At 44.0% G+C, this 57671-nt stretch carries 48 protein-coding genes, 2 pseudogenes and 1 riboswitch (2 of these 51 running past the window's edge); of the genes and pseudogenes, 15 read left to right on the top strand and 35 right to left on the bottom strand.

Annotated features, from left to right (window positions below):
* Nucleotides 1-656: the 3' portion of a fructosamine kinase family protein gene (locus tag LF822_RS11210; RefSeq protein ID WP_253924113.1), read on the top strand. The gene continues 223 nt to the left of window position 1, outside the view; the window shows 656 of its 879 coding nt (coding positions 224-879); its start codon lies off the left edge, out of view; the stop codon is at nucleotides 654-656.
* A gap of 130 nt (nucleotides 657-786) precedes the next feature.
* Entirely contained in the window at nucleotides 787-2136 is a 1350-nt protein-coding gene (locus tag LF822_RS11205) for a YjiH family protein (RefSeq protein WP_253924111.1), read from the top strand.
* A 300-nt stretch (nucleotides 2137-2436) separates the two neighbouring features.
* Here the strand turns inward: LF822_RS11205 and LF822_RS11200 are convergent, their stop codons facing one another.
* The 10 genes from LF822_RS11200 to LF822_RS11155 all read right to left on the bottom strand — a co-directional run bounded on the left by LF822_RS11200 (nucleotide 2437) and on the right by LF822_RS11155 (nucleotide 15388).
* Nucleotides 2437-3093 carry a type 1 glutamine amidotransferase domain-containing protein gene (locus tag LF822_RS11200; protein WP_253924110.1) on the bottom strand — a complete coding sequence of 219 codons (657 nt, stop codon included), beginning with the start codon at nucleotides 3091-3093 and terminating at the stop codon, nucleotides 2437-2439.
* Between the two features lie 78 nt (nucleotides 3094-3171).
* The gene (locus LF822_RS11195; protein ID WP_253924109.1) at nucleotides 3172-4188 is read right to left on the bottom strand and encodes an acyltransferase family protein; all 1017 of its coding nucleotides are present in this window, start codon (nucleotides 4186-4188) and stop codon (nucleotides 3172-3174) included.
* Between the two features lie 313 nt (nucleotides 4189-4501).
* On the bottom strand, nucleotides 4502-6283 hold the full coding sequence (locus LF822_RS11190; protein ID WP_253924108.1) for an L-lactate permease: 1782 nt from the start codon (nucleotides 6281-6283) through the stop codon (nucleotides 4502-4504).
* Nucleotides 6284-6547: 264 nt separating this feature from the next.
* Nucleotides 6548-7315, bottom strand: a complete 768-nt coding sequence (locus LF822_RS11185) for an IclR family transcriptional regulator (protein WP_253924107.1) — start codon at nucleotides 7313-7315, stop codon at nucleotides 6548-6550.
* Nucleotides 7316-7395: 80 nt separating this feature from the next.
* On the bottom strand, nucleotides 7396-8172 hold the full coding sequence (locus LF822_RS11180; RefSeq protein ID WP_253924106.1) for a fumarylacetoacetate hydrolase family protein: 777 nt from the start codon (nucleotides 8170-8172) through the stop codon (nucleotides 7396-7398).
* A gap of 20 nt (nucleotides 8173-8192) precedes the next feature.
* Complete coding sequence (locus LF822_RS11175) at nucleotides 8193-9659, bottom strand: FAD-binding oxidoreductase (RefSeq protein ID WP_253924105.1); 1467 nt, start codon at nucleotides 9657-9659, stop codon at nucleotides 8193-8195.
* Nucleotides 9659-11038: a (Fe-S)-binding protein gene (locus LF822_RS11170; RefSeq protein ID WP_253924267.1), complete on the bottom strand. Its 1380-nt coding sequence runs from the start codon at nucleotides 11036-11038 to the stop codon at nucleotides 9659-9661. The genes LF822_RS11175 and LF822_RS11170 overlap by 1 nt, the downstream gene beginning before the upstream one ends.
* 13 nt (nucleotides 11039-11051) lie before the next feature.
* Nucleotides 11052-12356: an FAD-binding oxidoreductase gene (locus LF822_RS11165; RefSeq protein WP_256521846.1), complete on the bottom strand. Its 1305-nt coding sequence runs from the start codon at nucleotides 12354-12356 to the stop codon at nucleotides 11052-11054.
* A gap of 16 nt (nucleotides 12357-12372) precedes the next feature.
* Complete coding sequence (locus tag LF822_RS11160) at nucleotides 12373-13044, bottom strand: FadR/GntR family transcriptional regulator (protein ID WP_253924102.1); 672 nt, start codon at nucleotides 13042-13044, stop codon at nucleotides 12373-12375.
* 166 nt (nucleotides 13045-13210) lie between these two features.
* Nucleotides 13211-15388, bottom strand: a complete 2178-nt coding sequence (locus LF822_RS11155) for a malate synthase G (RefSeq protein WP_253924101.1) — start codon at nucleotides 15386-15388, stop codon at nucleotides 13211-13213.
* A 184-nt stretch (nucleotides 15389-15572) separates the two neighbouring features.
* On the opposite strand from LF822_RS11155, the gene LF822_RS11150 reads away from it, so the two are divergent.
* A complete protein-coding gene (locus LF822_RS11150) occupies nucleotides 15573-16460 on the top strand; it encodes a LysR family transcriptional regulator (RefSeq protein ID WP_253924100.1) in 888 nt (295 codons plus the stop codon).
* A 175-nt stretch (nucleotides 16461-16635) separates the two neighbouring features.
* Here LF822_RS11150 and LF822_RS11145 read toward each other — a convergent pair whose 3' ends face one another.
* The 7 genes from LF822_RS11145 to LF822_RS11115 all read right to left on the bottom strand — a co-directional run bounded on the left by LF822_RS11145 (nucleotide 16636) and on the right by LF822_RS11115 (nucleotide 24163).
* Complete coding sequence (locus LF822_RS11145; protein WP_253924099.1) at nucleotides 16636-17877, bottom strand: aminopeptidase; 1242 nt, start codon at nucleotides 17875-17877, stop codon at nucleotides 16636-16638.
* 16 nt (nucleotides 17878-17893) lie between these two features.
* Entirely contained in the window at nucleotides 17894-19324 is a 1431-nt protein-coding gene (locus tag LF822_RS11140; RefSeq protein WP_253924098.1) for a cryptochrome/photolyase family protein, read from the bottom strand.
* Nucleotides 19325-19448: 124 nt separating this feature from the next.
* Nucleotides 19449-19919 carry a 6,7-dimethyl-8-ribityllumazine synthase gene (ribH, locus tag LF822_RS11135; protein WP_253924097.1) on the bottom strand — a complete coding sequence of 157 codons (471 nt, stop codon included), beginning with the start codon at nucleotides 19917-19919 and terminating at the stop codon, nucleotides 19449-19451.
* A 52-nt stretch (nucleotides 19920-19971) separates the two neighbouring features.
* Nucleotides 19972-21165: a bifunctional 3,4-dihydroxy-2-butanone-4-phosphate synthase/GTP cyclohydrolase II gene (locus LF822_RS11130; RefSeq protein ID WP_253924096.1), complete on the bottom strand. Its 1194-nt coding sequence runs from the start codon at nucleotides 21163-21165 to the stop codon at nucleotides 19972-19974.
* A 17-nt stretch (nucleotides 21166-21182) separates the two neighbouring features.
* Nucleotides 21183-21830 carry a riboflavin synthase gene (ribE, locus tag LF822_RS11125; RefSeq protein ID WP_253924095.1) on the bottom strand — a complete coding sequence of 216 codons (648 nt, stop codon included), beginning with the start codon at nucleotides 21828-21830 and terminating at the stop codon, nucleotides 21183-21185.
* Between the two features lie 3 nt (nucleotides 21831-21833).
* A complete protein-coding gene (gene ribD, locus LF822_RS11120; RefSeq protein WP_253924094.1) occupies nucleotides 21834-22928 on the bottom strand; it encodes a bifunctional diaminohydroxyphosphoribosylaminopyrimidine deaminase/5-amino-6-(5-phosphoribosylamino)uracil reductase RibD in 1095 nt (364 codons plus the stop codon).
* A 140-nt stretch (nucleotides 22929-23068) separates the two neighbouring features.
* Nucleotides 23069-23220: riboswitch (FMN riboswitch) on the bottom strand.
* Nucleotides 23221-23587: 367 nt separating this feature from the next.
* A complete protein-coding gene (locus LF822_RS11115) occupies nucleotides 23588-24163 on the bottom strand; it encodes a helix-turn-helix domain-containing protein (RefSeq protein WP_253924093.1) in 576 nt (191 codons plus the stop codon).
* Between the two features lie 97 nt (nucleotides 24164-24260).
* On the opposite strand from LF822_RS11115, the gene LF822_RS11110 reads away from it, so the two are divergent.
* Entirely contained in the window at nucleotides 24261-25235 is a 975-nt protein-coding gene (locus LF822_RS11110; protein WP_253924092.1) for a DMT family transporter, read from the top strand.
* A gap of 6 nt (nucleotides 25236-25241) precedes the next feature.
* On the opposite strand, the gene LF822_RS11105 is transcribed toward LF822_RS11110, so the two are convergent.
* Together LF822_RS11105 and LF822_RS11100 are read right to left on the bottom strand one after the other, a co-directional pair.
* Entirely contained in the window at nucleotides 25242-25700 is a 459-nt protein-coding gene (locus LF822_RS11105) for a macro domain-containing protein (RefSeq protein ID WP_253924091.1), read from the bottom strand.
* Between the two features lie 153 nt (nucleotides 25701-25853).
* Nucleotides 25854-27110, bottom strand: coding sequence for a DNA polymerase IV (locus LF822_RS11100; protein ID WP_253924090.1), 1257 nt, complete (start codon nucleotides 27108-27110; stop codon nucleotides 25854-25856).
* 310 nt (nucleotides 27111-27420) lie between these two features.
* Here LF822_RS11100 and LF822_RS11095 point away from each other — a divergent pair, with 310 nt between their 5' ends.
* The 3 genes from LF822_RS11095 to LF822_RS11085 are packed head-to-tail and all read left to right on the top strand — an operon-like array spanning nucleotide 27421 to nucleotide 31546.
* On the top strand, nucleotides 27421-29079 hold the full coding sequence (locus tag LF822_RS11095; RefSeq protein WP_253924089.1) for a PTS transporter subunit IIBC: 1659 nt from the start codon (nucleotides 27421-27423) through the stop codon (nucleotides 29077-29079).
* Nucleotides 29080-29082: 3 nt separating this feature from the next.
* The gene (locus LF822_RS11090; protein WP_253924088.1) at nucleotides 29083-29871 is read left to right on the top strand and encodes an endonuclease/exonuclease/phosphatase family protein; all 789 of its coding nucleotides are present in this window, start codon (nucleotides 29083-29085) and stop codon (nucleotides 29869-29871) included.
* Nucleotides 29840-31546 carry a glycoside hydrolase family 13 protein gene (locus LF822_RS11085; protein WP_253924266.1) on the top strand — a complete coding sequence of 569 codons (1707 nt, stop codon included), beginning with the start codon at nucleotides 29840-29842 and terminating at the stop codon, nucleotides 31544-31546. Before LF822_RS11090 ends, LF822_RS11085 begins: the two co-directional genes overlap by 32 nt.
* Nucleotides 31547-31813: 267 nt before the next feature.
* Here LF822_RS11085 and LF822_RS11080 read toward each other — a convergent pair whose 3' ends face one another.
* From LF822_RS11080 to pepT, 4 genes and pseudogenes are all read right to left on the bottom strand, one after another.
* Nucleotides 31814-32260 carry an OsmC family protein gene (locus tag LF822_RS11080; RefSeq protein WP_253924087.1) on the bottom strand — a complete coding sequence of 149 codons (447 nt, stop codon included), beginning with the start codon at nucleotides 32258-32260 and terminating at the stop codon, nucleotides 31814-31816.
* 62 nt (nucleotides 32261-32322) lie between these two features.
* Nucleotides 32323-32517: an SE1561 family protein gene (locus tag LF822_RS11075; RefSeq protein WP_253924086.1), complete on the bottom strand. Its 195-nt coding sequence runs from the start codon at nucleotides 32515-32517 to the stop codon at nucleotides 32323-32325.
* 75 nt (nucleotides 32518-32592) lie between these two features.
* Entirely contained in the window at nucleotides 32593-33369 is a 777-nt protein-coding gene (locus tag LF822_RS11070) for a TerC family protein (RefSeq protein WP_253924085.1), read from the bottom strand.
* Nucleotides 33370-33641: 272 nt separating this feature from the next.
* A pseudogene (gene pepT, locus LF822_RS11065) lies at nucleotides 33642-34842 on the bottom strand (peptidase T).
* A gap of 181 nt (nucleotides 34843-35023) precedes the next feature.
* On the opposite strand from pepT, the gene LF822_RS11060 reads away from it, so the two are divergent.
* The 3 genes and pseudogenes from LF822_RS11060 to LF822_RS11050 all read left to right on the top strand — a co-directional run.
* Nucleotides 35024-36094, top strand: coding sequence for an AI-2E family transporter (locus tag LF822_RS11060; protein WP_253924084.1), 1071 nt, complete (start codon nucleotides 35024-35026; stop codon nucleotides 36092-36094).
* Nucleotides 36095-36197: 103 nt separating this feature from the next.
* The gene (locus LF822_RS11055; protein ID WP_253924083.1) at nucleotides 36198-37385 is read left to right on the top strand and encodes an MFS transporter; all 1188 of its coding nucleotides are present in this window, start codon (nucleotides 36198-36200) and stop codon (nucleotides 37383-37385) included.
* A gap of 366 nt (nucleotides 37386-37751) precedes the next feature.
* A pseudogene (locus tag LF822_RS11050) lies at nucleotides 37752-37937 on the top strand (transposase); the annotation flags it as partial.
* A gap of 233 nt (nucleotides 37938-38170) precedes the next feature.
* On the opposite strand, the gene LF822_RS11045 reads toward LF822_RS11050, so the two are convergent.
* The 4 genes from LF822_RS11045 to LF822_RS23085 form a co-directional block, all read right to left on the bottom strand.
* On the bottom strand, nucleotides 38171-39211 hold the full coding sequence (locus tag LF822_RS11045) for a DctP family TRAP transporter solute-binding subunit (RefSeq protein ID WP_253924082.1): 1041 nt from the start codon (nucleotides 39209-39211) through the stop codon (nucleotides 38171-38173).
* Between the two features lie 69 nt (nucleotides 39212-39280).
* Nucleotides 39281-40546 (bottom strand): TRAP transporter large permease, encoded by a 1266-nt coding sequence (locus LF822_RS11040; protein WP_253924081.1) that lies wholly within the window; start codon nucleotides 40544-40546, stop codon nucleotides 39281-39283.
* Nucleotides 40547-40581: 35 nt separating this feature from the next.
* Nucleotides 40582-41139 carry a TRAP transporter small permease gene (locus LF822_RS11035; RefSeq protein ID WP_253924080.1) on the bottom strand — a complete coding sequence of 186 codons (558 nt, stop codon included), beginning with the start codon at nucleotides 41137-41139 and terminating at the stop codon, nucleotides 40582-40584.
* Between the two features lie 257 nt (nucleotides 41140-41396).
* Nucleotides 41397-42242, bottom strand: a complete 846-nt coding sequence (locus tag LF822_RS23085) for a GNAT family N-acetyltransferase (protein WP_253924079.1) — start codon at nucleotides 42240-42242, stop codon at nucleotides 41397-41399.
* A gap of 111 nt (nucleotides 42243-42353) precedes the next feature.
* Between LF822_RS23085 and LF822_RS11025 the strand changes: the two genes are divergently transcribed.
* A complete protein-coding gene (locus LF822_RS11025) occupies nucleotides 42354-42536 on the top strand; it encodes an SE1832 family protein (RefSeq protein ID WP_253924078.1) in 183 nt (60 codons plus the stop codon).
* Between the two features lie 260 nt (nucleotides 42537-42796).
* On the opposite strand, the gene LF822_RS11020 is transcribed toward LF822_RS11025, so the two are convergent.
* Nucleotides 42797-44650, bottom strand: a complete 1854-nt coding sequence (locus tag LF822_RS11020) for a cation:proton antiporter (protein WP_253924077.1) — start codon at nucleotides 44648-44650, stop codon at nucleotides 42797-42799.
* Between the two features lie 304 nt (nucleotides 44651-44954).
* On the opposite strand from LF822_RS11020, the gene brnQ reads away from it, so the two are divergent.
* Nucleotides 44955-46271: a branched-chain amino acid transport system II carrier protein gene (gene brnQ, locus LF822_RS11015; RefSeq protein ID WP_253924076.1), complete on the top strand. Its 1317-nt coding sequence runs from the start codon at nucleotides 44955-44957 to the stop codon at nucleotides 46269-46271.
* A 237-nt stretch (nucleotides 46272-46508) separates the two neighbouring features.
* On the opposite strand, the gene LF822_RS11010 is transcribed toward brnQ, so the two are convergent.
* The 4 genes from LF822_RS11010 to LF822_RS10995 form a co-directional block, all read right to left on the bottom strand.
* Nucleotides 46509-47360, bottom strand: coding sequence for a transglutaminase family protein (locus tag LF822_RS11010; protein WP_253924075.1), 852 nt, complete (start codon nucleotides 47358-47360; stop codon nucleotides 46509-46511).
* A 24-nt stretch (nucleotides 47361-47384) separates the two neighbouring features.
* Nucleotides 47385-48353: an alpha-E domain-containing protein gene (locus tag LF822_RS11005; protein ID WP_253924074.1), complete on the bottom strand. Its 969-nt coding sequence runs from the start codon at nucleotides 48351-48353 to the stop codon at nucleotides 47385-47387.
* Nucleotides 48346-49800: a circularly permuted type 2 ATP-grasp protein gene (locus tag LF822_RS11000; RefSeq protein ID WP_253924073.1), complete on the bottom strand. Its 1455-nt coding sequence runs from the start codon at nucleotides 49798-49800 to the stop codon at nucleotides 48346-48348. The genes LF822_RS11005 and LF822_RS11000 overlap by 8 nt, the downstream gene beginning before the upstream one ends.
* 567 nt (nucleotides 49801-50367) lie before the next feature.
* Complete coding sequence (locus LF822_RS10995) at nucleotides 50368-51306, bottom strand: NADP-dependent oxidoreductase (protein ID WP_253924072.1); 939 nt, start codon at nucleotides 51304-51306, stop codon at nucleotides 50368-50370.
* A gap of 102 nt (nucleotides 51307-51408) precedes the next feature.
* Between LF822_RS10995 and recQ the strand changes: the two genes are divergently transcribed.
* The 3 genes from recQ to kynB all read left to right on the top strand — a co-directional run bounded on the left by recQ (nucleotide 51409) and on the right by kynB (nucleotide 55529).
* Nucleotides 51409-53553, top strand: a complete 2145-nt coding sequence (gene recQ, locus LF822_RS10990) for a DNA helicase RecQ (RefSeq protein WP_253924071.1) — start codon at nucleotides 51409-51411, stop codon at nucleotides 53551-53553.
* A 78-nt stretch (nucleotides 53554-53631) separates the two neighbouring features.
* Nucleotides 53632-54897, top strand: a complete 1266-nt coding sequence (gene kynU, locus LF822_RS10985; protein WP_253924070.1) for a kynureninase — start codon at nucleotides 53632-53634, stop codon at nucleotides 54895-54897.
* Nucleotides 54898-54908: 11 nt separating this feature from the next.
* Nucleotides 54909-55529, top strand: a complete 621-nt coding sequence (gene kynB, locus LF822_RS10980; protein ID WP_253924069.1) for an arylformamidase — start codon at nucleotides 54909-54911, stop codon at nucleotides 55527-55529.
* A 161-nt stretch (nucleotides 55530-55690) separates the two neighbouring features.
* Here the strand turns inward: kynB and LF822_RS10975 are convergent, their stop codons facing one another.
* From LF822_RS10975 to LF822_RS10965, 3 genes are all read right to left on the bottom strand, one after another.
* The gene (locus LF822_RS10975) at nucleotides 55691-55837 is read right to left on the bottom strand and encodes a hypothetical protein (protein ID WP_371925901.1); all 147 of its coding nucleotides are present in this window, start codon (nucleotides 55835-55837) and stop codon (nucleotides 55691-55693) included.
* A 380-nt stretch (nucleotides 55838-56217) separates the two neighbouring features.
* On the bottom strand, nucleotides 56218-56388 hold the full coding sequence (locus tag LF822_RS10970; RefSeq protein ID WP_253924068.1) for a hypothetical protein: 171 nt from the start codon (nucleotides 56386-56388) through the stop codon (nucleotides 56218-56220).
* Nucleotides 56389-56441: 53 nt separating this feature from the next.
* Nucleotides 56442-57671, bottom strand: the 3' portion of a protein-coding gene (locus LF822_RS10965; protein WP_253924067.1) for a phytoene desaturase family protein. It continues 249 nt past the right edge of the window; only the last 1230 of its 1479 coding nucleotides appear in the window; its start codon lies beyond the right edge, outside the window; the stop codon is at nucleotides 56442-56444.

Raw genomic sequence — 57671 nt, 5'->3', positions numbered from 1 at the left:
AGGTCTATTATTACGATGAACCTGAGCCCGACGAAACAGCATTAATTGCTCTCGAATGGATCGATGGTAATGGAAATGGGCCATCGCAATCATCAGAGAAACTAGGCAGGAATCTTGCCTTAATGCATCAGCATACGGCAAAGAATTATGGGTTTAGTGAAGATACCTTTGTAGGCGAGCTTGACCAGCCCAATGACTGGAAAGACAGCTGGGTCGAGTACTATAGAGATAACCGGCTCTACCGTCAATACAAGTTGGGAATGAGAAACGGGCGTATCAGCGGAAAGAGACAGGATCGTTTAGAAAACTTGTTAAGTCATTTAGAAGACTTTATTCCTATGCACCCAGCCTCTGCTCTGCTTCACGGCGACTTATGGGGTGGAAATTATTTAACGAGCAGCTCTGGTGAGCCCTATTTAATCGATCCTTCAGTATTATTCGGCGACCCACAGTTTGAAATTGCATTTACAGAATTATTCGGAGGATTTGCCTCATCGTTTTACTCGTCTTACCAGCAAGTTACACCTTTAAGCAAGGAGTACGAAGAGGTTAAACCAATTTATCAACTTTTCTACCTGCTGGTCCATTTAAACATCTTCGGGGAAACTTATGGATCAGGCGTTGATCGAATTTTGAAAAAATATATCGGTTCCTAGCAGGAATTTCCCACTATTATATAGAATTGTAAAGGAAACTATATTTTTCTATTGGTTTTTTAGGTCATTCGTATTAAAATTAATAACGTTGCATAATTATTCTATTTTTATTTGACAGGAGAGCTCTTTTATGAAAGCAGGCGACTTTAGCCCTTTATCTCATTTGAAATTTATTATCCCCTCGTTACTCGGCATCATTTTATTTATGGTTCCCTTCTCCAGTGACGGAAGTGTCACCATTCTCATTGCCATATTAGCCGGCTGGGTCGAGGAAGGCCTGGCTGACCAATTATCCTTTATTATGATGCTCATTATTTCCATTACAGCCATTATCACTCTGCTTGTTAAAATCGCCGGTCCTGAAAAATTAGACCGCACCCCTTTCTTCCAATCACTATTTAATGTGCCGTGGGTCTGGGTAGCAATCCGCGTGCTCGGGATGGTTTTTGCCATTATGGTATATTTTCAGGTTGGACCTGAGGCGATTATTTCCGACGTTACGGGAGGACTGCTGCTGGACAGTCTGCTCCATGTGCTGTTTGCCGTATTTTTGTTTGCCGGCCTATTCCTGCCTTTACTCCTTAACTTTGGTCTCTTGGAAATGTTCGGAGTCCTGCTGACAAAAGTCATGCGCCCTTTATTCAGACTGCCGGGACGGTCTTCAATTGATTCCTTAGCTTCATGGTTAGGAGACGGAACGATCGGGGTCCTGCTGACAAGTAAGCAGTATGAAGAAGGATATTATACAAAGCGTGAAGCTGCCGTCATCGGTACCACCTTCTCTGTCGTTTCGATTACGTTTAGTATCGTTGTTATTGAAGAAGTGGGACTGGGTCATATGTTTATACCTTTTTACTTAACAGTAGCCGCAGCAGGCTTAGTAGCTGCCCTCATTATGCCTAGAATTCCACCGTTGTCCCGTAAAGCAGACACGTATGTTACTGAGGAAGCCGACGACATCGAAGAAGAAATCCCTGATGAGCACAACACATTTTCGTACGCTTATACCCAGGCTGTCGAGCGGGGGAGCCGTGCCAGCGGACCGGGTAAATTTTTTAAAGAAGGCGGACAGAACATTTTAGACATGTGGATGGGCGTCGCCCCTATTGTTATGGCATTAGGAACGATTGCTCTCGTATTGGCAGAATTCACACCTGTCTTCTCGTGGCTCGGCTATCCGTTCATACCGCTGCTTGAGCTGCTGCAGATCGAAGAAGCTCAAGCGGCTTCGGAAACGATTCTCGTCGGGTTTGCTGATATGTTCCTGCCGGCAATAATCGGTTCGGGCATTGAAAGTGAAATGACGCGCTTTATCATTGCCAGCCTTTCCGTGACTCAGTTGATTTATATGTCTGAGGTAGGCGGACTGCTGCTCGGCTCCAAAGTTCCGGTTAACCTGAAGGATTTATTCATCATTTTCCTTTTACGTACCATTATCACTCTTCCGGTTATCGCTTTGATTGCTCACTTGATTTTTTAATCTTAAAATAAACGAAGCTGTGACATAAGTTAAGCGATGATGTCAAAAAAAGAAAAATTAAATAATATAAACGCAGACCATTAAAATGCTCAAGAATCCTGTGGGAACAGCGCGAGTCGAAGCTCCCGCAGGAAAGCGCTCTTTGCTTTCCGAGAAAGCTTAAGGCCGTGAAGCGTTTGACAGAGCGGTGGTAAGAAACTTTCTTGCCACATAAATAATCCGAACTGATTTCAATGGAATCGTTCGGATTATTTTATGCTTTATTCATTTTTCCCTGCTATGTTAAATCTCCGGGAACCGTTATGAGGATAGATGTTCTTTAAATACCTCAGCTATACGATGCGTCGATTGCGGGTTCTGGCCTGTAATGAAATTTTGATCCACGACGACATGATCAGCTTCAACTCCGCCTGTTTCATAGCTCCCGCCAGCTTCCTTCAATTCATCCTCTAATAAAAAAGGCATCACATCTGCTAATCCTGTTCTCTTTTCTTCTTCATTCGAGTAGCCTGTTATCTTAATTCCTTTTATAAAAGAAATATCATTTACATTTTGGTTTCCAATAAAAGCTGCAGGGCCGTGGCAGATGGCACCGATTAATTTATCATTTTGCTGAAAATGATCAAGCAGAGCTGCTATTTCTTTATTGTTTGGAAAATCTACCATCGCTCCATGACCTCCACAGAAAAAGATGGCATCGTACTCTTCTGGATTCACTTCTGTAAGTTTAACCGTGTCATGTATAGGCTCCATCACTCCATCCCATACACGAGGAAGCTCATTGCTGTAGCTGTTAGGATCGATCGGTATTCTGCCGCCCTTCACGCTTGCACCCGTCACTTCAAAACCTGCATGAGTCCACTCTGTCGCAGGCTCTATAAATTCAGACAGCCACAAGCCGGTCTGCTGATCACCGATCTGATCCACGTTTGTTGCCACCATAAGAATATTCGTCATAAAAAAAGTACCCCCTTCTGTTTTGCTTATTCTCTCACAAGAATAGCTTTTTCAAACGTAAGGGAGCACTTCACTTATTTAATTCGTTCGATATCGATTTGAATCATTCATATTTGTAAACTGCTTCCTTAATAATGCCGAACGGCCTTCAATTAGAGGCTGTGTAAGAGTCCGGATCGTGCTCGTGGAAAGCAGATACACGATAAACCCACATAATACAAAGTATACGGTGAAATCCAGAACGCTGTTAATTTCAACCCAGCCATACTGTCTAAACAGTTGAACGATAAATCCGTGCAGCAAATAGACATAGAGTGTCTGACCGCCAAGGGGCGTAAAACTGAAATGTTTATTAGGAATCCATGCCAGCACACTCATCGTCATTAATGCCCCAATAAGGTAGACGCCAAAGCGGATGAGACCGCCTAGCTCAATCGCGCCCATCGTTGCATATGACTTGGAACCAAGAAGCCAGTCTGAATTAAACTCAGGCGCCAAAGCGATGATAACGCCTAGAGCAATCATAAATACAAGACTTGCCGCTCTTGGTACAGCACTTCTCCATTTTTTTACGTGATCCTTCGTTAACCAGTATCCGGCAAGAAAGAACGGAAAGAAAACAAAGGTTCTTGATAGACTGAACGTTTGGTCAATACTGTCCGCATACCCCACGATGACACCGATGGCCACAGCAGCCGCAATCCCGATCCATGGGGATATTTTACTAAACAGGATCAACAGGATGTGCCAGCAGAACAAGCTGAACAGGAACCAGAGCGACCAGTGAGGATAGAATGGTGCGTTCAGCCAGTCGTCCTTTCCGATAAAAAGAAAGTATGCTGTAAAGACAAACTGAAAGATGATATAGGGCAATATAAGTTTTTTAGCTAAGTTAATAATATAATCTTTATTTCCAGACGCTTTAGCAAAAAATCCGGCCAGAAATATAAATGCCGGCATGTGGAACGTATAAATCCAAGTGTAAATTGTATACATTTCTCTTGATCCGTCCGTCGTTGGCTGTACCATATGGCCAAACACAACGAGAAAGATAAGGATCAGCTTTGCGTTATCAAACAGTGCTTCCCGCTTCATGTTTTCACCTTCTTGTTTTCTATAATACATACTTACACCAATTTACAGTTTTTAAAACCTGTCTTCTACGTTTTTAACATACTTGACGTTTAATTGACTAACTTTTCACTTTGATTTAACCAAACTGTAACGTATATGTTACGGGTGTTATCTTTTAAATAGAATTTACATTGAATTGACACAAAAAACGAACCCCTAAAGGTTCGCCGGCTTGTAAAGAAATTCAACCTTCCCTATTAAAACTTTCCACAACAAAAACCTTGCAGGCATCTCGCCATATCCTGCAAGGTTTAAGCACTTCATCTGAATTGATTTAAACCGTTTTTCGTTTGTGCTGAAGGTCAGCCAGTGGATCACGATTCTTATTCGTAGCGATGATATAAACCGCAATCGTCGTTATGATCGCTGCGATGATAGTTCCGACATTGAATATCCCTTTCTCTGCTGTCCATACGATCGAGTAACCAAGAGCCCCGGCAAAGGAAGCATAGTAAAGGAATGGGAAAATTGTTTTCCGGATAATATCCCCTTCTTTACCGACTAATCCGACGACGGCACACGCAGCTACAACGTTATGCACACAAATCATGTTCCCGGCCGCTCCCCCGACCGCCTGCAGGGCGACGATCCAGGTAGCGTCGACACCCATTTGAGATCCTACGTCATATTGGAACAAAGAGAACATCATATTGCTGACCGTGTTACTGCCAGCGATAAAAGCTCCAAGGCCTCCGACAAAGGAAGAGAACAGCGGCCATAAGTCACCTGTTACAGCAGCTACTCCATTAGCGAGCTCAATCGGCATACTTCCGAATCCTGCCGCTCCCCCTCCGGAGTTCAAAAACACCTGGACCATAGGCACTGTAAAAAGAAGTGCAGCAGAAGCCGGAATCATGGTTTTTCCTGATTGAGACAACGCGCTCTTGAAAGACTTGACGTTCATCTGATGAATCGCAAACGTGATCAGCGATACAACGACAAATATAGTGCCTGGTAAATAGAGCGGCTGAAAGCTTGCCGTTATTTCCGTACCGAAAATATTTGCCATTGTTACATTTACCGAAGTTAACCATTCATTTAAAGGCAGGAAGGTCAAACGTGTCATCACCAGGAACAAACCTACTAGAATGTAAGGCGTCCATGCCCGGAACATCGACATTTTTCCACTTTTGTGAGCAATATCTTTAATCTCAATTTTTCCTGTCCAGGAGGGATCCCACTTGGACTGTTCCTCGAAATCCCAATGTTCTTCTTTAGGCGGCATGAGGAAACCTTTCTTAGCTGCAGGCACAACGATGGCCAATCCAACTAAACCGCCGATCATGGAAGGAAATTCAGGGCCGAGGACATTAGCGACAATTACATATGGAATCGTCATCGCAAAGGCTGCAAATAAAGCGAATTTCCACACTTTGATGCCTTCACTGAATGACTTGTTTTTACCAAAAAAGCGAGTCATGAGCGCTACGACAAATAAAGGAATCAATGTACCGACAATGGCGTGAAGAATAGCGGCACGGCCGCCGACCATGGTTGTAAGAGCGAGAAAGTTATCCGTAATGCCGGCGTCAGCTGCCAGACCTGACTGCACACCAACAAGCATCGGTGTGCCTACAGCACCAAAGGAAACAGGCGTGCTCTGTATGACCATTCCCGCTATCACGGCTGCCATAGCCGGGAACCCTAACCCAACGAGTAAGGGAACGGCAACCGCGGCCGGAGTACCAAAACCTGCTGACCCTTCAATAAAAGCACCGAACAGCCATGCAATAATGATCACCTGGATACGACGGTCCGGGGACACATCAATGAAACCTTGACGGATTGTCTTGAGCCCTCCGCTCTCCTGCAAAGTATTTAATAAAAGAATTGCGCCGAAGATGATGTAAAGAAGTGTACCAGCCACAACGAGTCCATTAATCGAAGCTGCTGCGACAGTCGCTCCAGGAACCTGCCAGACGAAAAGGGCAAGTAAGATGGCTACTATGTACGAGATAGGCATCGCTTTACTTGCCGGCCATCTGAGTCCTACGAGAAAAATCCCAACAGCAATAATCGGTAACAGTGATAATAACGCTAACGTTCCGGTATTCATGATTCACCCTCCAATGATTTTATTGTCATATGACTTCGGTGAATACTTCCGCCCTCCTTTTCGTTTCTTATTGCGCAACAACGTTTCAAATTAGAACTAAAAAAATATCAGTTTTTTTGTAAGCGTTTTCGTAATAATTATACGGTTACCTTTGAGGATTTTCAATCATATTCAGAAAATTGTGTTATATCAATTCATTTTCATAACATTCGACAAAAAACGCAGGTTCCCACAGCCTGATATGGTGACCTGCGTTTTGCTTCTCTACTGAAGATACCCTAAACGTGCGGATATCCCTCTTCCTGCGTCAATTACTTTATCCTTTAAATCAGTGAGCCTCTCCTCAGTCATTCTAAGGGAGGTGCCTGAGATGCTTAAAGCAGCGGCCACCTGCTGTGTATGATCAAAAATAGGGGCTGCGATACAAATAATTCCCTGCTCATTTTCTTCTAAATCTAAAGCATAGCCCTTTTGTTTCACATTCTTTAATTCGGTTAGAAACAGACCGGTATCTGTGATCGTATGGTCCGTATGCTTCGGCAGGCCTTTTCTTTCAATAATGTCTAACACGGTCCGTTCCGGCAGTTGAGAGAGGATTACCTTTCCAACCGATGTGCAGTGCATAGGGGCGCGCCTGCCGACTTTAGAATGCATCCGCAGGGTTTCTGTCCCTTCCATCTTCTCTAAATATACTACTTCGCCTTGATCATAGACGACCAAGTGGATGACTTCACTCGTGTAATTCTCGAGTGTCTTTAGAAACGGCTGCGCTTCTGTCCTTAAGTCAATCGATTCCAATAAGCGTGAGCTGATTTCCAGCAGCTTATAACCAAGCTTGTATTTGCCGCTTTCCTCATTCTGCTCAATAAACCCATACTCTTCTAATGTATGCAGAATTCTATAGACCGAGCTCTTATTGATATCCATCTGTTGGGCAATATCAGTGACACCCATGCCATTTCTGCTCGTACTTACCGCGTTTATAACGTCCATTGCCCTGCCGACTGATTTGACCATATTCATCCGTTCCAAAGAACTCACCTCACTCCCAATTGTCTTCATTATAGCATAGGAAGACAGCGCTGAATGAGCAGGGAGTGAAGATAGTTACTTTAGGAATTTACAGACACTGAGGACTTTACGGTTCTATTTTTCAACGTTCCGATTTCATCAATTTTACATTCAATTACGTCCTGGTCTTTGACAAAGTGTGCTCCAAGTGGACTGCCTGTTAAGATACAGTCCCCCGGCTTTAGTGTCATCACTTTCGATAAATACGAAACCATGTATGTCAGCGAGACAATCATTAGATCAGTGGGGCTGTCCTGGGTTTCTACTCCATTGATATCGGCTTTAACTGAGACGCTGGAGGGGTCCAGGTCTGTTTCGATGTAAGGACCGACCGGGGTAAAAGTATCAAACGCCTTTCCTAAGGTCCAATGCCCGTTTTCGTGGAAAAGCTGCGGTGCTGTTACGTCGTTCCCTATCGTATAACCGAAAATATGATCCAATACTTCTTCTTCTTCGATGTCTTTAGCTTCTTTCCCGATAACTACAGCCAATTCGGACTCAAATTTGACTTCATCAATTACCTCCGGGATAACAATTTCCGCTTCAGGACCGACAACTGAGGAGGCAGGCTTGAAAAAGAAAACCGGAATCTCGGGTAATTGATCTGGCTTCTCCTCTTTACTGCCTACATAGTTTGCTCCGATGCCGAGTATCTTCTCTGGATTGACGGGAGCTAACAACTCCACCTGTTCAAGAGGCAGCACTTCCCCGGAGTAATCCCAATCTCCATAAATATTTCCCTTAACCACACTAACGTCGTCTTTAATTACGACTCCATATTGAACTTCACCTTTGTATTCAAATCTGGCAAATTTCATACCACTTACTCCTCCTTCTATTATTGGACAGCCACGGTGTCCTTCACTATTTTCTTCACATCCATACAGCGGCTCGGCGTAGGGAAAAGCTTCCCTTTATTCAGCAGGTCGTCTGGATTAAACACTTCCCTTATTTTGATTTGAGCTTCTAATTCTTCGTCGGTAAATACAAAACGCATTTCTTCCTTCTTCTCAATTCCGACGCCGTGCTCTCCAGTAATTGACCCTCCTACATCGGAACAGGCTTTTAAGCAGGCTGTCCCTGCTTTTAAAGCTTTTTCTGTCTCCCCGGGCTTGCGGGAATCAAACAGAATTAAGGGATGAAGGTTTCCATCTCCCGCGTGGAAGATATTTGCGATTCTTAATCCTGATTCTCTGCTGATCTCATAAATGTTCTCCAGCACTTCAGGAAGCCTGCTTCTCGGAATCACACCATCCTGGACAAGGTAATCGGGCGATATCGCCCCCATTGCTCCGAAGCCTGTCTTGCGGTTTGCCCACCAACGACCCCGTTCTTCTTCACTTTCAGCTACCTTCACTTCTCTCACATTACGTCCCCGGCAGACGTTGAGAATTTCTTCAATTTGTTCACTGATTCCGGCTTTAATTCCGTCCACTTCTATGAGCAGGAGCGCTTCAATATCATCAGGATGCCCGACAGGATAAGCCCCTGCTTCCACTCCTTCTATTGCCGTCTTGTCCATCATTTCCAGTGCAGCAGGTACAATTCCGGCAGAAATGATATCGGACACTGCGCGGCTGCCATCTTCGATATGGTCAAAATAGGCGAGCACGGTCTGCTTTCCTTCTGGATTTTTCAAGATTCGCACGGTAATTTTTGTTACGACGCCAAGTGTCCCTTCAGATCCGGTCAGCAGCCCCATCACGTCGTATCCCGGGCTGTCCGGAACTCCTGCTTCGCTGATTTCAATAATCTCACCATTTGGCAGAACGACTTCAAGGCCAAGGATATGGTTCGTTGTTACCCCGTATTTCAGGCAGTGAGCTCCACCCGCATTTTCCGCGACATTTCCGCCGATCGTACATACATATTGACTGGATGGATCGGGAGCGTAATAATACCCTTTGTCCGAAATAGAATTGGTCAATTTCAAATTGACAAAGCCCGGCTGTACGACAGCCTGCCGGTTTTCGTAATCGACACTGAGCAGATGCTTCATTTTCACTAGACTGATGATCACTTCACGGTTCAGCGGTATTGCCCCTCCGCTTAATCCCGTACCTGCACCACGGGCAAGGAAAGGGATGTTATTGGTGGAACAATAGCGGACAATGGCAGCCACTTCTTCTGTATTTGCCGGAAAAACAACAGCCTTAGGCATTGCTTTGTGGACTGTGAAGCCATCACAATCATAAGACAGGAGGTCAGCATCTTCATAAAGCACTTCTTTCTCCCCGACAATCTCGATCAGCTTGTTAATATGAGGGTCTCTCTGCGGTTTTTTTCTCTTTTTGCTTCCAAACATCAGGCTTCCTCCTCTCCTGCTACAGCTATTGACTTCTCGAGACCAGCGTTTTGCTCATCTTTCTGATAAGCCCAGTCGAGCAGTTGAACGGTATGAACGATTTCACTTTTCCGTCCGTATTTCCGGACCCCCATTGCCATCTGCAGCATGCAGCCAGGATTCCCCATTGAGATCATCTCAACATCCTCCGGGACATTTTCCATTTTTCGATCTAACACCGCTTCAGCCATCTCTGGATTCGTAATGTTATAGATTCCTGCGCTTCCGCAGCACGTATCAGCATTAGACAGCTCGGTATATTCGACGCCTGGAATATCCTTTAGCAGCTGCCTCGGTTCATGTCGGACACCCTGTCCATGTGCTAAGTGACAGGCATCGTGGTACGTAATTTTTTTATTCAAAGAACTTCGCGGTTTCTCATACCCCGTATCATAAAGATACTTGGATATATCCTCCACCTTTTCTGCAAAAACTTCAGCTCTCTCTTTCCATTGCGGTTCATCTTTAAATAGTTCCGGATATTCCTTTAACGCACACCCGCATCCTGCTGCGTTGACAACAACTTTCTCGGAATTTTCAAATGCTTCAATGTTTTGCTTCGCAAGCTTTCTTCCCTTTTCCCGGTCCCCTGCATGCACGTGCAGAGCTCCGCAGCATGTCTGCTTTTTCGGAATTGTGACTTCGTTGTCGTTATGAGTCAGGACGTCGATGGTGGATTGATTGATGTCCCCGAACATGACATCCATAATGCAGCCTGTGAGCATGGATACCCTCGCTTTAGGTACACCTTTGGTTGGAATGACATCGACATCTTTATATTTCTTTTGAACCGGTGTCTGCAGCTCTGGCATGATGCTCTCCATAGAAGCCAGGTGATCAGGCATCACTTTTAATGCCCCGATCGTACGCACTGCCTTCTGCAGTCCGCTTTTCTGATAAAATTTAAGCAGCCCACTGACGGTATGCATGCGCTCCTGGTGAGGGAACAACCCTTTTAAGAAGAAAGTGCTGACTGCACCCTTCCACCCTTTAAGCGGCATTGCCTGCCGGACCTGACCGCGGGCTTCCTCGATCAATCCACCGACATCGACGTCTGCCGGACAGGCCGTGGTACACGCGCGGCAGTCAAGACATTGGAAGACGGGATCAGCGAATTGTTCTTTGAGCTGGATTTTTCCTTCCGCCACTGATTTAATCAAATGCACACGGCCGCGGGGAGAATGCTGTTCTTGTCCGGTTTCTAAATAAGTGGGGCAGGCTTCTAAACACATCCCGCAGTGGACACAATCTGCCCATTTATCTTCATCCGGATGGTCGGCACTGAAATAATTGCTTAAACCTGCTGATGAACAAGGAGCTGTTTTTTCGGGCGCTGCCATTTCCTTAAGCAAATTAAATCCCTCCTATAAACCGTTGATGGTTTAAAGTATTCTTCGGATCGATCGTACGTTTAATTCCCTCAAACAAGAAAAAATACGACGTCTTTTTGCCCCATACATCAATTTCGTCCCGCAGGTGATATGGAAGATGCTTCACGATGGCATAGCCTTTCTTTTCTTCTGCGGTTCTTCGCAGATGCTGGATGGCTGAAATAACTTTCCGCTCCGGTCCTGACAATGTATAGTAACTAATTCCGTGGCCGAGGCCGCCATGAGCTTCTACCTTCACCCCTGCCTCGATACCTGCCGACTCTTTCATAATTTCATAGACATCCATGTTTTTACTTCCTATTTTAATCACAGCCTGTGTTTCTTCAAAAGCAGGGGCGGTGAGGCCGCTGGGTTCCAGGTTTTTAAACGTCTTCCAAAAATGATGTGCTTCCTGTTGATGGATGACTTCCACATCAGCTCCTTCTGGTTTATGCTTATAAATCCATTCCTCTTGATAACGGCATGACTTCTCTACATCCTCAAAAGCGATCAGCAGCGTATAGGCCTCCTGATTTATTATTTTTTTCGATAAGGCCGTGTTCAATAGTTCAAGAGAAACGGGTTCGATCATCGAATCCTGAACCCTTACAGCCAGATCCTTTAAATCCTGCAGCTTTTCTTCAGGTACGGACACCTGGACAAGACTCTCACATTTAGGCTTCGGACGGAGTTTCATCGTAACTTCTGTGATCACTCCTAACGTCCCCATCGATCCGACAAACAGTTTATTCATGTCATAACCGGCCACGTTCTTTACCACCTTCGCCCCGGTCCGAATAATCTCTCCATCTGGATAGACCACCCTTAAACCAATCACTAAATCTCTTGCCGATCCGTACTTTAATCTTTTGGGACCGCTTTCATTTGCGGCGATGACTCCACCTATGGTAGCCTGATCCGGCCAGTTCGGATGAATAGAGATCATTTGATTGTGTTCCTGTAGAAAATCCTGAAGCTCAGTAATCGTCGTCCCTGCTCGTACCGTAACCGTCATATCACCGACCTTATGCTCTACAACCCCTTTATTCCCGGCCATCGAAAGGGTGTAATCATAATGCTCCTTCGTGCCGCCATACCCGCGTTTGCTCCCCCCGCCTTCAACCGCTATCTTCTTTCCTTCTTGATTTGCCTTTTGGAGGATTTCTGCTATTTCTTCTTCACTCTTTGGTGTAAGCACTTCCGCACCCCTGTTACCGAACGCGTCAGCTAAAGAAACCGATGTGTCTTTTCTAGGCTCTTGAGGCACCTCTTTTGTTCCCACTTTCATCACCTCTTTTTTCGTATTAACATTCAGCGTTTTCTTTTATGCCCTTTTTTTTCATAAAGTTTCTTACAAACTCCAGGTGATCCATCATCGCTTTGCCAGATTGTTCAATTTCCCCCGCTTTAATATGTGCAAAAATCCGTTCGTGCTGCTGGATGACTTCTCTTAATAGTATGGAATCTAAAGCAATAGCGCTATGAAAGTCGACCATCGATTTTTTCGTTGACGATGAGATGAAATCCATCAATTGACAAAGGATGTGATTGCCTGAAGCCCTGGCAATGCTGGTGTGAAATTGATAATCAGATAAACCTTGATCCTCTCCACCCTTCGCTTTCATTTCGTTTACAGCTTCCTCCATCGCTTGCAGGTCTTCATCTGTCCGGTGCTGCGCCGCAAGCTTTACCATTCCATCCTCTAACATCTCCCTTACTTGAAACAACGCTTCAATGTCTTCCATATTCGGTAAAAGCAGAAACTGATCAAGCAGCTTAGCCGAGTTGAAATGACAAAGGTACGTTCCTTCCCCCTGCCTGATTTCCACCAGCCCTTTGCCTTTTAACGACGTGACGGCATCTCTTACTGCAGATCTTCCTACGTCAAAAAGGTCACATAATTCACGGACCGATGGCAGCTTTTCGCCAGGCTGATACGTTCCAGAACGGATAAAAGTTTCTAATTGCTCTTCCACACGTTCAGATACCTTTTTCGCAGAAATCTTTTCGACGTTCAGAACCCATCACTCCTATCTGTTATCACATATCTGACAAGTTATCTCGTAGATAGAATAAACTACTTTATATGCAACAGGAGCCACTAACCTTAAGTTAATGGCTCTGTTGATATGTCGTAAACAATTACTTATTTGCGTACATTTTCTCCTTCACTTCTCTACGGCGGCGATGCAGAATCGGCTCGGTATAGCCACTCGGCTGTTCATACCCTTTGAACACCAGTTCGCATGCAGCCTGAAAAGCGATGGATGCCTCATAGTCAGCAGCCATAGGGTGATATTCTGGATCTTCTGCGTTTTGCTCATCAACCACTTTAGCCATACGTTTTAACGTATCCAGTACCTGGTCATCATTCACGATTCCGTGATGCAGCCAATTCGCCATATGCTGGCTGGAAATACGGAGAGTGGCACGATCCTCCATAAGTTCAACATTGTCGATGTTCGGCACTTTCGAACAGCCGATTCCATGCTCTACCCAGCGGACTACATACCCAAGAATCCCCTGTGCGTTATTATCCAGCTCTTGCTGAATCTCTTCTGAACTCCAATTCGAATTCTCCGCAACCGGTATTTGCAGAATGTCCGCTTGGTCATCCGATTGGTTTTTCGACAACTCGGTTTGCACCTCTGCTACATCAACCTGATGATAATGGAGGGCGTGTAAGGTAGCTGCTGTCGGCGATGGCACCCAGGCAGTATTCGCGCCTGCTTTTAACTGTCCGTCCTTTGTTTCCAGCATATCCGCCATTAAATCAGGCATAGCCCACATGCCTTTGCCGATTTGGGCTTTTCCCTGGAATCCGCTGGCAAGACCGACATGGACATTCGAACGCTCATAGCCATTAAGCCATGCGGAGCCTTTCATATCGTTCTTTCTGATCATCGGCCCTGCTTCCATGGACGTATGGATTTCGTCCCCTGTACGATCAAGAAAACCGGTATTGATAAAAGCGATCCGTTCTTTAACTTCATGAATACAGGATTTAAGATTTAATGTCGTCCGGCGTTCTTCATCCATGACTCCAATTTTCAACGTGTTGCGCTTATAGCCGAGCAAGTCTTCCGTCCGGTTAAACAGATCATTCGCAAAAGCGACTTCCTCAGATCCATGCATTTTCGGCTTCACGATATACACGGAACCTTTTTTGGAGTTTTGGTATTGGCCGTTATTTAACACATCGTGCTTTGCAAGCAGCCCGGTGATCACGGTATCCATGATCCCTTCAGGAACCTCTTCCCCGTTCTCATCGATGACTGCATCGCTGGTCATCAAGTGCCCGACGTTACGCGCAAACATCAGGGAGCGGCCAGGCAGCGTTAAATCACTGCCGTCCGGTGTGGTGTACGTACGGTCAGGATTCAGTCTCCTTGTTACCTGCTTGTCACCTTTTGGGAAGGTCACCGATAAATCTCCTTTTAGCAGGCCTAAATAATTTCGGTACACCTCTACTTTATCTTCGGCATCGACTGCGGTTACAGAGTCTTCGAAGTCCATAATCGTCGTTAATGCTGATTCAACGAGAACGTCTTTCACGCCTGCTTGATCAGTCTGGCCAATCGGATCAGTAGGGTCGATCTGAATTTCCAGATGAATACCATTATTTTTCACCAGTATGGCTTTAGGTGTTTCGGGTTCTCCAGAAAAACCAGCAAATTGACCTTTATCCTGCAGTCCCGTGGTCTCACCGTCTGCCAGCTTTGCAACCAATTGTCCGTCAAAGAATTGGTAAGCTTCGACATCCTTATGAGAGCCTTGCGCTAATGGTACTCTTTCATCAAGAAACTCTTTTGAAAATGCAATGACTCTTTCCCCCCGGGCCGGGTTATAATCACCTTTGATTTCCGCCCCATCTTCTTCACTAATCACATCGGTCCCGTATAATGCATCATACAAGCTTCCCCAGCGGGCATTCGCTGCATTGATAGCATAACGGGCGTTATTGACAGGCACAACGAGTTGAGGACCAGCCTGCACTGCGATTTCATCATCAATATCTTCAGTAGATACTTGAAAATCTTCTACTTCCGGCTCAATATAATTTAATTCTTTTAAAAAAGACTGATATGCCTCAGCCTGCAGCACAGGATTTTGTTTATGATAGCTGTGGATTTGACTCTGAAGGTCGTCTCTCTTCTTTAATAAGGCTTTGTTTTCTGGTGCAAGGTTATGAATGACCGCCTCTAACCCGGACCAGAAGTCATCACTGGAAACGCCGCTGTCTGGAATGGCCTCTTTGTTGATGAACTCATACAAAACAGGTGCCACTTTTAATTTTCCTACAGATACATAGTCTTTCACCGTACATTCCTCCTTAAAGAATAAATGGTGTAAAACGCTTACAAAAATCTGTCGCAAGATTCTATCTATTTGTTGTTATTTATCATATAATAAAATTTACCATACCAAAAATATATATTTGGAATGATCATTATTCCTATTCGTTATAATCCTTTAAATCTAAGGCAAATGGAGAGTGAATCGTTTGGACATTCGTCATTTGGAATATTTTTCAGAAGTGGCTAAACAATTAAGTTTTACAAAAGCAGCCTCCACCCTGCATGTTTCCCAGCCTTCACTCAGTAAAGCCGTAAAGCAGCTGGAGGATGAATTGGGCGTGCCGTTATTTTACCGCTCCAGGAAGGTAGAGTTAACCGATGCCGGAAAAGCAGTGCTCGTTAACGCCATTGACGTATTAGACGCCTTTCATAATTTAACCTCTGAGTTAAGCGATATCATTGAACTTAAGAATGGAGAAATTAAAATCGGCATCCCCCCGATCACCGGGGCTGCGTTTTTTTCGAAGCTGATCAGTTACTATCGCGATCAGCACCCTCAAATTAAAATCCGTTTAAGCGAAGTTGGATCCAAAATGATCAAACACGGAGTTGAGGATGGGTCTCTGGACATAGGGTTAGTGTGCAACGTACCTGTAAAAAATGAAAATTTGGAAGTGCTCGAATTGATCAACGATCCCCTTATGCTGCTTGTTCATAAGGATAATCACCTGGCTCAGAAAACAAGAATTGATTTAACTGAACTAAACGAAGAGCCATTCATTCTCTATAGGCAGGATTTCTCCCTTCATGACCGGATCCTCGAAGAATGCAGTACGAAAGGATTCAGTCCGAATGTCGTCTGCCACAGCTCCCACCGTGACTTCATGATCGAAATGGTCGAAGCCAAAATGGGGATCGCCTTACTGCCGGGGGAAATAGCCAATAACATTCAAGACCGCCAGATTGAGGCGATTCCGCTCGTGAACTCAAACTTAAGCCTCGAGCTGGGAATGGTGTGGAAAAAAAATAAATACTTACCGTTTTCGGTTCGCGAATTCATCTCCATGTCCAAGCAATATTTAACAAAGGTTTAGGAACATAAGCGCAAACACCCTGGCAGACACTCTTTTAAACCCGGGATTTTATAATTACCTAGACTAGAAGTATAACAGCGTCCAGACTTTATTCTCTGGACGCTGTTGGATTTCAAAAAAAAATGCTTGCAGAGAAAATCTTTTTTCTCTGCAAGCTGAAAAAGGTTCTACTTATTTATTTAAATTCAATGGCCCAGCCGCCGTTGCGGAAAATAGGCTCAAACGTCCCGTCCTGGGTTTCTCCATCTATATCAAGCTCTGCAGACCCCATCATAAAGTCCTCGTGTACGAAGCTGTCATTTACGCCCTGCTGATCCATCTGCTCTTTCGTCATGGTTGAACCGCCTTTAACGTTGGTAGGATATGCTTTTCCTAAAGCCAGGTGACAGGAGGCATTCTCGTCATAAAGAGTGTTAAAGAAGATATGTCCAGACTGTGAGATCGGTGATTCATCAGGTACGATTGCTACCTCTCCAAGCCGCTTTGCCCCATCGTCTGATTCCAGTAAATGCTTCAACGTTTCTTCTCCTGCTTCAGCGGTATAATCAACCACTTTCCCGTTTTCGAAGGTTAACGTAAAGTTCTCAATCAAATTGCCTCCATAGCTGAGCGGTTTCGTGCTGCTGACAGTTCCCTGCACTCCATACTTATGAGGCATTGTAAAGACTTCTTCCGTCGGCATGTTCGGATTAAATTCAATGCCTTGTTCGGAAGTCGCAGATCCTCCATGCCAAATATGGTCTTTCACAAGGTCGATCGATAAATCCGTCCCCGGGCCTTTAAAATGCAATTTCTTATATTGCTTCGCGTTCAAATACTCCCTCGCCTGACGCAGTTCTTCATTATGCTCATCCCACGCTTTAACAGGATCATCCTGATCAATACGGGTAATATGAAAAATCTGTTCCCATAATTTCTTCTGCGCGTTCGATGTAGTATCTTCCGGAAATACTTTTTCAGCCCAGGCAGCTTGAGGGTAAGCCACAATCGACCACGTAACTTTATCATTCATAATGGATTCACGGTAATTCGTCAAGGCTTCGCCGCTTGCTTTATTTGCTTTCGCGATGCGCTCTGACCCCACCCCTTTGAGTAAGTCCGGGTCTGGTCCATATACAGTAAGTAAAGAGTAGCCTTCGTTAACCATTCCTTCAAGAGCGTCCACTTTCCATTTTGGAAAATTCTCAAGCACGCTCATTGGCGCGTTTTTCATTTTCATGTAACTCAGTATTTCATCACTCCACTCTACGTGGACATTTTTAGCTCCTTTGCCGTAGGCTTTAGCCGTAATAATTCGAACGAGATCTGCCGCTTCTATCGGGGCATTGATAAGCAAGCCCTGGTCAGATTGAAGGTTCACCCCTTTATTTAAAGCCAGCTCTGCATATTTTTCTAAACGATTTTGGTTTGTTGTCATCCTAATCCCTCCATAATTAATCCTGTACTTTTTTAAATCGATCAATAGCTTTATTGCGCATAGTTTTATGATCTACGATCGGCGCGGGATAGTCCTTTCCTATTATGCATTCCGCCCCGGCCTGGATGTCGTCCGGCATTTTCCACGGCTCGTGGATGTCGTTTTTTTCGACCTTTTCCAGCTCAGGAATCCACTGTTTAATGAAGCGCCCATGTGGATCAAATCGTTCGGACTGACGCGTCGGATTGAACACCCGGAAATAAGGTACAGGATCTGTCCCTGTAGATGCCGCCCACTGCCACCCGCCTATATTAGAAGCAGAATCATAGTCCACAAGCCTTTCTTTAAAGTAACGTTCTCCAAGCCTCCAATCAAGCAGCAGATCCTTCGTTAAAAAGGAAGCTACAGCCATCCTCAAACGATTGTGCATCCATCCTGTTTTGTTGAGCTGCCTCATTGCGGCATCAATCAGTGGATAGCCCGTCTGTCCGGTTTTCCAGCGCTCCAGTGCTTCTTCATCGTTGTCCCAGTGAATGCCTCGATACTTTTCCACCATTTCCTTATCGTGCGCATTTGGATAAAAATGATAAATCATATTATAAAAATCACGCCAGGCAATCTCCTGAATATAAGCATCCACGCCCTGCTGGCCTTTACGCCCATCGGTTTCTTCTTTCACTTTGTGAAAAATGGTGCGGGGAGAAATGGCTCCCGTCTTTAAGAATCTTGACATTAAGCTTGTTCCGTCAATGGCAGGGAAATCTCTTTCTTTATGGTAATCATATACAGCTGCATCCAGAAACCAATCCAGTCTGTTGAGTGCAGCTTCTTCTCCAGTATCCTCACCCTTGTACTCAAATTGTTCCTTAATGGATGTCCATTTATTCCAGCCCTTTTTAAATCGGTCCCGTACATCCATACCGTAATGCTTTATTTTGTCCTTATCTACATACCTAATCCCAGGCTTATCCACCTGCTGCCATTTTTTATAATATGGAGAAAACACTTTATAAAAGCTGCCATCCTGTTTGTGAATTTCCTCAGCCGAATGAATATGATGATCGATGAACGAATATACGGTAATGGCATGATCCTTAAACCAGTTGGTCATGTAGTCATCCCGTTCTCTGCCGAATCCAACCTCATCATAATTAAAGTACACAGCATCAATAGTTAATATTTGATTAATCAGCTGCTTGAAAGCAGTATCGACTTCTCCGTAAAGAAAATGAACAGGGGCCCCGATATTTTCACATTTCTGCTCGAGGTGCTGAACCGTTTGAAAAAAGTAATCATGCCTGATAGTGAATTCTTCAACTAATTCAGGGTGGATATGAAAAATAAACAATATACGATCGCCTTCTCCTGCATCCTGTACCGCCTGTGAAAGGGCCGTGTGATCGTTCAACCGTAAATCACGTCTGAACCATACAATTTTCGTGCCCATGCTGCATCCCTCATTTCAAATTGCCCTGTATCCCATAGTACCCGCTTATGTAAGAAGATAATCGTACTCAAAAGATACAAAAACATCGAGCTCTCCTTTTGAGAAACTCGATGCTCCTGGTGTCTTATACTTCAAATTGACGATTTAAGTTCGCCATTTCAATTGCTGCCGTTGCTGCTTCCCAGCCTTTGTTGCCTGCCTTAGTTCCTGCTCGTTCAATGGCCTGTTCAATCGTGTCGGTTGTAATGACTCCAAAGATCACCGGTACACCGCTTTGAATGGAAGCCTGCGAAACTCCTTTTGCTGCTTCCCCGCACACGTAGTCAAAGTGTGGAGTCGAACCGCGGATCACTGCTCCAAGCGTAATTACAGCGTCATACTTTCCAGAGCCCGCCATTTTATTAGCAACCATCGGGATTTCGTAAGCTCCCGGAACATAGGCAGCTTCTACATCATCGAGATCAACACCGTGTCGTTTTAGAGCGTCTACAGCTCCCTCGTACAGCCTTCCTGTAATAAAATCGTTGAAACGTCCAACGACGATCCCCACTTTTAATCCGCTTCCTACTAAATTTCCTTCTAATACTTTAACCAATTTTCATCGCTCCCTTGTTAGTATCGTTCGTATTGCTGCCCCTGTACTCTCTTTAATAATGAAACAGGTGGCCCATTTTGGATTGTTTTGTCTTTAGGTAAAGTTCATTTTCTTTACGAGACGGCATTTCGATCGGAACACGTTCAACGACTTCAAGACCGTAGCCGCTTAATCCGGAAATTTTCTTAGGGTTATTAGTCAGCAGCTTAATTTCAGAAATTCCGAGTTCTCTCAGGATTTGCGCTCCGACACCGTAATCCCTCAGATCAGGACCGAACCCTAATTTTTCATTTGCTTCTACAGTATCTAATCCTTCCTCCTGCAGCTTATAGGCAAACATTTTATTCAGCAGTCCGATGCCGCGGCCTTCCTGTCGCATGTACAGGAGCACCCCGCTCCCGTTCTCTGAAATCTGCCTTAACGCATTGTGCAGCTGCGGACCGCAGTCACAGCGGTAGGAGCCGAACACATCTCCCGTCAGACATTCGGAGTGCACACGTACGAGCGTCGGCTCATCCGGCTTTATATCGCCTTTAATTAAAGCGATATGGTCTTTATTGTCAATATCGTTGGAATAGGCAACTGCACGGAAATCACCATATTCAGTTGGCAGCTGGATTTCAACTTCCCGCTTCACGTGGTCCTCGTGACGGTGACGATACTGGATTAAATCAGCAATCGTAATCATGGGAATATCGTATTCGTCAGCCATTTCTCTTAAGTCAGGCACACGTGCCATCGTGCCGTCGTCTTTAATAATTTCGCAAATCACACCTGCCGGCTCAGCACCGGCTAAAACAGCGAGGTCTACAGCAGCCTCCGTATGGCCGGCACGGCGCAGAACGCCTCCTTCTTTCGCAATTAACGGAAAGATGTGGCCCGGCTTCTGAAAATCTCCCGCCGCTATGTCCTTGTTAAGCAGCTCGCGAATGGTTAACGCACGTTCATCGGCAGATATGCCTGTCGTCGTACTTTTATGATCAATGCTTACAGTAAACGCTGTTTGATTAGGGTCGGTATTCGTCCCTACCATAGGGAGCAGTTCCAGCTTCTCCGCTAATTCAGCAGTGATAGGCGTGCACACAAGACCACGCGCCTTAGAAATCATAAAATTAATCATTTCTGGGCTGGCATACTCGGCAAGTCCGATTAAATCCCCTTCGTTCTCACGATCCTCGTCATCACATACAATGACCATTTTCCCCTGCTTTAGATGTTCCAACGCTTTTTCAATTGAATCAAACATTCTGGCTGCTCCTTCCATTAAGCAAATCCATTTTCACTTAAGAATTCTTTTGTCATGTGCGATTTTTCACTCGGTTTATCTTTCCCTAGAAAGTGAGCGACATATTTACCGATCATATCGCACTCAACGTTGACACGGTCTCCAGGTCCCTTATTTCCTAACACAGTATACTCCATCGTGTGAGGAATCAGCGAAATCGTCACACGGTTCTCCTCAACTCCGAATACGGTCAGGCTGGTGCCATCCACCGCAATGGACCCTTTGTATACAAAATAATGAATAAGTTCATCTGGTAATTCGATTTCATAGTAGACAGCATTGGATTCCGGCGTCTTACTGACGATTTGCCCCGTGCCGTCAATGTGACCGGATACGAGATGACCGCCGAAGCGGCCCCCTGCGGCCATCGCCCGTTCTAGATTCACCGGGCTGCCCTGCTTCAGCTCATGTAGATTGGTCGCTCGGAACGTTTCCGGCATTACATCAAATTCGACACTCTGATCAGTGTAACTCGTCACAGTTAAACATACGCCATTTATGGAAATGCTGTCTCCTAAATTGACGTCGTTTAATATATCCTTTGCTTTTATGCTGATTTCCATTGCTTCAGTTTTCGTTTTGATTCCTTTTATCGAACCAATTTCTTCAATAATACCTGTAAACATAACTTAACCCTCCTTTTTCACGGAGATAATTTTTAAATCTTCGCCGATTCGTTCGCTCGATATGAACTCAAACCGATCTACGTTTTTTAACTGGCTGAAACCTTTGCCGGCCACTGAGGTCAGTGCTTCTTTTCCACCTATAAGCTTCGGGGCCATATAGGTAATCACTTCATTAACAAGTCCGGCGCGTACGAACGTATCGGCTACGGTGGCACCGCCTTCAATAAGCAGGGAGGTTATTTTCTTTTCTCCGAGATAGTGTAAAACGGCTTCCGGCTCTATTTCTGGTGTATTTAATGAAATAACGTGCACATGCGGGTGGCTTTCAAGTGCTGTTTTCTGTGCTTGATCATGGTTAATTCCTGTAAAAATCCAAGTAGGAGCGGCCGGGTCCTGAATCAGCTGAGAGGACTGCGGAACACGAAGGTGAGTATCCATCACAACCCGTACCGGATTCCTGCCTCCCCCCTCGATTCGGGTAGTAAGCTTCGGATTATCCATCAGTACAGTGTTTATCCCTACTAAAATCGCTGCTGACTGATGACGGTAGCGATGGCCGTCTTCACGCGCTTCCTTCCCGGTAATCCACTGGCTCTCGCCTGTAGAGGTCGCAATTTTCCCATCCATGCTGATGGCTGACTTCAGCCGAACGTAAGGACGCTCTGTTTGAATATAATGAAAAAAAGCTCTGTTCAGCTGATCGGCTTCCTCCTTAAGGACAGCAGTTGTGACCTCAACGCCGGCTTCCTTCACCATTTTAATCCCGCGTCCGCTCACTTTAGGGTTGGGATCATGAGAAGCAATAACCGCCCGTTTAATTCCTGCGTCAATTACGGCCTGGGCGCATGGAGGAGTGCGTCCGAAATGGCTGCACGGTTCAAGCGTTACATAAATAACGGCTCCCTGCGCTTTTTCCCCAGCCATTTGTAAAGCGTGCACTTCAGCATGCGGCTCTCCTGCTTTCACGTGGACCCCAAGCCCGACGACCTGATTATCCTTGACGACGACCGCAGCCACTGAAGGGTTTGGCGTTGTCTGCCCTACCGTTCCTTTCGCCATTTCTACTGCCATTCTCATATATTGTTGATCTCGATCCATTTCCTCACCCCAGTTCATACAAAAAACCCTGAAGAAGACACACTTCCCCAGGGTTTTTTCCTACATTTTTTTAAAAATGTACATAGGTACGCCTAATAAAGGGTACAACTGCAGAATTTCTGCTGTACCGCTGACGTTCTCCATTCCTTCTCCCATCCAGACTTTAACTGTCGGCTTTGGATTATGCACCAAATCAGGAGGAAACGCATAGCTGCTGCTTCCCCGTCGCGGGCTCGGAACACAAAGGTTCATTACCGCCGGCTGGGATTTTCACCCGACCCCGAAGGACTAAATATTTAGTTGTATTACTATTAATATAATGGAAATGTCATAATATCGCAATCCATTTGACTTCCATCTGATGGAATTTAAATTAATTTCGGCTGAAAATAACGAAAAAGTTCCTTATCCTTGAAGTTTTAATAAGAGGCTGATTAAGGAAATCTATATAACAGATTGATTACTTAACTTTGTATTCTTAACCTTGAGTTCTCCTTCAAATGTATATAGAGTACCCGTATAATTAGACACGATTATTGAATCGAGAGGTTTAATCATTGATGGGTTGTCTATTACAATCAAAAGTATAGCAATTGAATACTCCATGGGAAGGACATAATCTTACCTACGTATAGTAAGACAAATGGATGACTGTTAATTTAACGTTTCGTATACGTCATAACAAAGTGAAGTACAGCTTCATCTTCCGTTTCATTTACATAAGTATGAGGGCGGTCTCCGTTAAATTTCAATGAATCGTATTCTTCCAGTCGATACTCTTCCTCCTCAATTCGGATGACAGCTTTCCCTTTCATCACCGTCACATACTCCTTTACCCCCGCCTGGTGAGCGCCGGGAGAATATTCGCTATACGGTTTCAAAAAAGCCCGGTGAATTTCGAGAGAGCCAAAGTTTGCCGCATCAAACATCGGTTCCAGCGTGCACGCTTCATTTGCACTTACGACTTTATTTCCTTCATTTTTTCTTGAAACTGTTACACCTTCATCTTCATTGAGGAGTGAAGAAATTGGAATTTGCAGCCCGTTTGCTATTTTCCAAATCACAGTCAGCGACGGATTCGCTTCTCCTCGTTCAATATTTCCAAGCGTCAGCCTACTCACTGTTGTTACTTCCTCCAATTGTTTTAGGCTAAAGCCACGTTCCCTGCGGATATTCCTTAATCTCTGGCCAACCTGCCGGGTAATTTTTTCTGGATTATTTGATTCATCTTTCATTGATTTGAAATCTCCTTACCTATTCACTCTTTATTTTTGATATAATATATTAAACATTATGTATATTTTATTATGATGATGAGGAGGATCTAATCATATGAAGGAAATCATTATCGGAATTACAGCTTCCATGTTTTTTGCGGTAACGTTTATATTAAATCGTTCGATGGAGCTTGACGGAGGCAGTTGGCTATGGAGCTCTTCGCTGAGATTCTTCTTCATGCTTCCTTTTCTCCTTTTCATTGTACTTGTAAGAGGGAACGGGAAACAAGTCCTTCAGGAAATGAGGAGCCGGCCTTTGCCGTGGCTTGTGTGGGGGACGGTCGGTTTTGGGTTATTTTACGCACCGCTTACATATGCGGCTTCTTACGGTCCAGGGTGGCTTGTAGCCGGAACGTGGCAGATGACAATTGTGGCAGGAACTTTGCTGGCTCCTTTGTTTTTTGTAAGTAATAGAGGTGAAAAAGCAAGAAATAAAATTGAGGTGAGAGCGCTTTGCATCTCTTTATTTATTCTGCTCGGGGTAGTACTCATTCAACTTCCTCAGGCCGGTCAGTTAAACCCGGCGCAGATTGCGGCAGGCATCTTACCCGTAGTTCTCGCTGCCTTCGCTTATCCGTTAGGGAACCGCAAAATGATGGAGCATTGCGGCGGCAGACTGGATACCTTCCAGCGAGTACTTGGGATGACGATTGCAAGTCTCCCTTTGTGGGTTATTCTCAGCACCTATGGACTTATGACTGTGGGCGCACCACCTTCAGAACAGCTCCTGCAAACGTTTATTGTCGGCATCTGCTCCGGCGTGATTGCCACAACGTTGTTCTTTATCGCTACCGACCGCGTGCGGACCCACCAGGGAAAGCTGGCAGCGGTTGAAGCGACCCAGTCAACACAGGTTCTCTTTGTTATGCTCGGTGAAGTGGTGCTGCTCTCTACTCCCCTGCCAGGCGGATTAGCCGCTCTCGGCCTGTTCATTATTATTGCTGGTATGGTGCTGCACAGTTATTTCACAAAAAAATTAAGCACGCGGAGGCATACCTCCACTCCCCTTTTAAAACAAAAAGAGATATGAGTGGAGTTACCCCTGGTCTTCTGAAGTTAAAAACTTCTCATAGGCTTTAAAATCCTGCTTACTAAACAAAACAAACCTGATATGTCTTACGGATTGTAACTTATCGAGCGAATTGAGGACAGCCGGCAGTGCCGTCTGAACCGCATCCTCCAGTGGATACCCAAAAGCTCCCGTAGAAATCGAAGGAAAAGCGATGCTTTTTACTTCTTTTTCTTCTGCTCTTCGTAAAGCATTCACATAACAATCACGTAGTAGTTTCTCTTCTGGCCGGTCGAGTCCATATACTGGGCCCAGACAATGAATCACATAATCATTAGGCAGATTAAAGGCGTTTGTAATCACTGCTTCCCCTGGCGATATCGGAGAAAAAGGGGCCCCCGCATCCGCAAGCTCCGGACCGGCTGCTTGATGCAGAGCTCCTGCCACCCCTCCTCCCATCAGTAATTCAGCATTGGCTGCATTCACCACAGCTTCTATATCTGTTTAAGAGGCAATATCCCCCTGTACCGCTTCCACGAGAACCCCATCCATTTCTTTTCTCACGGTAATCCTCCTCTGTAATTATTGGTTACAGAGTTTTTTCCACGAAATTGATTTTTTAATCCATATAGGCGTCACTCAGGCAAAATGCCCGCCGATTTTCTTGCTGCGCTCCGGTGTAATCCCGGCTTTTGTAAAGCTGCTTGCCCGTAAAATTGCCGTTGACCCGTACTTATCTCTAATTTCATCCATGACATTTCCGATGTCTTTCTTCTTCGGGCGATCGTCAAATAACGTAAGCTGCGTAGCGATATCATCGTCGAGGTTGGTCAGCGTCACACTCGTTCGGCGGATTTTACTTTCTCCGTCATAGAAGGTTCGGTAAAGACGCATGCATAAATGGAACATATCCATCGTAATGTTCGTCGGCAGATCCATTGACATTGAGCGGCTGAACCCCCCTCCCGTTTCACTCGAATACGCAACCGAAAGATGCACGGTACGCCCGGCTTGATGATCTCTCCGTGCCCGCCGGCATGCTTCCTCGCACAAATCTAAAATTACAGTCGGCAGCTCTTCCCCCGTATAATCACGCAGAAGAGTAACGCCGTGTCCGTAGCCTTTCTGCTCTGTTTTCGTAAAATCCCCGATGACGGGACTTAAATCAATTCCCCATGCGTGCTGATGCAGCTGTTCACCCATGATGCCGTAATGCTTTTTCAAATACTTAACAGGATGCTTCGCCAGCTGCCCCAGCGTTACAATCCCCATACGGTTTAAGTTCCTCATCATCCGCCTGCCGATACCCCAGATGTCTTCAATCGGGGTGGGCCACAGCATCCGCTCCACATCTTCGTACCTGCACTCTGCTATTCCGTCATCGGCTTTTTTCGAATGAATGTCCATGACGACTTTAGCTAAAAATTTGTTATCGCCGATTCCAATCACACACTCGATGCCAAACTGATCGCGAATGTTGTCCTGAATCATGCGGGCGATGTCATAAGGCGAGCCGTACAGCTTCTCTAACCCATCAATGGTCACCCACAATTCATCTACGGAATACACATGCACCGCTTCCGGCGGCACATAATTCATAATCATTTTTGTGATCTCCACCGATACCTCGAGGTAATCCCCCATGTGAGCCTGGGCGATCACAAGCTGTGGGTCATCAGGTAATTCGAAAAAACGGCTGACATTACTGATGCCGTGTTTTTTCTTTAAGGCCGGGGATGCTGCTAATACAATACTGCCGCTTCGACTCGGGTCCCCTACTACAGCGAGCAATGCTGTGCTTGGATCAAGGCCGCGCCTCGTACATTCCACACTTGCATAAAAGGACCGCATGTCAATACACAGCACGTCATGCCGCGGATAACTTGAGTAATCCATTTTCACCCCTCCACATCACGAACGTTTGTTCTTATTATAACCAGATCCTTCATTTTTGAACAGTGGCGATTTTACCCATTTGGAGAAAAATCCCTTATCAGCATGTTGTTCATTACGAGGTCTATGTTTGTCACCAGCATTCTCACTCTATTTAAATTCAGCCCTCAAAAAATTTCATAAAATCTATTGCCATCTATATTGAAATCGTTTAGCATATAAATCAGAGAAAACGTTTGCACAAATCAGACGTTTTTATTTGTCTCTTTTATGGAAACGATTCCAATCTATATACTAAAAAGGAGAGTAACACATGTCTAAATTAAAGCAATTACCGATTTTTTCTTTTGATTTTTGGCAGAAGTTCGGGAAAGCCCTTATGGTCGTGGTAGCCGTTATGCCTGCTGCAGGAATTATGATTTCCCTGGGTAAAGCTTTGGATATGGTTGTCGATGACATAGCCTTCATGCAAGCGGTTGCACGGATAATGGAGGATATTGGCTGGGCGATTATTAATAATTTACATATTCTGTTCGCTGTCGCTATTGGTGGTTCATGGGCTAAAGAGCGGGCCGGCGGTGCATTTGCTGCTCTGCTTGCGTTCATTTTCATCAACCGGATTACTGGCGCCGTCTTTGGGGTCAGTTCAGATATGCTTGCTGAAGAAAGTCCAACCGTTCAATCACTCGTCGGTACGGAAATGGTTGTCGGTGACTATTTCATTGACGTTCTCGGCGCTCCCGCTCTTAATATGGGAGTCTTTGTTGGTATTATTTCGGGCTTTCTCGGAGCGAGCTTATTTAATAAATACCATGCGTTTAACAAGCTCCCTGAAGCTCTCGGCTTCTTCAACGGTAAACGATTCGTTCCTTTTGCAGTTATGGCCGGATCAGTGGTTGTGTCGCTGCTGCTTGCTTTAATTTGGCCTCCGATTCAGACAGGCTTAAATAACTTCGGTGAATGGATTGCAACCTCACGAAATACAGCACCTGTGGCGGCCCCGTTTATTTTCGGAGCGGTAGAGCGATTAATGCTTCCGTTCGGTCTGCACCACATGCTGACAGTACCGATTAACTATACAGAGCTTGGCGGCACATATATTATTCAGACAGGGCAGAATGCAGGAGAAGCTGTTGCTGGACAGGATCCCTTGTGGCTTGCCTGGGCTGCGGATATGTATAACTTAATGGCTCAAAATGACATGAGCGGTTATCAACAGCTCGAAGAAGATGTGACGCCGGCGCGTTTTAAAGCGGGTCAGGTAATTATTTCCACTGCTTCTCTCATCGGTATTGCGCTTGCAATGTATTTAAACGTAGATAAAGATAAAAAGCATAAGTACAAGTCCGTATTTCTTTCTGCTGGTTTAGCTGTATTCTTAACAGGTGTAACAGAGCCGATTGAATTTATGTTCATGTTTGCAGCTCCCCTTCTCTATGTAGCCTACGCCCTTACAACGGGAATGGCTTTTGCTATAGTAGACTTAATCGATCTTCGTGTTCATGCTTTTGGTATTATTGAGTTGCTGACGCGGACTCCGTTGATGATCAACGCCGGAATCGGCCGGGATTTGATTAACTTTGTGGTGACGTGCCTCGTATTTTTCGGATTAAACTTTGGTATGGCTCACTTAATGATTAAGAAGCTGAAGCTGCCAACACCAGGACGGAAAGGAAACTACATCGAAGAAGCATCACCTGCTGAAGGCGGCGCGTCTGTACTGGATGATGACAGCTCTCAAGCAAGTAAAGTCATCAAGATGCTCGGCGGACGAAACAATATAGAAGAAGTTGATGCATGTATGACCCGTCTGCGTGTGACTGTAAATAATCTTGACCTTGTCGCTGATGAAGCGGAATGGAAGCGTGACGGGGCGATGGGGCTCGTCGTTAAAGACCGCGGCGTTCAAGCGATTTATGGTCCAAAAGCAGATGTATTAAAGTCTGATATTCAAACGAAGCTGGGGGCTTAATTTATGAAACTGATAACAATCAACGTTCATGCCTGGCAGGAAGACCATCAACGGGAGAAAATCAGGAAACTGGCTGAAGTCATTCACGAAAAACGATATGACGCAGCTGCCCTGCAGGAGGTGAGCCAGCATATGGACAGTCCTTTTGCTTATGATTCCATTCGTAGAGATAACTATGGATTTATTTTACTTCAGGAGCTGAAGGAGCTGGGCAGTACAGATTACAAACTTCACTGGGATATTTCTCATATAGGTTACAAAGTGTACGAAGAGGGTATTGCCTTATTAACACGCCATCCTGTTGAAAAGATCGATAAATTTTACATTACTTCTTCAGAATCCATAGATTATTGGAAATCAAGAAAAATCGTAGGAGCCAGAATTCAAGTAAACGGCTCCCCTCTTTCCCTCTATTCCTGCCATTTAGGCTGGTGGGGGGACGAGGACGAACCATACAGCGGGCAAATTGACCGTTTAACGAACCGACTGGACAACCCCTGTTTCTTATTAGGAGATTTTAACGCGGCTGACAGCCTTACTGGCGAAGGGTATGATTACCTTCTTCAAAAAGGATTCGTTGACACTCATAAACACGCGCGTACCCGCCGGGGAAACCGTACCATTAAAGGAAAGATTGCAGGTTGGGAGAACAATGACGAAGCTTTAAAAATTGACCATATCTTCACAAACGACGAGGTCCTCATTCTTCACTCTTCCGTCATTTTTGACGGGGAGAATGAGCCTGTCATATCTGATCACTATGGTCTCGAAATCGAATATAAACGAAAGTAACAATAAAAGTGAGGTTTTGACAGTGGAAAAAGTTTGGTGGAAAGAAGCGGTCGGATATCAAGTCTACCCGCAAAGCTTTCAGGATTCAAACGGTGATGGCATTGGTGATATTCAAGGGATGATCCAGCGTCTCGATTACTTAAAAGATTTGGGCGTCGATTTCATCTGGATCTGCCCGATGTATAAATCACCAAAGGATGACAATGGCTATGACATTTCTGATTATCAGGATATTCTCGAGGAGTTTGGTACGATCGAAGATTTTGATCAGCTTCTAAATGAAGTGCATAAGCGCGAAATGAAGCTGATTATCGATCTTGTTCTAAATCATACAAGCGATGAACATCCATGGTTCATTGAGTCCCGCTCCTCGAAAGATAACCCGAAGCGCGACTGGTATATTTGGCGTGATCCTAAAGATGGCGGGGAACCGAATAACTGGGAGAGCATTTTTGAAGGATCAGCGTGGGAATATGACAAGAAAACCGGTCAGTACTATATGCACATTTTTTCCAGAAAGCAGCCGGACTTGAACTGGGAAAACAAAGAAGTACGCGAAGCTTTATATGATACTGTCAACTGGTGGCTTGAGAAAGGAATTGACGGTTTTCGGATCGATGCCATCAGTCACATTAAAAAACGGGAGAATTTCCCGGATCTGCCGAATCCAGAAGGCAGTCCCTTCGTACCCTCCTTCGATATGCATATGAATCAGGAAGGGATTCACGATTTTTTACAGGAATTTAAAGACCATACGTATTCGAATTATAATGCGTTAACCGTTGGAGAAGCGAATGGCGTAAGTGCAGAACAGGCTGATCAATGGGTCGGTAAAAATGGCAAAATGGATATGATTTTTCAATTTGAACATTTAGATTTATGGGATCAGGAGGCGGACCAGCCGCTCGATGTTCCCGCTTTAAAAACTACCCTTACCCGCTGGCAGAAGACGCTTGAAGGTGATGGATGGAATGCCTTGTTTCTCGAGAACCATGACAAAGCCCGGATAGTCTCCACCTGGGGGGACGATGAAGAATATTGGTATGAGAGTGCTACAGCCATGGCTGCGATGTACTTCCTCATGCAGGGAACCCCTTTTATTTATCAAGGGCAGGAAATCGGGATGACCAATATTGAATTCACTTCCATTGAGGAGTACGACGATGTCCAGGCGAAGAACTTCTATGCTGCTAAAAAAGATGCTGGCTGGTCTCATAAAGAGATCATGAACGTGTTAGGAAGCACGTCACGCGACCACAGCCGGACCCCGATGCAGTGGAGTGATGGAGAGCAGGCCGGCTTTACAACTGGAAAGCCCTGGCTGAAGGTGAATCCGAATTATCAAGAGATTAATGTGGCCCGCCAGCTTAAAGAAGAAGGTTCTATTCTATCTTTTTATAAAAAATTAATTAGTCTTAAAAAGAAATATGAATTATTTACGTATGGTACGTATGAGCTGCTTCTTCCGGAAGACCCTCAAATTTATGCATATACACGGACGTATGGTGAGCAAACCGCTCTTATTATCACAAACCTGACTTCAGAAGAAACAGAGTTTGAGAGTGAGTACACGCTGCATACAGATCAACTGCTCCTCTCAAATGGAAAGGCTCCTGAAAAGGATACCGAAAAGCTTCAGCTTGCTCCTTTTGAAGCCCGAGTTTACCTGTTTTAAGACATAAGTAAAGCAGTGGTGTCAAAAAACGAACATCTGTATAACGCAGATGATTAGCGTAGTCACAATGCGAAGACTCCTGTGGGAACAGCACGAGCCGAAGAAACGCTCTATGCTTTCTGAGGAATCTGAAGCCGTGCCCACGGAAAGCAAAGCATTTTGACGGAGCGACAGTGTGAATGCTCTTTAACATAAATAATCCGAACTGATTTCTACAAAATCATTCGGATTATTTTATGTTTTATTCAGTTTTGTCCCGACTTCTTATCATTGAATCACTGTTTCCGCCTGCAGTTCAAGCTCCACATTCCCTGCAATCGCTTTTGAAATCATACAGCTGCTTTCCGCTTGTTTCACCAGTTTGTCAAGTCGCTTCAGCTGTTTATTCTCTGCCTTATTCGTGAGGTAAACCTTAGGCTTATGAATAATTTTCTTATATGTGAAAATGCCGTCGGTTACATCAACAATCCCTTCAGAGTCCATCTCCATATGAGCTAAAGGAAGTCGGGCACGCTCGATCATAGCTGCTAAACTGATAATATAGCAGGTGGCTGCAGCTCCTAGCAGCAGCTCATCCGGATTTGTTCCTATATTGGGCCCGTCCATTTCTTTCGGAATCGATATCTTTGTCTTTAACTGCCCGGCTTCAATGCGGCCCACTTCATTCCGGCCGCCGGGCCAGTCTGCTTTTAAATGAAAATGATGCAGTGCCATGGTTACTCACTCCTTTGGCTCCCATTTTAATCTATATTCCTGCGATGAGACAACATTGTGAACTACCGCTCTTCTTTCCAGTCCTTTTTAAATCTTTTCATTTTAAGCTGCAATTGCTCAATCATTTCAAGGACACGTTCATAATCTTCATCCGTTACTTCCTGCTCGTCCATGGAAGACACAACTTGATGAAGCATGCGGATCCGATTTTTAACATACGTGAATTGATCAGCCCGATTATTAGCTGCCTTTCCCATTGTGAACCCCTCCTGATTCTTTTACTATAACAAAAAACGTCAATGGAAAACTGCAGGAGGATCTCCTGCAGTCATTTACGCTTGCTCTGTATTCTTTTTACCTGATAAGAACCATCCGGCAACCGCAATTCCTACTAAGATTGTGTAAAAGGAAACCTTCCACAGGGTAGAATGCGCAAAGTGTTCATCTAGAACTTGAATATTCGGATGAGCCAATGTCGATACTACCAGCTTTATACCTACCCAGCCAACGATAACGAAGGCGGCGATCTCAAGTCCGGGACGAGAGTGCAGCAGATTAACAAAGACATTCGCTGCAAAACGCATAATGATAATCCCAATCATTCCTCCGGTTAGAATAACAGCAAACTGTCCGCCATCAAGACTTCCTACAGGCGGCAGCGGGGTTGCCGGCAAAGCTACAGCAAGGGCGACGGCAGCAAGAATGGAATCCACAGCAAATGCTAAATCCGCCAGCTCTACTTTTACCACGGTCATCCAGAATCCAGAGCCTTTTTCCTTCTCTTCTATATGTTCGGCGGGTTGATTTTCCACTATGTTCTTCGTCCGCCATTTATCGTACAGATGTTTACCTGAAATAAAGAGTAAGTAAGCTGCTCCAATTGCCTGTACCTGCCAGACATCCACAAGAAATGAAATAACGAATAGAGAAGCGAACCTAAGTACAAATGCACCTAATAATCCATAAAATAAGGCCTTTTTACGCTGTTCTTCCGGCAGATGCTTCACCATAATAGCTAAAACCAGTGCATTATCAGCCGCGAGAATTCCTTCTAAACCAACAAGTACGATTAATACCCATCCGTACTCAATTAATAATTGCGCATCCATATGAGATACTCTCCTTTTTACATAAAAAATGATCCCTGCCCAGAAGCAAAGATCATAAAAAAACAGACCTTTACCCTTGTGCGGGTAAAGGTCTCGCTAACAACGTCCGTTGCCAATAAAGCCGGGGATCCCTCCCGTAATGACGACTTTATTGTCCAGCTACTCCCCTTTAGGAATTGCTATATTCTTCTTTCATCATAGCATGGGATCGTGATTTGTCAATTAATATTTGTACCCTTCCCATTCCTCATTATTTGGTTCCCCTTCTTGATCTATGCATCGAGGTTATGATTTTTTTCTACATGCAGACGGGCTATTTCTACAATAACCTGCACGGCCTTTACCATATTGTTCAGCGAAATGTATTCATATTTTCCGTGAAAATTTTCTCCACCTGTAAACAAGTTGGGTGTCGGCAGCCCTTTGTACGAAAGCTGTGCCCCGTCTGTACCTCCACGGATGGGTTGAACAATAGGCTTAATATTTAAGTTTTCCATAGCTTGATATGCTGTATCTACAATTTCTTTAACAGGTTCAATTTTGTCACGCATATTATAATACTGATCTTCTAATTGTAATTCGATTTGCTGTGAACCATAGCGCTCCTGCAGTTGTTTTATAATTTTTCGAAAGCGTGCTTTCCTCTCTTCAAACTTTTCATTATCATGGTCTCTAATTAAGTAAAGCAGTTTCGCTTTCTCTACATCTCCTTTAAAGGTCAGCAAATGAAAGAAACCCTCATACTCCTCAGTAAATTCCGGTGCTTCCTGAGCAGGCAGCTGTTCCATAAACTCCACAGCTATCTTGGAGGCATGAATCATTTTTCCTTTGGCAGTACCCGGGTGAACACTATTTCCCCGAAAGGTAATCTCAGCACCGGCTGCGTTAAAGCTTTCATATTGCAGTTCACCTAACGGACCACCGTCCACAGTATAAGCGAAATCAGCACCAAACCGTTCGACATCAAACTTATGGGGCCCTCGTCCAATTTCCTCATCTGGAGTAAAGGCAACCCCAATAGCTCCATGCTTGATTTCAGTATGTTGAATCAAATAGTTCACAGCTGTCATAATTTCTGTGATGCCTGCTTTATTATCTGCCCCAAGAAGTGTAGTCCCATCAGTTGTAATCAATGTATGCCCTTTGTAAGCCAGGAGCTCTTTAAAGTCACGCGGAGACAGCACCACGTGATCGTTTAACCGGAGGTCTTCCCCATCATAATTCTTATGTATAAGCGGGGTGACCCCGTTTCCGATGAAATCGGCAGAGGTGTCGATGTGTGCTAACAATCCCATGACTGGAACTTCTCTGTCTGTGTTGGATGGAAGTGTAGCCATCACGTAACAATGCTCATCAATTGATACATCCTTCATTCCTATTTCTTTTAACTCTTTTACAAGCTGACGGGCCAGCCACCCATTGAGTATCTATTCTGTCATAGCTTGTAAATCTTTTCAGAATCTCTTGTTCCATAATGATTCCTCCCTTTCTACATTATAACGTCAATTACTAAAATTTTACTCGAATCCTGCTCCTCCGACCCACACATCGTTTTCTTGTAGTATACTGAAATTAAGAATGAATAAAGGTGCTTAATTACGTTCAGTTTAGGGAAATGGCTGTTTACAATCTATTTGAATAAAGGTGTGATTCTATGGTACATAAACGTTGGTTTCAAATATTGATCACAGGGATTCTTCTCTCATTATTAATATTTCTATTACATGAAATTCAGTTCTTTTTTGACCCTTTTCTTACATACGCAGGGGCCATTGCATTCCCTTTAATTGGGGGAGCAATTTTATTTTATATCTCACGGCCTGTAATGCAGTTTCTTGAATATTATAAAGTCCCCCGGATACTGGCGATTATCATTGTATTTCTTTTGTTTATCCTGTTAGGGTTTATCATCGTTCAGTTTATTGCTCCGATTGCACAGCAGCAATTCACCCGGCTGGTTGATAATATTCCGAGGATGAGTGATATGATTGCTGAAACGATTACGTACTGGCAGCAGAACCAGGATATTATTCCGGATCAATTCACCGATTCTCTCAACGGCGTAGTCGACACGCTGCAAAGCTCTTTAGATGCTGCGCCCGGGGTGATCATTGACGTGATTAGTCAATTTGTCGGATTTGTCTTTGCCTTAGTGCTGATCCCGTTTTTCTTGTTCTTTATGTTAAAGGACGGAGATAAGCTTGTTCCTTTTTTAACACAATTTATGAACAAAAAAGTAGCTTCCAGCTTTAAGAGACTGACAAAATCTCTCGACCACACGCTCAATTCATTTATTATCGGTCAGCTGACAGTCAGTGTATTTGTCGGACTTATCCTGCTGGTAGGTTATTTAATCATCGGCTTACATTATTCTCTGACGCTCGCACTGTTCGCTATGCTTATGAACGTGATTCCTTTTGTCGGACCGTTCTTAGCCGTAGTTCCAGCCATTTTAGTTGCTCTGTTCCAGGAACCGATTATGGCCTTGTACGTAACCATTATCATGATCATTGCCCAGCAGCTGGAAGGAAACCTTGTATCACCGAATGTGATGGGTAAGGCTTTAAACATTCACCCCCTTACTATAATTACAGTGATTTTAGCGGCGGGAAGTCTTGCGGGCTTCCTGGGACTGCTTTTCGCAATACCAGCCTATGCGGTTATTAAAACGATCATCAGCCACTTATATCACGAATGGCTCGAACACAGAGCCGTACATGATTAAATTAGTTCTGTTATTTGTAGTGGTATAACGACTAACACAAGATACGGGTACCAGGTCACTTTTGCGCCTGGTACCCTTTGCTCTAGAAAGAGAGGTACACCCTATGAGTTCAGATTCAAATCAATTATGGACATGGCCATTCATTTTTCTTGTATTAGCTAATTTATTTACCTTCATGAGCTTTCAAATGCTGCTGCCTAACCTTCCGCCTTACATTGAGTCTATAGGAGGCAGTGAGCTGCAAATTGGATTGGTGACTACGATGTTCTCTATTGCCGCCATTCTCATCCGTCCGTTTATAGGTCATTTATTAACGACCTCTGCACGAAAAACCCTTGTCCTTATAGGTGCCGTTTCTCTGTTGGCAATTACTCTGCTTTACCCCATTACCCAAGTGATTGTCTTAGTCCTGATCATTCGATTCGCCCATGGGATTGCCTGGGGCTGGTCAACCACAGCTAACGGAACTGCCGCCGTGGATCTCGTTCCTCGCAGAAGGGTCGGGGAAGGAATGGGATACTTTGGTCTTTCCATTACGATTGGAATGATTATGGCTCCTAGTTTCGGTATTTACCTTTTTCAAAACTATACCTTCGATTTGCTTATATGGATTTCAGCCGGCTTAGGCATGATCGCCATTGTCTTATTTACTTTAACTAGCTTTACCACTCCCGAAAGTGTCTATGAGAATAGAAAAATTAAGCCCCGATTCTCTTTCTTTGGTTCACTAATAGAAAAGAAAAGTGCTTATCCTGCCCTGGTGACGTTTTTAACTACGTTTGGGTACGGATCAATTGTGACTTATATCGTTATTTTTGGTGTAGAGCAAGGTCTTGATGGTGTGTTTCTGTTTTATTTCTTCAATGCCCTGTTAGCCACTGTCTCTCGTCCGATTACAGGTAAATATTTTGATAAACACGGACCGTGGAAACTGATTATGATATGTTCCGCACTGTCCTTCATCGCGATGTGGCTGCTGGCCTGGGCAGATTCTAACGTAGATTTGATGATTTCAGGTGCTCTGTTCGGTGCAGGCTACGGATCAATGATGCCGGCTTTCCAGGCCTGGGTCATTTCTAAGACTACTGTAGACCGCAGCGGAATTGCTAATGGCATGTTTTATTCATCCATTGATTTAGGTATCGGATTAAGTGCATTAGTCTTAGGATTGGTTTATTCCTTTGTGGAAACAGCTGACTTATTCAAACTTTCCAGCTTTATGTTTCTCATCGTTATTTTCCTAACGTGGAAGGACTATCGCAAGCAGACCGAACCCTGGCAGCCCGCATAAAGAAGAGGCCGTCCCACATAAGGACGACCTCTCTCTGCTTATTGAGAAACCCTGGTTTCACGCAAATGCTTTCTTACCTCCATGAACGAACGCCCCTTCCCTTTTCGCGGACGTGCGCCCGAACTTCCTCGTGAAACTCACGCTCGGCGATCTCGGCTCACTCGTTCTTCCGCAGGAGTGGAAGGGTCCTCCATAAGATTGAAAATGCCTCTCCTTCACTTGGCTCATCTTAGCTGGAAGGATGGGCACGCTTCTGCCTGTTATGGCGGACATCTGTGAACAGCCGCTGTTCTCAACCTTTCGCTTTTCAACCCAAGTTCACCATAAACCAGCCTTTCCCATTTTTTTATTCTGCGAAGCTGCGCTCGCTTGAACCGGCTTTCCAATGAAGGAAAGTGGATATACCGTATGAGAAAAGAGAAAGTTGAGCGTAGCTTCGCAGATTCAAAAGAACTGCATGGGCTGCGCTATTGCCGCTTGAGCGGAAGAGAAAAAGTTCGAGAGCAGGCTTTACTGACGGCTGCCTGCCAGAACATGAAAAAGATTGCCCTAGGTGAAGGAGAGTCTTTTTCGGTGAAGGGCGGTCAAATACCAGGAGACTCCTGCGGAAAAACGGGCAATCCGAGACCCCGCAGTGGGGTTTTCACGAGGAGGATCGGGCGTTCGTCCGCGGAAAGCGAGTGGTATTTGTCCGCACAGGCGCACAAAAAAGCTTGTAGTAAAAAACGGGGTTTCTCTACAAGCTGAGGCCGTCCCACACAGGGACGGCCTCTTCTTTATGAGCTTTACTCTTCCATTTCTTCAATCTCCTCAATCAGCTTATCAAGAATCTCACCATCTACAGTAGAAATTTCTTCTCTGTAGTAGTCACGTACAGGTTCCGCCTTCTCACGGAAAGCATCACGCTGTTCTTCGTCTAGTTCGATGATTTCTGTTGCATTCTCATCATCGTTTTCAATCGTTTCCAGCCACTCTTCGTTCTGCGCGTCCTGCTCGTCAAACGCCCACTCCTGCATTTCCTGGGTCGTTTCATCTAACATCTCCTGCATTTCTTCCGGAAGATCGTCATACCAATCTGTGTTCACCGTTGTCATAGCTACGTAGTTATTATGGTTAGAGATAGTCATATAATCTTGAACCTCATGAAATGAAGCATCTCCAATAAAGAAGATAGGGTTCTCCTGGCCATCAACGGTACCGCGTTCGAGTGAAGTATAAAGTTCAGACCAACTCATAGGTGTCGGGTCTGCCCCGTAAGCCTCATAGGATTCAAGAATAAGCGGAGAATCCTGTGTACGCATTTTAAATCCTTCAAAATCCGCAGGCTCAGAAATTTCGCTGCTGCTCGTCCACTGCATTGCACCTTCTGTCCAATAGGAAAGAGGCGTAATGCTGTGTTCTTCATACTGCTCTCGTAAATCAGTGTTTAATGCTTCACTATCATTTAGAATGTTCTGTGTAGCCTCTACACTGTCAGGGAGTAGAAAATGCAGGGCAAAAATCTGGCCCTCGTTGACCATGTTACCTGTAAAACCAGGAGACATAACAGCCATTTCAACCGTACCGCTCTCCAGTTGTTCTACTTGGTCTGTCTCGCTTCCTAAACCACCAAACTTATAAACTTCGATATTCACCTGACCATCGGATTTTTCATCCATTCGATCAGCAAATTCTTCTGCGTATTCATACTGAACCTGTCCTTCTACTTCTTCTGTGACGAACTTCCAGTCATAGCTTTCCTCTCCTTCATCGCCACTTCCTTCTTCCTGCTGACCACAAGCAGCTAAAGCTAAACTAAGCGATGTTGCTGCAACTAAACCTAACATTTTCTTTTTGTTAAAAATGTTAATGACCTCCCAATAGATTTTTTTATTTATTCTTTCACCCGCTCTCTTTTATAAGAGCATGAGGGAAAGTTCTTCAAAATAGATAAGCAGCACAGATATGACTACCATTATCACGATGTAGGGCGGTGTGCCTTTAATGACCTCTAAATACGGTTTGTTAAAGACAGCACTCGCGGTGAATATGTCTACACCGAATGGAGGAGTAGCTGAACCTAAGGCAGCCTGAAATGTAATAATAACGCCAAGGTGTACAGGATCTACGCCGGCCGCCATTGCTGCAGGGTAAAAGATTGGCGTAAGTACCAGGATCACGACAATCGGATCGACAAACATACAGCCGATAAAGAAGAATATAGTTACCATAATCAGCACGTATATGGCTGTAGGGTTTGGTCCTAGTACGGTATCCGTAATCATTTGCGGGATTCTGGCAAAAGAAATCACCCATGTGAACGTTTGTCCGCCCGCTACCAATACGAAAACCGCTGAAGTTACCAGCCCAGTAGATTTAGCGATTTCCGGCAATTCTTTAATATGGATGGATCGATAGATGATTACTTCTAAAATAAACGCGTACAGCACAGACATACCTGCTGCTTCTGTAGGGCTGAATAAGCCAGAATAAATCCCGCCTATAATAATAACGGGGAACCCTAGAGGAAGCAGGGCTTTCCTCGTAAACTTCAACCTTTCACTCCAGGTTGCTTTGTCTGCCAACGGGATATCAGCTACTTTGGCATAAATAATACTAAAAATAGTAAAGCTTACGAAGACGATAATACCGGGAATAATCCCTGCTATAAATAAATCACCTACCGAAGTCCCTGATACGAGTCCGTACATAATCATCCCAATGCTGGGGGGAATCAGCAGAGCTACATCACTCGAATTTATAATTAGAGCCATGGCAGATGAATCTTTATATCCCACTCGAAGCAGTCGTTCACGCATTGGCTTACCTATAGCTACTACAGTGGCCTGAGTTGAACCGGAGATAGCTCCAAATAATGTACAGGCTGCTGCCGTGGTAACAGCGTACCCACCTCGTATATGTCCTATAAAAGATCCTATAAAATCTAATAAACGTCTGGAGGTTTTTCCAGCCGTCATAATGTCAGCTGCAAAGATAAACAAAGGCACAGCCAGTAATACGTAGGCTTCAATACCTGTTGAAAATTGTTTCATTAAGATCATTGGGTCCAATGTTGGAAAATATAAGAATGCAACGATGATCGGGGCTACCATTAGAGGAATCATCATTGGAAAATTCAATAACAGAAGGACTACCATGATCGTTAGTAGGGTTGCGACCATATCGTTATCCTTTCTATGAATGTATTAGTAGTTTTTTATAGATGAGCGGCTTCATCAATATCAGTCTTCTCTTCATCATTGTAATCTTTAGCATCAGTTCCTAAATACACGTCTTCACGCCGTACAATATTGATGATCATATTCCTCAAGAATTGAATGCCTCCCATAAAAAAACCTAGAGGAATAGCAATATAAATAATGTAAGCCGGCATTTGAAGAGCTGAGGTGACTGTACCGGAATCACGAACATTCAGCACATATAAGTAGGAATAATAGGCTAAGACAAATAGAACAATAGCCACTAAGAAAGGGATAATTGTAGATACAACTTTTCTCACCTTAAATGGGGCTAAGTCATAGAATGCAGACATACTGATATGACGGCCTTTTCGCGCGGCATAGCTGATTCCCATAAATGTTGCTACAAGAACGGAAATTTGACTCACTTCATTGGCAAATGAGAACGAATAACTAAAAATTGCGCGGCTTAACGCATTTCCCACCACCATAAGTGCAATGATAATTACAGCATAACCAAGAATAAATTCTTCAATTTTAAGGACGACTTTGTCTAGTAACCTAAAAAATTTCAAATGTTTGTGTCCTCCTCTAGTGAGCATATTGTATGAATTTTAGATCAATTACTTTAAATCATACCGAACATACAGAGAACGTACAAATGCGTTTATGCAGTATAATTTGTACTAACTAATTATTTTTAACTCTTAAGAGTATGCTGCTAATCATTTCTTACCTAAAGGTCCTCATATCTTACAAAAGATTCTAAATACTCGATATTCGGTAAAATAAATGTAATTAAATGTGAATTTGGTCCTAACAAGCAGGTTGATTATTCAATAAAATGGTAAACTAATGATTCTCCTGACTTTTCATAGCCGATTTTTTTGTAAATAGAATTGGAAGCGGAGTTTGTCAAATCCGTATACAGTGCACAAAATTGACTGCCTTCCTGAAGTAGTTTCCTAGTTAATAGATGGACAGCTTCTGTGGCATAGCCATTTCTTTTAAAACAATCGGGCGTATACACGCCGTTAACAGTAGCTCCATTCGGCGTGCTTCTTGCTCTGCTTACCATAGAAACGCTTTCTCCCCCGACTTCATAGATGTACGTTTTTTCCATACGAATAAGCTTCTGAACTGTTTGCTCTACTTCATCCAATTCATGGGTCTCATTGGTTTCCTTATAGTACTGCTTAAACCAGCCCAGCAGCCATTCTTCATCGCTTTCTCTCGCTAAACGCAGGTTCCCTCTCGCTTTCTTCATATTATTTAATTTCGTTAAAGCGTAAACCCCTTGTTTCATATGTATCTTGGCTTTCACCCTCCTTCTTTTCTTCCATGCGTCTACAAAAGCTTGAACTGCCTCAGCTTCTCCCACTACTCCCGGCACCTGGTAATTTTGTTGATCTAAGTGCTCAGCCAAATGGCAGATTACTTTATGTGAAGCAGATTGAACTGAAGGTAAGACCCATAGGTGCGGCGGCGTACGTAAGACAGAGTAAACACAATGACCATTTTTTAGATGAATAGATAACATATAGATCCCTTTTGGTGTCATCTGAGTTTGATTATGTAAGATACCCAGCGATAAATTATTCTCTGCTTCCCTTTTCAACAATAGTGGTCCAACTAATTTTGTGTATTCTTTAACAGATACGTGATGTTTAACCTCCACTTTTCTCTCCCCTCCCCCATTGTATTAAGTTTAGCAATAATAATCAGAATTTTCACTCCATTGTTTTAAAAAATTTCTTCGTCTACAATAACAATGAAGGAGTGAGTATTTATGACAAAACAAGAAATACAGGACGAAATAGCGTCCCTAAAATCGGATTATATCCGCATTCAGAGTGATTTAGAGAAACTCGATGCAGCTGGAGGCAACGTCGAAAATGCTGAGAAACAGCTGGCACGTATGGAAGATGAACTTAAGGATTTAAAAAAACAGCTGGCTCAGGCGGAAAACTAATCAGTGAACGCCCTATAAAAAAAAGCAAGCCATCCATGCTGGATGACTTGCTTTCAGCTTGTTGAGACACCATCGTTTACTCGAAAGTCTCTTTTAATTTTAAAGGGACGCAAAAACGTGACGGCTGCTGCAGGACAAGCAGACTGGAAGGTCACTACAGTCGCAGCACGAGGAGGCTTGCCGCCTCTCCCGTGGAAAGCAGCGCTTTCCCCTGTTACCATATTGGAAATTGTATGAGTGCAGCACCCGTCCAGGCTTCTTTATTTCTTTTCGTTTACAGTACGCTGTTTTTCCAGCTTTTCCTGAATTTTTATATGTTCTTTGCTTGGAGGAGTCAAAGAAACAATAATATCTCCGTTTTCCACTTTTATATCATTCTTGTGACTAAAGAACTCAACTTTATTAGAAGGTTTTTTAACAAAAACGAGCATCGCCGCTTCGTCTTTTTTATTTAAATAATCCTTGTACGTGAACTGATTCGTGATCGTTGTTTTCCTAAATACATATCCGCTCTCTACTCGTTGGTTCAATTCTTCCCAAGTGGCGTCCTCTCCTATGAAAATACGGCCGCCGATGGTATGCACCAGATCCTCAAGCGTGTCTCCTTCGCTTTTATCCAGACCTAACTGAAACAGATTGTTACGGCCGAACTCAGGTACGAATGTAGTACAGACAAGAGCATTGTACGAATCGTATTCTGTAGCAGCAATCATGTATTCATAAGGCGTCATTTCCAAATGGTACTCTGTTTGTTCAGACAGGATCTCTCCATGGTACGTTTTTAACCCTTTAGACCGGGCTTCATACAGCCTTTCCCAGGAGGAATCACTAATTAATACAGGAATCTTTACATCCTCCAGGGCTTTACCAAGACCCGTTGAGAATGCACTCCCTCCAGCAATCAGCACCCCTGGAGGACCTTCTAAAGAAAGTCCGAGCTTTCTTGAAAGCCACCCTATGGAAAAACCATGCGCCACTACTGTGGTAAACACTAAAGCAAACGTTAAAGACAACAGAATAGATGCGTCTTCGAAACCGGCATCTAAGAGAGCGGTGGCAAAATAACTCGCTACCGTCAACGCGACGATACCACGCGGAGCAATCCAGCTCACCAGCAGCTTCTCGGGTGTGGTCAAATCTGTCCTCCATGTCGAAATCATAATGGAAAGAGGACGAACGATAAAGAGCATAAGCAGCACGAAGCCGATAATCTCAATATTAAAAATCTCAACTAAAGTTTCCCTGTTTAGGGAGGCAGTCAGCATTACAAAAATTGTTGAGATAAGCAGCAAAGAAATATTTTCTTTAAAATGTCTCATATCCGAAATGGATGAGATATGCATATTCGCCATTGTCATCCCCATAGCGGTAACAGATAACAATCCTGTTTCGTGGGTTATTTCATCTGCAATGGTAAAACAAGCAATGACTGCAGCTAATACTACCGGCGATTTAAGAAATTCAGGAACATATCCTGTTTCAAACATCCACCCGACACCTTTACCAAGTCCATAGCCAAGAAATACAGCAAAGATTGAAGCCAGGAAGAAGGTCAACAGTGCAGAAGGTGTACCGTTATTACCGATTAAAAACTCAATAATTTCAAATGTGAAAACGGCTAATAGAGCACCAATCGGATCTATGATAATACCTTCCCACTTAAGGATTTTGGCCGGACGCGGTTTCAGCTTGGCCTGCCTTAATAAAGGAAGAATAACGGTCGGGCCGGTAACGATAAACAACCCTCCGATAACGAAAGATACAGCCCAGGACAAATCTGCTACATAGTGAGCTGACAAGGCCCCCAGAATCCAGCTTATAAACGCTCCGACAGTCACAATTCGAAATACGGGTCTGCCTAACCCTCTGACCTCTTTAAAATCCAGATTTAAGCTGCCTTCGAATAAGATAACTGCAACAGCTAAAGATATAATGGGACTATACATATCTCCGAAATCCTGTTCAGGGTCAATCCACCCAAAAACAGGACCAACGAGGAGTCCCGCAATAGACATAATAACAATGGCAGGCAGCCGGAAACGCCAGGCTACCCATTGTGCGCCTACTCCAAGCATTCCTATAAGCATAAGTTGAAACAATAGGGAATCGAACATAGCGTTATCTCCTTCACTCACGATGTATCAAAGGTTTAATCATACTGATTCATTGTAATAACACTTTCTCAATATGTAAATAAAACTGTTCTTTGTTTATTCACTTATAGTTTAAGAAAGCTTTCCAGAAAGTACTAGAACCTTTTTAATTATTTTTTTAAATTTTACGTTGACATAATTTTTCGACATTGGTACGATTACGCCTGTGACAAATTCGGTCTATACATTTTCAAAGTTCCTCGCCTCCGATTGAGGAACTTTTTTTACGTAAAAAAACCAATACATCTTTAGAGGAGATTGACGTATGAACAAAAAAGACACAATATTCATAGGCTTCATGCTATTTGCTTTATTCTTCGGGGCAGGGAACTTAATTTATCCTGTGTCGCTCGGTATGGAAGCTGGTTTTTCTTATTGGCCGGCCATTATTGGTTTCGTTATAACAGGAGTCGGCCTTCCGATCGTTACAGTTGCCGCTATCTCACTGGTCAGGAATGGAGCCGTAGAATTAGCCGGACGGGTTCACCCGTTGTTTGGACTATTATTTACATCTGTGGTTTATCTAGCTATCGGCCCTTTCTTTGGCATTCCACGAGCAGCAAATGTAGGGTTTGAAATGGGCATCGCTCCCTGGATTGGCGGTGTAAGCAGTCCCGGTCTTCTTATTTTTACCCTTCTCTTTTTTGCTTTAGTCTTTGTAACAAGCCTGAATCCAACGAAATTAGTGGATCGAGTTGGTCAATGGCTGACGCCCGCGCTTTTCCTGGCGATTTTCGGACTCGTTGTTGGTAGTTTCTTCTTATTAGACGGAGATATTCAGCCTGCACAGGAAAAATACAGTACTCAGCCTTTTTCCGCCGGATTTATTGAAGGGTATTTAACTATGGATGCCATTGCTTCATTGGCTTTCGGCATTATCGTTGTCACTTCCTTCCGTGACCGCGGCTTAACAAATGCACGTGACATTACAATCCGTACACTACAGGCAGGTTCTGTCACAGCCATCGGTTTAACTGCTGTTTATGTATCCATCGGCTGGATTGGTGTGAAAATGGCCACAGAAGGCAGCTACGCTAATGGAAGTGCCGTGTTAGCTGGTGCTGCAGACTTAATGTACGGAAGTCTGGGCACGCTGCTTCTTGGGGTAATTGTTCTTCTTGCCTGCTTTACAACATGCGTAGGATTAACGGTAGCATGCGGACAGTTCTTCTCTAAACGTTTTAAATCTTTATCTTATAAAAAGGTAATCTCGATCATTACGATTGTAAGCTTATTAGTGTCAAACCTTGGATTGAATGAAATTATTGCCTATTCTGTCCCCGTACTGGTGTTCTTATATCCAATTGCTATTGTGCTCGTTGCTCTTACATTTATCGGTAAGACATTTAACCATTCACCTTATGTCTACCGCGGTACTGTTTTGTTAACAGGGCTGGTCAGCCTCTACGATGGTCTCGTTGAATTTGGGTTCTCTATGAGTTTCGTCGAGCCTGTGATCACCGCTATGCCTTTCTATGAGCTTAGTCTGAGCTGGATCGTGCCGGCCATTACCGGGGGGATCATCGGCTGGTTATTCACCTATATTAAGTCACCCAAGGCGTCTCATGATTATCAAAGCTAAAAAACACATATCAAGCACAAAGAAATCGAGTATGAAATTATAAATGTTTCATACTCGATTTTTCATTGTGTAAAAGGATTCATTAAAGACCAAAATAGTTTTATTCATTTGTGTGCAGCGAAACAGGAACCTGGGTCAACCCGCTTTTAGTGCCTCAGACATACCTCTATCCTATACCGGCTTCCCGTCCTTATAACTCCATCTTAATTGCAGGGCTGCCCTCCGATAGCCGGTAAATTATTGATCTAATAGGGTGACGCTCACTTTAACATCAGAATGCTGACCGCCACCGCGATATACACCTTGCAGCGGACTCACATCTGCGTAATCTCTTCCTGTGCCGATTCGGATATGATTCTCCAGGGCCTCTACATTATTTGTCGGGTCGAGCCCCACCCAGCCGATACCCGGAATCATTACTTCCACCCAGGCGTGAGTGGCGGCATCTCCGACAAGAGCTGAGTCCTCTCCGACATATAGATAGCCGCTTACGTACCTCGCAGGAATTCCTTTATCTCTTAGTACGCCAAGCATGATATGAGCATAATCCTGACAAACCCCCGCCCGCAGAGGCCAGGATTCATGAGCTTTTGTTCCTACCAGTGTTGCTGTGCCGTCATAGAAAATTGAACGATGAAGATAACCCATTAAGTCGATGGGGAATTGAATCGGGTCATGGGCCTCCCCTATAGCATTTGTGATTTCATTAATTTGATCTTTATATAAGAATGTGTACTGGGTATCGTTTAAATATGGCAGGTAATGATCATGGAAAAGCTCTGAATGAAAAATATCCCTCATCTCATTCGTATATTTCAACAGGTGAATAAACGGACTTTTTTGAATGCTTACCGTAGAAATGGTTTTAACAATTAAGTCTTTATGTTTATGAGCGATAAAGAAAGTTTCTACGTGGTTCCCCCATAAATCAACGTGCTCTTTTGTTAACGATGCGGGTGTAATTTCCGTGCGGTAAAAAAGCAGACGTTGACACTCATCAGTACGAGGCTTTAGACGAACTGTGTTCATACTTTGATCCACATCATTATCATAGTGGAAAAAGTTCGTATGCTCGATTTGATACTTCATGGTATTTCTCTCCTTCTTGCCCTTTCAATGACTAGCGTGAACAGGCTCCACTAAATAATAAGTTTCCGAGAAAATCCGGCTGACTTTGTGACAGTTATCCTGGAAATTATCAAGGAAGGCCATCAATTCCTCCACACTCATGCTCGCAATATCTGTCCGGCCCATGTCTTCCTGGATCCCTGCTAACAGCTGGAAGAGATCCTCCGAGTAATGAGAAATCTTTCCTGATTCCAGGTTATGAACAGCTTGAAGAATGTGATCCACACAATATCGTATCGACCGCGGGAAGTTATGATTTTCGATTAAAAATGTAAGGACATCCTTCGGGTTCATTGTAGGAGGGTTCTCTTTAATATAAGAGTCATACCCATTTACAATCTGAAGCGCAGTCAGCCAATAGTAATAATTTTCTGTATCCGTGCAGCTTTTTTCTCTAATGGTCTTCTCACAAATTACATTTAATATGCGCGCAGTTTTTTCCGCGCGTTCAATCCATTTCCCTATTTTAATAAAAGTGTATGGGATCCCTCTCGTCATAGTTGATTCAATAATACCCTGTGAAGTCATCGACATATAAATCGTATCCTTCAGATGAGTCTGAGTGGCCTGGGGAGTCATCGGCAGATCCTGCTGAGAATTTTTATCCAGGTAGAAACGATTAATAAGCTGCCAGAGCTCATCAGGAATATGGTCGCGTGTAGCTTTAGCATTCTCCCTCGCATAAACGATGCTGTTCTGCAGAGAATTAACGTTTGCCGGACTCAGTGTAATGTATTGAATAACAGTATCACGATTTAATCTTGCATACCTTTCATAATACTCTTCTTTAGACGCACATATTTCTAAAATTTCTTCCCAGTCCCGATCCATTACACTTTGGTCAGATGACTCCAGCATATGAATAAGCTGGGTGCTTAAAATTCTGGCATTGTTCTCTGACCGCTCAATGTTACGGGCCATCCAGTAAAGTGAATCAGCTACCCGGCTAAGCATGATTCATTCCCCCTTCTGCTAACACCCACGTGTCTTTCCCGCCTCCACCTTGCGAGGAGTTAACGACTAAAGAACCCTTCTTTAAAGCTACACGTGATAATCCTCCAGGAAGGACATGAGAATCCTTTCCATTCATTACAAACACTCTTAAATCTACATGGCAGGGATAGAACTCGCCTTTTTGGTAAGCCGGAGCTCTCGACAGCTTGATCGTGGGCTGAGCAATATATTGACTCGGAGTTTCAATAATCTTTCTGCGGAAAACACTTCGTTCTTCTTCAGTAGAATGAGGACCGATCAGCATATCATATCCTCCTGAAGCGCCGACGTTTTTTACCACCAGTTCTTCCAAGTGGTCCAGCACATAATCCAGCTGCTCAGGATCCCTTAAGAAATATGTTTCAACATTCTTGATGATCGGCTCTTCATCTAAATAATAGCGGATCATATCGGGTACATAGGCATACATAGCTTTATCATCTGCCACGCCGTTGCCTATCCCGTTAAGTATAGCTACATTACCTTTTCTGTAAGCTCGTAATAAACCGTTCACTCCTAAAGTGGAATCCGGCCGAAAAGCTTCCGGGTCAAGAAACTCATCATCAATACGTCTATAAATAATATCCACCTGCTTTAATCCTCGGATCGTTTTCATATAAACGATATCGTCTTTAACTATCAAATCACGTCCTTCAACTAATTGGATCCCCATCTGCTGAGCTAAAAACACATGGTCATAGTAAGCGGAATTATACATTCCAGGTGTCAGCAGCACGGCACAAGGCTGAGCCGAACGATTTGCAGGGGCATGACTGAGTAATGCTCCGTGCAGGTCTTTAAATTGATGTTCCAGCGTACGGATCGAATGCTGAAAAAACAATTCAGGATATACCTGCCTCATTACATATCTGTTTTGAAAAACATAAGACATACCTGAAGGATTCCTTAAATTATCCTCGAGTACACGGTATTCTCCGTGTTCGTCCCTAATTAAGTCAATACCTGCTAAAAATATATGATTCCTTAATGGAATTTCTAATCCAGAGACCTGCTTCTTATAGTAGTATGGGTTGTCCGTAATCAGCTCTTCAGGAATGATTCCATCTTTTACAATCTCCTGCTCGTGATAAATATCATCGAGAAAACGATTTAACGCCTCCATACGCTGCCTCATGCCTCTTTCAATTTTCCTCCATTGTTCATCTGTAATAATAATAGGAACGAAATCAAATGGCATCGTGCGCTCAGTACCGCCGGCATCATTGTACACAGTAAACGTAATCCCCTGCCTCAAAAAACTTAACTGGGCAGTTTCATGCTTATCCCTCAGGTCATCATTAGATATTTGTCGAATTAGTTGATAAAAAGAATCATAGTGCGGTTTTGGATTTCCTGATGGGTCCATCATTTCATCAAAAAAACTGCCTGTCTGGTAATTTTTCAACACAGCTCCACGCCTCCCCTTGCGTAACCTTATGTAGAAAACTATACCCTATAAACCGAGCGAATAGTCAAAAAACTTTAAAATATATTTACAATAGCTTATAATTCTACTTTCCCAAAAATCCGGGTACAAATTACTCGGATTTTTGGGAAAGTAGAAACCAGCGTTTTCTCTTTCAGCTCAATGTAGACTTTCCTTGCATAATCAAGAGGAAAGGGTTTTACGATAAATGATCACTTGACCAGTGGAGTTTAAGAGGTCCTTTTCCATAAGGCTCCATAATCTAATTGTTCCGAGGGGCTCTTTTGATGAAAGGAACGAAAAAACGTGACGACTCCGGCGGGACAAGCAGACAGAGGAGACTTTCCGTCTGCTGTGCTTAAAAGCGATGCTTTTTCCTGTTCCTTTTTCTTCAGATTTTAATAGAGGAACCATGAGATACTATGTCTACATCCACCCAAGCTTATTCAACAGGTTAAGGAGAGTCTTTTTCTTTCTTAAGGAACGATCAAGAAACCAGAGCTTCTCAACACGCTGAAAAATCCGAGTACTAATGACTCGGATTTTAGGTTATGATGGAATAGTAATAACAATCTTTCCTGTTGCATGATGAGATTCACTCAGTTGATGTGCCTCTCTTAATCCTTCCTGTGTTAAAGGAAAACGATGCCCTACTTTGGAAACCATTTCACCTTTCACCATTAAGTTCGCTAATTGAGCCAGCTTCTCTCCATCAGGTTCCAGCCATTCAAAACCAGCCTTTATGCCGAGCTCTCCCGCTTTATTTTCATCCGGAGCCTGCACGATAGATACTAAACGTCCTCCTTCTTTTAATACATTATAGCTTTTCTCCTGTACTTCCCCGCCGATCGTATCTAACACAATATCAAAGTCATTTAACACCTCAGCGAAGTCTTCCTCCTGGTAATTTATAAAACGGTCAACCCCCAGCTGCTCAACCCAATCTTTATTTTTGCCGCTCGCAGTAGCCGCTGTATACGCTCCAAATGATTTTGCAATTTGAATCGCATAGTGTCCTACACCGCCTGAACCTGCATGAAGAAGAACCTTCTCCCCTTCTTTAATTTCTGCGAAGTCGACTAAGCACTGTCTTGCTGTTAATCCGGCAAGCGGAACAGCAGCGGCCTGCTCGTAAGATATTTCTTCCGGCAGGTGAGAAAGTACGTGCTCATCCACAGCCGCATACTCTGCATATGTTCCAAATCTGGAAAGCTCAGGACGGGCGAATACCCGGTCACCTACTTTAAATTTCTGAACATTCTCCCCCACTTCCTTTACTATTCCAGCGGCGTCCCAGCCAAGTGTAATAGGAAATTCAAAATCGAGCATTTCTTTTAAATATCCCTCTCTCAATTTCCAGTCAATAGGGTTAATTGAAGTTGCGTGTAACTCTACCAGTACTTGATCGCTTTTTATCTCAGGAACTGGAATTTCTTTCTCAACGAGTTGTTCCTTCCCTCCGTACTGTTCAATTACTACAGCTTTCAAATGACACACTCCTCTTATAGAAAATCTTATACTAATTTTCCCCTAACTAATGATTTAAAACATGATAAGATAGGAAAAGCATTTGAAAAGGATGATCGATAAATGATAGAAAAAGCACAGCTTTTATTAGAAGAATACTACGGCTTCACTTCTTTTCGAACCGGTCAAAAGGAAGCCATTGAATCGGTATTGCAGAAGCAGAACACATTAGCGGTAATGCCTACAGGCGGCGGCAAGTCTTTATGTTACCAAATTCCAGGGATGACCCTAGAAGGCACAGCCATCATTATCTCTCCATTAATTTCTCTTATGAAAGATCAAGTAGATGCGTTAACATCTTACGGAATTCCAGCTACTTATATAAACAGCTCACTTTCTTTTGAAGAACAGCGGGATAGGATAGCCGGCTTAAGACAGGGGCGCTATAAATTTGTGTACGCCGCCCCTGAACGATTTGAATCCTCTTCCTTTCTCTCAACCATTAAACAAATTAAGCTGTCACTCATCGCTTTTGATGAAGCACACTGTATTTCTCAATGGGGGCACGATTTTAGACCAAGCTACCGTTCCATTGTTCAAACGCTTGACCAAATTCCAAGCCTTCCTGTCGTTATGGGTCTTACAGCTACAGCTACTCAGGAAGTCATACAAGATATTAAACAATTAATCCATGTAGAAGATCATTCAGTTATTAATACAGGATTCGCCCGGGATAACCTCTCTTTTCGTATTATTAAAGGGCGGGACAAGCGTGATTTTATAGTTGAATATTTAGGACAGCGTGCATCTGAAGCAGGTATTATTTACACTGCCACCCGAAAGGATGCCGATCACCTGCAGAATTTTCTTGAGAAGAGAGGCTACTCTGCAGGTAAGTATCACGCCGGTATGTCCGAGCAGCAGAGAAAACAAGTACAAAGCGATTTTGTCCAGGATGAAATCACTACTATTGTTGCTACGAACGCTTTTGGCATGGGGATTGATAAATCCAACGTCCGCTACGTCATTCACTACTCAATGCCGATGAACATCGAATCTTACTATCAGGAAGCCGGACGTGCCGGACGAGACGGGGAGCCGGGTGACTGTGTTCTTCTTTACTCTGGTCAGGACATCCACCTCCAGCGCTTTCTTATCGATCAGTCGATGATGGAGGAAGATAAGAAACGGGATGAGTTTCGCAAGCTTCAGTCTATGGTCAATTACTGCCATACCCATATGTGTCTGCAGCAGTATATTCTCGATTATTTTGCCGATCCGAACATTCACGATCCTTGTGAGAAGTGTTCCAACTGTCTTCATGAAGGTGAGGAGAAGGACATGACCCGGGAAGCACAAATGGTCCTGTCCTGCGTAAAAAGAATGGGAGAACGGTTTGGTGCCGGGTTAACCGCGAAGGTGTTAAAAGGATCATCGGACCAAAAGGTAAAACAATTTAAGTTTCATAACTTATCCACTTACGGTATCTTATCGCACTATACAGAAAAAAATTTAACCCAATTCATTAATTTTCTAATCTCTGAAGGTTTATTAACCCCGGGGCAGGGTCGTTATCCGACGCTGCAACTAACAGAGCGCTCTGTCAGTGTGTTAAAAGCAGAACGGCCGGTTACGATGTTAGTTGAAACGACGACATCTGAAGCCGACGTCAATTACGACGTCGAAAAATTCGAAGAACTGCGGTCACTGCGTAAATCGATCGCAGATGAAGCCGGTCTGCCTCCTTACGTCATTTTTTCAGATGCCACCCTTAAGGAACTCACTATTTATATTCCTAAGGATCGTGATGAAATGCTTCGTATCAAAGGGATAGGCGAGCAAAAATTTTCTCAGTACGGACAAGCATTCCTAGAAATACTGACCGGATGGGCGGAAAATGCCGTGGAACGCCCTCCCCTTCCAACACAGCCCGGTTTAACGAAGAAAGAACCTCGCAAACCAATAGATGGAGCAAGCCACGAAGAATCATTTAAGTTGTGGCGGGAACAGAACCTTTCGATTGAAGAAATTGCTGAGCAGCGTAATATGAGCGAACAGACGATAGAAAATCATTTGTTCCGCTGCATGAGAGAAGGAGCAGATATAGACTGGAACGAGTGGTTCTCAGACGACCAGGAAGAAGCGATATTAATGGCTCACAGTCAATTAGATGAGAAAAAGCTGCGCCCTTTAAAAGACAACCTGCCAGAGGGATATTCCTACCGTACGATTAAAGCGGTATTAGTCAAACATGGTTATATGAAATAAGAAACGCGAGCCTTAACATGGGCTCGTGTTTTTCTCTATGGATTAAAATCCTATATACTAGTAGAAGGAGGCGATAAAATGAAACGTGAAGATGTGCAAAAGCTGGATCAACAGGACGAACTTAGTAGTTATAAGAAAGAATTCTATACCAGTCCGGGTACATACTACATGGATGGAAACTCTCTCGGTCTGCTTAGTAAACGTGCCGAAGAAACCCTTCTTACTTCGCTGCAGGATTGGAAACAGCATGCCATTGACGGCTGGACAGAAGGCAGGCAGCCGTGGTATTACATGTCCGAAACAATCGGATCGTTAACCGCTCCTTTAATAGGGGCAAAAGCTAAGGAAGTAATCAATACCGGCTCCATCACAACGAACATTCATCAATTATCAGCTACATTCTATAAGCCAAAGGGAAATAAAACGAAGATCATAGCTGATGAACTGAACTTCCCTTCTGATATTTATGCCTTAAAAAGCCAGCTTAAGCTGCACGGTTATCAGCCTGATGAGCATCTTATTCAAGTTCAAAGCCGGGACGGACGTACTTTGTCAGAGGAAGACATTATTGAAGCAATGAACGAGGAAGTGGCTTTGCTCTTACTCCCCTCTGTCCTCTACCGGAGCGGACAGCTGCTGGATATAAAAAGAATTACAGAAGCGGCTCATCATCACAATATCATCGTCGGGTTTGACTTAGCCCATTCAATTGGGGCACTCCCCCATCAACTGCATGCATGGGGAGTTGACTTCGCAGTATGGTGCACGTATAAATACTTAAACAGCGGCCCTGGAGGGACGGGCGGCTTGTTTGTTCACGAAAAACACCTAGGGCGTGCCCCCGGACTCGCAGGGTGGTTCAGCTCCAGTAAAGACAAGCAGTTTGATATGAATCATGAACTAACCCCGGCTGATTCTGCAGGCGCGTTTCAAATTGGCACCCCTCACATTTTAAGCTCTGCACCATTGTTAGGCTCGCTGGAGATTTTTCAGGAAGCAGGTATTGAACGGATCCGCAGTAAATCATTGCAGCTGACTCAGCTGCTTATGAGATTAATTGAAGAAGATCTTGCTCCCTATGATTTCGTTATAGCCAACCCAAGAGAAGACGCACGGAGAGGCGGGCACGTAAGCCTGGTCCATCCAGAAGCCGCCAGCATTTGTAAAGCATTGAAGAACGAAGGAGTGATCCCTGACTTCCGCGCTCCAAATGTGATCCGCCTTGCCCCCATCGCCCTTTATGTTTCGTTTGAAGATGTATACGATGTGGTATGTAAGATAAAAGATATTATGAAAAATAATAAGCAGCAGCAATTTTCTAACCAACGAGGGACAATTGCTTAAGGAGGATATCCATGAAACTCATTGACATTTCAATGTCACTTAACGCGAAAACTCCACCATGGCCGGGGGATCAAGCTTTCAGCTATAAGTTGACATCGGGTATGGAAGAAACAGGCTCTGTTAATGTGGGGCAATTTCAAACAAGCAACCATACAGGCACCCATGTAGATGCCCCTTTTCATTATGATAACGACGGCTCCACTATAGGAGAATTGCCAATTGAGCGATTTATAGGAGATGCGCTTGTTGTCAACGTTGAAAATAAGAGCATGATTGAGGCAGGAGACCTTGAACCTTTTAAATTTGAGGCGGTTACTAAAGTTCTGTTTCGTTCCTTGAGCTGGGAAAACCGTTCCGAATTTCCCGGGAAGTATACAGTAATCTCAGAGGACGTTGCTCCATTTTTAAAGGAAAAAGGGATCGATTTAATCGGGATTGATACTCCCTCTGTAGACTCTGAAACAAGTAAAAATCTGCCGGCCCACCACTCCTTTAAAAATGAAGACATTCTCATTCTAGAAGGTCTGGATCTTGATCATGTGTCTCCCGGCATTTATGAACTGATGACCTTTCCGCTGAAAATGGATGAAGCGGACGGCAGCCCTGTCCGTGCCGTACTTCGTCATAAATAAGAGATTTGAAATTAATTATTACTAATAACCAAATGAAAAACAGTCGTGAAAAGCACAAAGCTTGTAGAGCTTTCTTCTATTGAAGCAGGACGTGGTGCCAACGCACAGAAAAGTCAGGGACGGCAAGCTAAGTCCCTGACTTTTTATTTACTTATATTTTGTTACTGCGCCATCAGCTTAGCGACCCGTGGAGCGAGCCACACCAGAGGAAGAAGTATTAATGACACTGGGACGGCTGTTACAACAATAAAGTTTTGAAGTTGAGTTATACCGCTGTCACCCGTAACTAATAAGATCGCAGCAACCATTCAGCTCCTTCTTATGTAAAGGAAAAATACATAGATTAAGGACTACAGCTAATCAGCTGTAGTCACAGGCTGTTGAATGGGAGAGACGAATAAGGTTTGACCTGGAGGGCTGATAAAGCCTGAGGATGTCTTAATATAGGAAATTCGATTAAGTACGGCACATACTCAATAAAGGCGTGGTCTTTTTCTGTGATGGAAATCCAATTATGGCGTTCAGGTCTCCCAACATTACCGCCCCAACGTTCTGCAGGTAGATTGAAAAGGGCGTCATCTCCAAATATCCTTTCCTCTTGATCATTCAAGGAATCCATTAAAAAAGCTTTCAGAAAGAACAAAGTTTCTCTGAAAGCTATTCTTTCTTATTTAGGACTGTTTTTCATTCATTGTTTTCCTACTACTTCTTCGCGGGCCTTATGACGATCCTGACAATCTTTGCAGAGCGTAACTTTCGCTTCCTTTTTGGAAGTTAATATGACACCGCAGCTGCTGCATTTCCCAAAATTATTAGGATTGGACTGAAAGCCTGGCAGCTCACTCTCTGGACCTGGCATATGATTTCCTCCTTAAGATTCTCTATATCTACCTATACCCTATTTCACCCTCATCAATCCTGTGAAATGAGTTTTGCAGCCATCCGCCCTGACAAAGCCACACCTAAGGTTCCCGCCCCGGGAAACACAGTGTCCCCGCACTGATATAGATTCTTCACTCCCGTTCGGACAGAATAACTATTGATCCAGCTCCACCTTCCCACAGGAGCATACCCTCCTACCTTGCCTTCATTGCGCCTTAGCCACTTCTGAAAAGTAACCGGTGTACCAGGGAGCACCAGATCCAGACCTTCAGCAAACCCGGGAAAATAGTGATGAACAATGCTTATCATGCGCTCCGTCATTAACCTCTTCTTAGTTTCATAATGTTCCTTCACCCACCACTGGGTCGTTTCCGTATGAGTAGACATCGTTAATGACCGCATTCCTGCAGGAGCCATAAATTCGTCTTCCGGACGGGCCAATGATAATAAGAACTGACCTCCCTCGTGTAAGCTTTCTGGATGGGAGGGATCGATAAATTGGTGATATAAACTAGAGGTTTGGTCGAACACTTCCTCTTTGACACCAGCATGAATAATAAAGGCGCCCCAGGCCTCTCTCGTTCCCTCTTTCTCTTTTTTAATATACGTTTGGTCTGCAAGCGCAGGGGACAGCGTATCGTTTAGGTTATGAGCAGAGTTGTTCATAACCACTTTTTTACTGACCCACACCTGCTCCCGCTTTGTTTTTAACTCGAATGCTCGTCCGTCATGATTCACTTCATAGACGGGGTGCCTCTTTAGGACGTCGTTTCCCTGTTTTTCTATATACTCAGCGAGATCCTCAGCGATTGATGCTAATCCCCCCTGCACCGCATACGCTCCTTTATGAAAGGTCTGCAACGCCGCATACCCTAGAAAAGCCGGACATCGATCTACGCTCGTTTGTACGCTGTCCATTAGTTCACCATTTAAAAACGTAACAAACAAAGAATGTTTATGAAGATTATATCGCTTCAGGCGCTGATAAATGGTTTGTGTTAAAAAAGGAATCAGCTTAAGAGAATGCTTATTTAGCAGTGGCAGCAGTCCTGTCCAATCACGAAGGTCCCTGGGCGGAAAAATAGGCAGACTCTGGACAAGCTTGTCCACGAGCGCTCCGACTTTAAAGACCTCATCGTAGAAAGCTTTGGCTTGATGCTTCACATCAGGAAACTGCCTCTCAATCTCTGTATACCATTCATGACGATCCCGAAAATAGTGAATTGTTCGGTCAGGAAGATGAATATCCATTATAGGATT

This window comes from Halobacillus sp. A5 (genome assembly GCF_024189315.1).
Classification (GTDB): Bacteria; Bacillota; Bacilli; order Bacillales; family Halobacillaceae; genus Halobacillus_A.
Note: the sequence above shows the minus strand (reverse complement) of the source record. Positions and strands in the feature narration are given on the sequence as shown.

What these genes read in the sequence shown, in the direction of transcription:
- LF822_RS11205 (WP_253924111.1), top strand. Translation starts at nt 787, where the DNA reads ATGAAAGCAGGCGACTTTAGCCCTTTATCTCATTTGAAATTTATTATC.
- LF822_RS11200 (WP_253924110.1), bottom strand. Translation starts at nt 3,093, where the DNA reads ATGACGAATATTCTTATGGTGGCAACAAACGTGGATCAGATCGGTGAT.
- LF822_RS11195 (WP_253924109.1), bottom strand. Translation starts at nt 4,188, where the DNA reads ATGAAGCGGGAAGCACTGTTTGATAACGCAAAGCTGATCCTTATCTTT.
- LF822_RS11190 (WP_253924108.1), bottom strand. Translation starts at nt 6,283, where the DNA reads ATGAATACCGGAACGTTAGCGTTATTATCACTGTTACCGATTATTGCT.
- LF822_RS11180 (WP_253924106.1), bottom strand. Translation starts at nt 8,172, where the DNA reads ATGAAATTTGCCAGATTTGAATACAAAGGTGAAGTTCAATATGGAGTC.
- LF822_RS11175 (WP_253924105.1), bottom strand. Translation starts at nt 9,659, where the DNA reads ATGTTTGGAAGCAAAAAGAGAAAAAAACCGCAGAGAGACCCTCATATT.
- LF822_RS11170 (WP_253924267.1), bottom strand. Translation starts at nt 11,038, where the DNA reads ATGGCAGCGCCCGAAAAAACAGCTCCTTGTTCATCAGCAGGTTTAAGC.
- LF822_RS11165 (WP_256521846.1), bottom strand. Translation starts at nt 12,356, where the DNA reads ATGAAAGTGGGAACAAAAGAGGTGCCTCAAGAGCCTAGAAAAGACACA.
- LF822_RS11145 (WP_253924099.1), bottom strand. Translation starts at nt 17,877, where the DNA reads ATGACAACAAACCAAAATCGTTTAGAAAAATATGCAGAGCTGGCTTTA.
- LF822_RS11140 (WP_253924098.1), bottom strand. Translation starts at nt 19,324, where the DNA reads ATGGGCACGAAAATTGTATGGTTCAGACGTGATTTACGGTTGAACGAT.
- LF822_RS11130 (WP_253924096.1), bottom strand. Translation starts at nt 21,165, where the DNA reads ATGTTTGATTCAATTGAAAAAGCGTTGGAACATCTAAAGCAGGGGAAA.
- ribE (WP_253924095.1), bottom strand. Translation starts at nt 21,830, where the DNA reads ATGTTTACAGGTATTATTGAAGAAATTGGTTCGATAAAAGGAATCAAA.
- ribD (WP_253924094.1), bottom strand. Translation starts at nt 22,928, where the DNA reads ATGGATCGAGATCAACAATATATGAGAATGGCAGTAGAAATGGCGAAA.
- LF822_RS11115 (WP_253924093.1), bottom strand. Translation starts at nt 24,163, where the DNA reads ATGAAAGATGAATCAAATAATCCAGAAAAAATTACCCGGCAGGTTGGC.
- LF822_RS11110 (WP_253924092.1), top strand. Translation starts at nt 24,261, where the DNA reads ATGAAGGAAATCATTATCGGAATTACAGCTTCCATGTTTTTTGCGGTA.
- LF822_RS11100 (WP_253924090.1), bottom strand. Translation starts at nt 27,110, where the DNA reads ATGGATTACTCAAGTTATCCGCGGCATGACGTGCTGTGTATTGACATG.
- LF822_RS11095 (WP_253924089.1), top strand. Translation starts at nt 27,421, where the DNA reads ATGTCTAAATTAAAGCAATTACCGATTTTTTCTTTTGATTTTTGGCAG.
- LF822_RS11090 (WP_253924088.1), top strand. Translation starts at nt 29,083, where the DNA reads ATGAAACTGATAACAATCAACGTTCATGCCTGGCAGGAAGACCATCAA.
- LF822_RS11085 (WP_253924266.1), top strand. Translation starts at nt 29,840, where the DNA reads ATGGTCTCGAAATCGAATATAAACGAAAGTAACAATAAAAGTGAGGTT.
- LF822_RS11080 (WP_253924087.1), bottom strand. Translation starts at nt 32,260, where the DNA reads ATGGCACTGCATCATTTTCATTTAAAAGCAGACTGGCCCGGCGGCCGG.
- LF822_RS11075 (WP_253924086.1), bottom strand. Translation starts at nt 32,517, where the DNA reads ATGGGAAAGGCAGCTAATAATCGGGCTGATCAATTCACGTATGTTAAA.
- LF822_RS11070 (WP_253924085.1), bottom strand. Translation starts at nt 33,369, where the DNA reads ATGGATGCGCAATTATTAATTGAGTACGGATGGGTATTAATCGTACTT.
- LF822_RS11060 (WP_253924084.1), top strand. Translation starts at nt 35,024, where the DNA reads ATGGTACATAAACGTTGGTTTCAAATATTGATCACAGGGATTCTTCTC.
- LF822_RS11055 (WP_253924083.1), top strand. Translation starts at nt 36,198, where the DNA reads ATGAGTTCAGATTCAAATCAATTATGGACATGGCCATTCATTTTTCTT.
- LF822_RS11045 (WP_253924082.1), bottom strand. Translation starts at nt 39,211, where the DNA reads ATGTTAGGTTTAGTTGCAGCAACATCGCTTAGTTTAGCTTTAGCTGCT.
- LF822_RS11040 (WP_253924081.1), bottom strand. Translation starts at nt 40,546, where the DNA reads ATGGTCGCAACCCTACTAACGATCATGGTAGTCCTTCTGTTATTGAAT.
- LF822_RS11025 (WP_253924078.1), top strand. Translation starts at nt 42,354, where the DNA reads ATGACAAAACAAGAAATACAGGACGAAATAGCGTCCCTAAAATCGGAT.
- LF822_RS11020 (WP_253924077.1), bottom strand. Translation starts at nt 44,650, where the DNA reads ATGTTCGATTCCCTATTGTTTCAACTTATGCTTATAGGAATGCTTGGA.
- brnQ (WP_253924076.1), top strand. Translation starts at nt 44,955, where the DNA reads ATGAACAAAAAAGACACAATATTCATAGGCTTCATGCTATTTGCTTTA.
- LF822_RS11010 (WP_253924075.1), bottom strand. Translation starts at nt 47,360, where the DNA reads ATGAAGTATCAAATCGAGCATACGAACTTTTTCCACTATGATAATGAT.
- LF822_RS11005 (WP_253924074.1), bottom strand. Translation starts at nt 48,353, where the DNA reads ATGCTTAGCCGGGTAGCTGATTCACTTTACTGGATGGCCCGTAACATT.
- recQ (WP_253924071.1), top strand. Translation starts at nt 51,409, where the DNA reads ATGATAGAAAAAGCACAGCTTTTATTAGAAGAATACTACGGCTTCACT.
- kynU (WP_253924070.1), top strand. Translation starts at nt 53,632, where the DNA reads ATGAAACGTGAAGATGTGCAAAAGCTGGATCAACAGGACGAACTTAGT.
- kynB (WP_253924069.1), top strand. Translation starts at nt 54,909, where the DNA reads ATGAAACTCATTGACATTTCAATGTCACTTAACGCGAAAACTCCACCA.
- LF822_RS10975 (WP_371925901.1), bottom strand. Translation starts at nt 55,837, where the DNA reads ATGGTTGCTGCGATCTTATTAGTTACGGGTGACAGCGGTATAACTCAA.
- LF822_RS10970 (WP_253924068.1), bottom strand. Translation starts at nt 56,388, where the DNA reads ATGCCAGGTCCAGAGAGTGAGCTGCCAGGCTTTCAGTCCAATCCTAAT.